This window comes from Erwinia sp. PsM31 (assembly GCF_030433775.1).
Classification (GTDB): domain Bacteria; phylum Pseudomonadota; class Gammaproteobacteria; order Enterobacterales; family Enterobacteriaceae; genus Erwinia; species Erwinia aeris.
The window spans coordinates 1-56155 of the sequence record NZ_JARUWZ010000023.1 but is presented as its reverse complement, the minus strand read 5'-3'; the positions used below and the strand labels follow the sequence as shown (position 1 = coordinate 56155).

The following is a 56155-nucleotide window of genomic DNA, read 5'->3' as shown; positions in this document are numbered from 1 at the left end:
TGAGATCGAAGATGTGGCTATGCTGCATCCCAAAGTGCGCGAGGCGGCGGCGGTAGGCGTTCCTGATGCGGTAGCAGGCGAGACGGTGAAGATCTGCGTGGTAAAAAAAGACGCCTCGCTGACCAAAGAAGAGTTAATCGCCCACTGTAAGAAGCATCTGACCGGATATAAAATTCCTAAGATTGTCGAATTCCGCGACGAGCTGCCGAAAACCAACGTCGGCAAAATTTTGCGCCGCGAGCTGCGCGACGCGTCGGCAAAAACGACGCCGTAGCCGTAGTCAGGCGCACGCCAGTAACTTCTACGCCGGTTAAGCCGGCGTTTTTATTGAACCACACTGAGGCACAAGAAGCCGCAGCGAGAGGATCACCTTGAATTACACCATGATAACCACCAACGAGGCGCTGGCCGAAGTGTGCCAGGCCGCCCGTCAGGTTCCCGCCGTGGCGCTGGACACCGAGTTTGTTCGCACCCGCACCTATTATCCCGGCCTTGGACTGATTCAGCTGTTTGACGGCGAGCGGGTTTCACTGATCGATCCGCTTCCCATCAGCGAATGGACGCCGTTTCGTGAGCTGCTCCTCGATCAAAACGTCATTAAATATCTGCACGCGGGCAGCGAGGATTTGGAAGTTTTCCTGCATGAGTATGGCGTGCTGCCGGAACCGATGATTGATACGCAAATCCTGGCTGCTTTCACCGGCCGGCCGCTCTCCTGCGGTTTTGCCACCATTGTGGAATCTTTTACCGGCATCGCGCTGGATAAGAGCGAATCGCGCACCGACTGGCTGGCACGTCCGCTGACGGAAAAGCAGTGCCACTATGCCGCCGCGGACGTCTGGTATCTGCTGCCGATTGCGCAGAAACTGATGGCGGAAGCCGAAGCGGCCGGTCGGCTCAACGCCGCGCTGAACGAGTGTGGCCTGCTGTGTCAGCGTCGCCGTACCGTTGTGGTGCCGGAAGAGGCCTGGCGCGACATCGCCAATGCCTGGCAGCTGCGTCCTCGCCAGCTTGCCGCGCTGCGCCTGATGGCCGCATGGCGTCTGGAGCTGGCGCGTGAAAAAGACATGGCCGTGAATTTTGTGGTGCGGGAAGAGAACCTCTGGAAGGTGGCGCGGTATATGCCGGGTTCGCTGGGCGAACTGGATCACCTTGGCCTGGGCGGCCAGGAAATACGATTCCACGGCAAGGCGCTGGTGGCGATGGTGGCGCAGGCCAATGCGCTGCCGGAAAGCGAACTGCCAGAGCCGGTCGCTAACCTGATCGACAATCCCGCCTATAAAAAAGTCTTTAAAGCGCTGAAGGCACTAATGGCGGAAGCGGCGGAGAAAAACGGCGTCAGTCAGGAACTGCTGGCCTCGCGGCGGCAGATTAATCAGCTGCTGAACTGGCACTGGAAGCTGAAACCGATGGGGACGCCGGAGCTGCTCGACGGCTGGCGGGGCGATCTGCTGCGCGACGACATTCTGGCGTTGCTGGCAGATTATTAACGACGCGGGCTGCCCGCAGCCCTTTTCCCCTGCAAACAGGCAGGGGAAAGTCAGGCGTGGCAAAGGCTCATTTCGGGGTTTCTTCTGCCTCGGGCAGCGTCACGTTAAGCTCCAGAATGGAGATATCGTCATCTTTCTGATCCAGTTTAACGCTCAGCATTTCCGGATCGATCTTCACGTATTTGCAGATAACTTCCAGAATGTCTCTTTTCAGCTGCGGCAGATAGTGAGGCTCGGCGTCGCCCCTCCTGCGCTCCGCCACGATAATCTGCAGCCGTTCCTTGGCTATATTGGCTGTGCTTTTTTTACGGGATAAAAAGAAATCAAGTAAGGCCATGTTTTATCCCCCAAACAGGCGTTTCAGGAAACCCTTCTTCTCTTCTTCAATGAAGCGGAAGGGACGTTCTTCACCCAGAAGACGATCGACGGTATCGGCATAGGCTTTGCCCGCGTCGGAATCGATATCCAGAATGACCGGTTCGCCCTGGTTAGATGCGCGCAGCACGGACTGATCTTCAGGGATCACGCCCGCCAGCGGAATGCGCAGGATCTCCAGCACGTCTTCCATGCTCAGCATATCGCCGCGGCTAACGCGCCCCGGATTGTAACGGGTGAGCAGCAGATGTTCTTTAATCGGATCCTGACCGTTTTCCGCGCGGCGAGACTTGGAAGAGAGAATGCCGAGAATACGGTCGGAGTCGCGGACAGAGGAGACTTCCGGGTTGGTGGTGATAATCGCTTCGTCAGCGAAATAGAGCGCCATCAGCGCGCCGGTTTCAATACCCGCCGGTGAATCGCATACGATGAAATCAAACGCCATCGTGGCTAAATCGTTAAGCACTTTTTCCACGCCTTCGCGGGTCAGGGCATCTTTGTCACGCGTCTGTGAAGCAGGCAGGATAAACAGATTTTCAGTACGCTTATCTTTAATCAGCGCCTGATTAAGCGTGGCGTCACCCTGGATGACGTTAACGAAATCGTAGACTACCCGGCGCTCACAGCCCATGATCAGGTCGAGATTTCGCAGACCGATATCGAAATCGATCACGACGGTTTTTTTACCTTTCTGGGCTAAACCGGTAGCGATGGCCGCGCTGGACGTGGTTTTGCCCACGCCTCCTTTACCCGATGTAACAACAATAATGCGTGCCATATAATAATTTTCCTTAAGAAAAGAAAGGGCTCGTGAGCCTGGCTCAGTTCAGTGTCTGTATAGTCAGGGCGCCATCTTTTAAGCAAAGACGTGACGCTTTTCCAAAAAATTCAGCAGGGATTTGGTCCATAATCCAGTACTCACCGGCAATGGACACTAACTCTGCGGATAAATTCGTGCAAAAAATCTGGCAGTCGCGATCGCCGCCGGCCCCGGCTAAGGCCCGGCCGCGCATCATGCCATAGATATGGATATTGCCGTCGGCTATCAGTTCGGCACCCGCGCTGACGCTGCTGGTGACGATCAGGTCGCTGTTTTTCGCGTATATTTGCTGGCCAGAGCGAACGGGCGCGTTGATGACGCGCGTTCTGGCCGCCGGGATCTCAACGGGCTTAGCCGGCTCCGGCGCTTCAGGCGCGGGCTTTTGTTCTTTGCCTTCAGACAGCAGCGGCAGACCGGCGCGCACAATCATGCGCTTGAGCGCCTCGTCTTTGCAGCCGCTGACGCCGACAATATGCAGGCCGGTCGACGCGATAGCCTGCTGCATCTGCCGCCAGTTAACCTCGCTGGTTAAGGTGGAAACATTCAGCACAACCGGCGCGTTTTTCAGGAAAGCGGGAGCCTGGCTGACTTTATCCTGAAGCGCCTGGCGCACCACATCCGCATCGTGGTGGTGTAAGTGAACTACAGACAGAGTAAAACTGCTGCCCTTTAACTCGATTGGCGTTTGTGACATCTGTCCCGCTCAGTCCTGTTATTTCAAATCCCGGCGAAATCTCCGTCAGAGTGACGGTTAATCGCGCCCGGACGATATTCCGAAGTTCAGCAAGCATGTTATAGTTACTGCTATATTCAGGCAAGCCACCGACCAGGTTAATTCGAGTAAAAAATATGTTTTGTGTGATCTACAGAAGTCCTAAACGTGACCAGACTTATCTTTATGTTGAAAAAAAAGACGATTTCTCGCGCGTGCCTGCTGAACTGCTTCAGGGATTTGGTAAACCCCAGCTGGCGATGGTCCTGCCGCTGGACGGCAGTAAACGCCTGGCCAATGCGGACCAGGCAAAAGTGAAAACGGCGCTGCTGGAGCAAGGTTATTATTTACAGGTGCCGCCGCCGATGGAAAGTCTGCTTAAGATGCATCTGGAAAAAGGTAAAAAAGATTAATTAGGAATCATCTGCAAGCTATTTTCCCACCGCTTTTCTTCCCGCCGGATATTATTGACGGCGGGAAGCACGTAAAAAGGGCCTTTTATGAAGCAACCTCTCTTCACCACGCTTATTTTTTCCCTGCTGCTGGCCGGCTGTGCCAGCAAGAACAGTAAAGCCCTTGAGAAAAAAAACGCCGCGCCGGCGCAGCAGAAAACCACGCTGGCCGCAACCGGGCGCGATCCGGCGGAGTTTCCCGCCTATGTCGAGGAGCTTAAGCGCCAGGCGCGGGAGCAGGGCATAGATGCCGCCACTATCGACACTGCCTTCAGCAATATTCATTTCGTCGACCGCGCTATTTCTGCCGACCGTAACCAGTTAGAAAAGAAAGTCACGCTGGACGACTATCTGACGCGCGTGCTGCCGGAATGGAAAAAGCAGCGTGCGCGCGAAAACTTCCAGCAGTATTTGCCGCAGCTGCAAACGGCCAGCCAGCGTTATGGCGTGCAGCCGGAATATATAGTGGCGCTTTGGGCGATGGAAAGCAGCTTCGGCAAAATCCAGGGAAAAGAAGAGATCGTCTCTGCGCTCTCTACGCTGGCTTTTGAAGGACGCCGCGAAGCCTTCTTCACTAAAGAGCTGATGGCGGCGCTGCGGATTATTCAGCAGCAGCATATCAGCGCGGCGCAGATGAAGGGCTCCTGGGCTGGCGCGATGGGGCAGAATCAGTTTATGCCTTCTTCTTTCCTGCGCTACGGCGCGGACGGCGACGGCGACGGGCAAATCGATATCTGGAATAACGTGGAGGATGTGTTTGCTTCTACGGCCAACTATCTGGCAACGGAAGGCTGGAAGCCCGGCGGGCGCTGGGGCCAGGAGGTGATCCTGCCGGTCGATTTTGCTAAAGCGCAGGCAGGGCTGAAAACCGACCAGGCGAAATCGGTTGGCGACTGGCAAAAACTGGGCGTACGCTTCAGCGATGATGCGCCGCTGCCGGATAATGCGCAGCGCAGCTGGATTATTTTGCCCGACGACGCGCCGGGCCGGGCCTTTATGGTTTACGACAACTTCCGCGTCATTATGCACTGGAACCGATCATATTATTTCGCCATCAGTATCGGCATGATGGCCGACGCCATTTCTCAACAGGATGTGGTCCACTGACCACTCACGCAAACAGGCAGGGGAACAGTATGTATCAGCATCATAACTGGCAGGGCGCTTTATTAGATTACCCGGTGAGCAAAGTGGTCTGCGTAGGCAGCAACTATGCAAAACATATTAAAGAGATGGGCAGCGCGACGCCTGCTGAGCCTGTCCTGTTTATCAAGCCGGAAACCGCGCTGTGCGATCTTCGTCAGCCGCTGTCGATCCCGAAAGATCTGGGCGCGGTGCATCATGAAGTTGAGCTGGCAGTGTTGATTGGCGCCACGCTGAAACAGGCAACGGAAGAGCACGTGGCGAAAGCTATTGCAGGCTACGGCGTGGCGCTGGATTTAACGCTGCGTGACGTGCAGGCCGGCTGTAAAAAAGCGGGACAGCCGTGGGAAAAAGCGAAAGGCTTCGACAATTCCTGCCCGGTTTCCGGTTTTATTGCCGCCAGCGAGCTGGGCGCCGATCCGCAGGATATCGAGCTAAAGCTGATCGTCAATGGCGAAGTGCGTCAGCAGGGTTCCACTGCGGATATGATCCATAAAATCCTGCCGCTGATTGCCTATATGAGTAAGTTCTTCACGCTGCGCGCGGGCGATATTATCCTGACCGGCACGCCTGAAGGCGTTGGCCCGATGTCCTCTGGCGATACGCTGGAAGTGTCGCTGGGCGGACGCGGCGTGGCGACGCGCGTGCTGTAAGACTTGCAACTCAGGCCCGAACTGTTTATAAGGTGCGGGCTTTTAACTAAACAGGACAGCAAAATGAGTGATACCCCTTTCTGGCAGCAAAAGACGCTGGAGCAAATGAGCGATGAGGAATGGGAATCCCTGTGCGACGGCTGTGGCCAGTGCTGTCTGAACAAGCTGCAGGATGCCGATACGGATGAAATCTACTTCACTAACGTCGCCTGCAATCAGCTGAATATTAAAACCTGCCAGTGCCGTAACTACGAACGCCGCTTTGAGCTGGAAGAAGACTGTATCAAGCTGACGCGCGATAACCTGCCGACGTTTTCCTGGCTGCCGCCGAGCTGTGCTTACCGGGTGCTGGCCGAAGGCAAGAATCTGCCCGTCTGGCATCCGTTGCGCAGCGGCAGCAAGGCGGCGATGCACGCGGCACGTATTTCTGTTCGCCATATTGCCGTACGCGAAAGCGAAGTGCAGGACTGGGAAGATCACATCATCAATAAGCCGCGCTGGTACGGTAAATAGACTGATTTGAAAGGATTAGCTTAGCTTGCGCTGCTCTGGAGCATGGGTGGGGCATCGCAGGTGGATTTGGCGTTTAAAAGGCCAGTCTGATCCACGCTGTTTTTGCTTATCTGTTTGATTGGCCGCACATGGCGAACATCATCTGTAACGGAGCGTGGTCCGCCTGCTGAGCGATGAAGTTGTGGGCTTCCGCGATTAGTTACCTCCCTCCTTTTATTCTTTTCCGTAGATTTTCCACTATCGTTTGCAGGAGCTCATTTTGATTAAAACTCCTTGTCTTATCAGCGCTATCCCCTGCGTTGTAAAGAAAAGCACCATGGCAAAACCATTTTCAACATTGAGGCGGTCTGCTGCATAGTGGATCGGTCGCAAGTTTATGAGACGAATAATTGCCTGAAGAGCAGTGGAATGGTTTGTTTACATCTCCATAATTATTGATTTACTTCATGAAATCTTAACATTCAATGGCGTTTACAGAGAAGGGCATGTTATATTTTCATCACACTTGATTATAACATGAGGTTTTGAAATGGACGCGCTTTACCTGTTGCTGATTATTTTTGGTGTTGGGGCTTTATGTGCCTGGTTTATTACTTATAAAATTCTAAAAAAAAGATATGATGAAAAAAACGCTAAGCTTGAGGCCGTATTTTATAACCGAATTAATGAGGAGGTCACTGAAAAAGAAGAAGCAATAGATGCGGCCATAAAAGAAAAAAACGAAACCATTGGAAAATATAAAAATCGTGACATTTATCGTGAGGCTGAGCATGGAAAGCTTCTGGATGAGCTCCATAAATCAATTGCATTCCATCAAAATAGAAGTAAGGCCATTTTCAATAAGGCTGTAGATTTTGCCTTTGATTTTGAAAAGATATTTAAAGATCAACATCAAAATGCACAGGAAGAAATCCAGCGGGTTTTGGACGACACCTATCGATTTAAAAGGAAAACCTTGCTTAACTCAATAACATTGAGGAACTTTGAGAAAAAGCTAGAAGATATAAGAAAAGAAACCTCTATTTATCAGTCGTTAATTGCTAAATACGACTACTTCGAGCTTAAAGACAATGCTGACTGGGATGTCGTAGAAAAAGAATTTCGGGATAAAGTATTAGCGCTTCAGCAGTTGCAGGATGAGCGAGAAGCCCAAAATGAGGTAAAACGTCAGATGCGGGAAGAAAGGCAGCGTGCTGAAGAGCTTGAAAAAGAACAATTAGAGACTGAACTAAAAGAACAGGAGCTGGAAGCTCGTCGAAAAGCTATTGACGAAGCATTATTAGCAGCTGATGAAGAGCATAGACTAGAGCTGGAAGAAACCCGGCGCAAGCTTGAGCAAGAAATTGAAGAAGTACACAAGCGATACGAGAGGGCTAAATCATTAGCTCAGATGACTAAGCAAGGGCATGTCTACATAATATCTAACATAGGATCATTTGGTGAGAATGTATTTAAAATCGGCATGACTCGACGTCTGGAACCTTTTGACCGTGTTTCTGAGTTAAGCGGAGCTAGTGTACCATTTGAATTTGATGTCCATGCAATGATTAGTTGTGATGATGCACCAGCATTGGAAGCTAAGTTACATAAAATGCTCAGCGGGGAACGCATAAATAAAGTAAATCTTCGCAAGGAGTTTTTTAAAGCCGATATAGGGAAAATCATTGAGTGCGTGGAGAAGAATCATGGAAAAGTTGATTATATAGTTAACCCCGCTGCGCTTCAATATTATCGCTCTTTAGAAATGAGTGAAGAATTAATTTCGATTAATGAACCTTCTATGGCATGATGATTTAAAGTAAAAGCCCGTTTCGGCGGGTTTTTCTTGAGTAATGTAAGCCAGAATACCTCAATTAACAAAAGGCTTCAGGAGTATCATTATTTCCCCAGAAAAGGAAGGGGTGATTATTTTTTTTGGCCCGACATGTCAATTTTTGACGGCGGAATAATGACGAAAAATCCCATACTCTTGTGCCTTCTAACCTTCTAACCTTCTAACCTTCTAACCTTCAAACGTGCCCCTTTTATCGGCTCATAATTCAAATCCGGTAGCGATGCGCTTAAGGTTTCCATTCTCGATAAACGCTAATTGTTAATGTGGTAGTGTCATAGATTATGAAAGGACGGGGTGGTGAGCTGCCACTTTTACTGGCAGGGTGATTTGTCAGGATTAGTTGAGAACAAGCAAATGTCTTCGATCTCTACTGCTGATTGTATTCGCCTTGATTTTGAAACCATATATTCAGCGCAGGCTAGGCGTAAGAGCATCCTCTGCGCCCGCTGATAGCGAGACCGGCCTCTGGTTTGGCAGAGAAGGCCACATCCTCCAGCTACCAGGGTTAAACTGCTGCTACCTGACTACGCAGTTTAGGTTTTGCCTATCTCAATGAGAATCAGCACCGCCTGGATAAGTTGCGTCACTCTGCAAATAATCAGGGTATGACTACATACCGTGTGAGAGTGGGTTTCCATAACCCTTCAGCCCTGACTTTCAGGCAGCTTGATGAAATATTGGAACAGCAGAGGTTCTGGAGAACAGCATCGCGCAGCGCTACGTTTCGTTATTTTATGGAATATGAATACGAATCAGAGGTACGCGATCTGTGTGAGGTTTGTGAACTTGCCTACTCCCAGGCCTGTAAGGTTAAAAAATGCCCTTTGGTCATGGTCGTCGAGGAGACGACCGAGGAAAAAACGCTTGCTGACATGCAGCAATAGCTGTCCTGCTGCGCACTCTAACGATAAGAGCGCAGACTGACTGCGGGACAGTTGTCCCGCTCTGTTTCTAAGCCCGGCTGTTATCCCCATTCCGTAAGATGAGCCGGCTTGCTTTTTAGCACGCTTAAAACAAGCCCACGACGCATTAGCGTTGCGCTTCGTCATTTGGCCTTTTCACTGCTTCAGGGTCTGTCTTCAGGCCATTTCTGACCTTTCCATGGACTGATTGGGGTTTATGGTAGACGGCAATACGTTGTTAGCTGCCAAAATCAGCTCGCCGTCTGGCCTGACTGCACATTTGTGCCCAATACAGCCAGACGACGGCAATACGTTGTTGCAGTGCAAATCAGCCGTTCGCATAGTTTCACCCAAGAAAGTTAAACGAAAACAGCTTGTTAGTGAGCAGTCTGTCCACAGATATTCGCAAAGAACGACAAGGTAACCAGCGAGGTAGGGTAATTCGTCTGTTTCATTGGTGTTTTCTTAAATATCAAAATGTAATTTTTTGTTTCTTGCACCTTTGGGGTTATTCTTATTCCATTAGATAAATTATTATCCCTGAACGGAAAAAATCACGCGCCTTATATTTAAATTTGTACACGTCGGTGTGCTTGTATAATTTTTTATTAAGCGAAGCGGTTAACACTTTTGCAAATACAAAGATTTTATCTACTCTTAATTACGCAACACGAAATTCCCGGCGTAAAAGCCGGTTGCCAATTAACTAATGAAGTTTGTATTCAGGAGGAGATTATGGCTGAACATCGTGGCGGTTCTGGAAACTTTGCAGAAGACCGTGAAAAAGCTTCTGAGGCAGGTAAAAAAGGCGGTCAAAATAGCGGAGGTAATTTTGCTAACGACCGTGAAAAAGCATCAGAAGCAGGCAAGAAAGGGGGTGAGCATAGCCACGGCGGCGGACGCAAGTCTGAATAAAAGCGAACGGAAATTTATCGCTTAATACGCCAGCCCCGGCATTTAATGCCGGGGTTAAATTTATTTATACAGGTAAATTCTCTATCTGAACTTTATAAAAAGTGAAGTTATTAGTCTTTTTTATAGCCCTTATTTTGAGCCTGCTTACCCCGCCAGTATTCTTCCAGATAGGGTATAAGTTCAAAAAACAGTATTCCGGCCAGAACACAGGCAATATATGCGTCAGGTAAAGGATCGGCTCGCTGATGAAGATCGAAGCGGGCAGGCTCTGCGCCCAGGCCAGACAGCGCCAGAAACTGCGACCAGTGACGCGAAATCACCAGCAACAGCGCCATTAACGGCACCATCTCCAGAAAACTGTGGATATGCTGCTCTACGGGCGATACGCGCCGGGTGGTTACGGCATAGCTGACGTCCCACAATGCTGTCGCTTCGTGGCAGAAGAACATCACGATCATAAAGCCAATCACCAGCGCATTGATATCCAGGAAAAGCGCAGCGAGAAGCGGGGCGCCCATCTCCAGAAACATCAGAAGATGAATAAAGGTTTCTTTCAGCCCGGCGGTAGTCTCTATGTTTGTGGCTCTGTGGCATAAATAGTCGGCGAAACCGGCAATAAGCCAGACGGGCAGCACAAAATAAAGCAGCATCATCATCTGCGGATCAAAATTTTGCATGGCGACGGCTCATCGGTGTAAGAATGCATAAAGCATAGCCATACAAAACAGAGATGCCAGAATAATGCGCTGTTTCCGGAGTAATGACAGGTTTGCATTATTTCTGAGGTAGGGCAGAAAAGTCGGCTAATTAAACTCAGGGTGCGCCGCGCTAAACGTTAAGTAAGCTATTATTCAGTAGATGTTGATGCCGCTCCAGGTATTGCCCGCAGTTTACTCAATAAGGAACACCAGATGCTCACTTCTACAATGGATAGTTATATTCGCAAGGTAAAAATGAAACCGATCCTTCTTTCCATGCTTGCCGTGGCACTTGCTTTGCCACAGCTTGCTTTGGCGGATATTAAATGCGGGCCTTTTCGTCTGGCCGGGCAGACGGCGAACGGCAGTTGGGCGACCGTGGACGGCGTAAAAACCCGCAGGCAGCAGGTCAGCTGGCTGCAGCAGAAAGGCGATGTCGACAATGTGAAAATGCACTGGACCGTGGCTGCTACCAAATTTCAGGGCGATTACGGGATGACATACCTGAATAAGGCGGGTAGCGCCACGCTTGACGTTGAGGTATTGCGCAGCAGCCGCAGCCAGATAAAAATTTCCGGTTCGTACGACTGTCGTAAGATCGATTAGCGTCTGGCATCCGTCAAGGGCAGTGCGCTACCGGCTTGATTTCCTTTGCTATGCTTAAAATCTTTACCCTTAACCGGGAGGTAAAGCGTTATGCATCGCAGAGAGTTTATCGGTTGCGGAGGCGCACTGGTCGCCCTTTCGCTTATGTCTTCCACACCTGCCGCCGCAGCGGCCTCCGAAGCTTCGACACCGCCTCAGCTTGATAAACCCGTTCTGAAACTGAAAGGGATCGCTATTGGCGAAGGTCAGCCCAAAGTAATTATCCCAACCACTGACAGCAGCGAAAAGGCGGTTTTAGCCTTCGTTGATAAGATTGCGGACAGAAGCGATTTTCATATGCTGGAGCTAAGGCTCGATCCGCTGGACAACGTTGACGATACCGACGCGATGGCGGCTTTAACGCGGCAGGTGTTCTCGCGTCTTGGCGACAAGCTATTGCTGCTGACGTTTCGCACCAAAGCCGAAGGCGGCAAGAAAGCCATCAGCGATCGGAAGTATGCCGCGCTGTATCACGCCTTACTGACGGCTGGCCAGTTCGATCTGCTGGATATTGAAATGTACCGCGACAGCACGCTGACCGATCCGCTGATCGGGCTGGCGCATCAACAGGGTAAACATATCATTCTCTCCAGCCATGAGCTGCACGCTACGCCTTCCGCTCAGGAAATTATCGCCCGCCTGAGCGAGCAGCAGCGGCGCGGCGCGGATGTGTTGAAGCTGGCGGCGATGCCGAAAGGCCCGGAAGACGTGCTGACCCTGCTTAACGCTACGCTGGATATGCATCAGCACTATGCGCAGCGCCCGCTGTTAACGATGTCGATGGGTGAAACGGGCGTGCTGTCACGCATGAGCGGAGAACTGTCCGGTTCGGCGCTGACTTTCGCTATGTTTGGCGACGCTTCGGCGTCGGGGCAGGTTGACGTGCAGGATCTGGGAAAGGTGTTGGAGGTAGTACATAAAGGAATGCGTTCATAAGGCAGCTACAGGCACATCCTGACGTTCTGAGCAGATCGTTTCCGATGCGGCCTGTAGCCTGGGGGCGGGACGCAAAGCGTCGCCACCCCGTACTGCATTAAGCGGTGACGGTGACCACTGAGACGTTCGTGGTTACCTGGTTGGTGGTCACGGTGGCGTCCACGGCACCGACCTGTCCCTTGATCACGCAGCGATACTGGCCGGCATCGGCGGTAGTCACGGCTGCTTTGCTCCAGGTGGCGCTTTTCGCATTGGCGATATTCGTCCAGGTAGTGCCGTTGGTCGACTTCTGCCACTGCCAGGTTGCGGCATCCTTAGCCGCAACGGTCAGATTTAACGTGCCGCCCGCCGCGACGGAAACCGTGGCTGCCGGCTGGGTGTCAATCTGCGGCGTAAAGGCGTAATAAGGCATCGCGTATTCAATTCCGTTGATGTTAATGCGCATCCACTGCCGCGGTTTAGATTGCTCAACCGGCACGGTAGTCGAGGCCTGGGAGCGAGTACTGATCCCGGCAACATCATCCTGTGCGCCAAAACCGGCCAGGCCGTTGTTCATCGACATCCGCGCCTGCGCCGCCACGCCGCCTTCCGGCGCTGCGCTCTGCGTCACGCCGCTTGGCGTAAACCTTGCCCAGCTGCCGTTATCTTCGCGCATTTCACCAGTGCCGCGAACGTGCACGCCATATTCGGCAATGGTATCAGGCAGCTTGACCCACAGGCCCGGCAGGATATCGTTAAAATCCTGAGGGATATACTGCACTTCGCTAATACCCGGCGTGCCTTCCATCCAGTAGCTTACTGCCGGAACCGAGCCCGCGCCACGCGCTACGTGGATATGCAGCGTACCGGCTGCACGGTCGTTCTGGATCGGCATGGCGGTGTCGCCACCGATGCCGCCGTAGGTACTGCGGCAGTCCACCTCAATTTTCCAGTGGCTGCCGGTTTTCGGCATCCGAAACGTACCGATATTCAACCAGCGCTGGCTGCTGTCAATGGTGCCGCGCAGCACGCCGCTCAGCCACTGCGCGCGCAGCGGATGGTCCAGATAGGTGCCGCTGTTTTGAAACAGCGACATGCCCATTTCATACCCGGAGAGTCTGGCGACAATGTCGCTGCCGTCCGGGTTTTTCGGATAGCTGAACCAGGTTGCGCTGCCTGGCGCAGAAGTGCGGTCGTACTCCACGCCGGTCGGATTTGACCATTGCGACATAATAACGCGTGAATTAAAGAACACGGCATCGTAGGTAGAGGACTCAATGCTCAGCGCTTCAATCAGCCACTGGCCGTTGTTGATATCCATCGGAACGGCGCTGTGTTCGATCCAGCCGTTACGGATCAGGCCCTGACCATGACGAGGGATCCAGATAGCTGGCGCGTAGCAGTACTGGAAGTTAAATTCCGTAAGCTCAATCGCCGTGGAGTGATCCCAGGCGCCGGACGGACGGTTGCTCCAGCCTACCTTAATCACCGGGCCCGCCACGCGGCTGCAGTAAATCTGGGTGAATTTACTGTCAAGACTGTCGAGGTAGTAAATTGCCGCTTCACCGGTATTGCTGGCTTTAAAGTAGGAGACGTTGGCAAAGGTGCCGCCCACGCATTCGTTAGTGATAAACGGCTGTTTATTGGAGGCGGTATCGTTAAACACGCCCACCGTTGCGCCAATCAGCATATTGGTTTTTTCGTCCTGCTTCACCGTTTGCTGGCCTTCCCACTCAATGCCGTAGATGGAAAAGTAGCGGTGGTTCAGCGCCAGCACGGCCGAAGCGGATTTGTCAGAGATAATACGCGTGCCGATCTGCTTGCCGAAGCTGGTGGTCACGCCGCGCATCACGAAATCGCCGGCGGCGAAGTAGCCGCTTGGGTTATAAGGCAGTTCCGAATGGTTGGCCGGGATTTTGTCGCCATAGGTGCGCAGGTCGAGCGGCTTAACCAGGTAGGTGCCCGTGCCGAAACGGATACCGACTTTGCTGGAAAGGCCGTCGGTAAAGCCGCGGGCGAAGCTGCCGGTCATAAATTCATACATCGCCTTAACGGCAGGCGCGCAGTCAACCTTGCCGCCCGGTACGGCGCCGAAGTCATGAACGGTTAACGCTTCAATATCGCTGTCGCGACGCCAGTGGTACGCGCCGCCGTTGCTGGCGATAAAGCCGCCGTCGTCCGCCGCCGCGACCAGATAACCGGTAAACCAACCTTCGCCGAAGGTGACAGAGCGGTCGCCGGCAGCGCGGGCATTCCAGGAGCTCAGGAAAACGCGTTCGCCTTCAGCGGCAGGTTTGCGAGCACGCAGCGCGGCGAATGAAGCAACTTCATTAAAAATCAGTGTATCAGCCATAATGTTTCCATCCTTTGTTAGTGAGTTTTTAACTGTATGTTTATACAGTAACTGCACTGTATTCCTTTGGTGAAGAATTGGCAATAGTGTTTTTTATTATTTATTTCATATATTTACGCGATTAACTCGTTACGATTTAATAAGCGGCGTGATATTAACTTAACAATATTTCTTATGTTTTAAGCAGATTAAAAAAGGGGAGGTAAACGGTGAAATGACGTTCTGAACCCGGCCTGGCTTTAAGGTGCCGGAGGGAGAAAGACAAAAAAAATCCCCTGAGCGCGTGACTTCAGGGGAGGCGGGTTCAGGACTGAGGCTGACCGACAGGGCCGCTGCCGCCCGGTGCGCCCGGAGGCTGCTGTCCACTCGGCGGCGCCGGCGGCGGGCTGTGCGTATCATTGGCGCCCCAGTGGGCGCAGCCGGAGAGTAGCGTAACGGAAAAAGCAAAGGAGAGGGCTAACGCAATGTTTTTCATAGTTTCCCTTTTCGCATCGAAGTATGCCTAAAGCGTAGCCGCCTTGTTAAGGGCTGACAACGCGGCCTGCGGGAAAAGGCAAAGCCCGGCAGCCCGCAGACAACGGGCACGACCGGGAGGAGGAGTGCGTTTAGCGGGAAAAAAGATCGCGTTTTTTCGGCGTGAAAAACTGCGCAAGCAGCACCAGCAGGGCGACAACGAGGTAGGCGGCAAAGATAATCGTCATCCACTGCGGCATACCCAGCGAAAACAGCGACCACTGATTTTCCGCACAGTCGCCCGTCGCAACGAATACCGACGGCAGCCACTTATCAAGAGGCAGCCACTGCGGGAAGCGGGCGGCGAAATCACAGGTGGTAAAAGGATTCGGATGCAGCTGGATCATCGTATGCTCCCATGCCAGACGCACGCCTTCCACGGCGCTATAGATCCAAATCAGGATCGCCACCCAGCGCAACGGCGTTTTGGGGGCAATAGCGCCCACCAGCGCAGCGCCAAGAATACCGAACAGGGCGCAGCGTTCGTAAATACACATCACGCAGGGCTTTAGCAGCATCACGTGCTGGAAATAGAGCGCAACCATCTCCAGAGCAAAAGCCGTCAGCGCCATCAGCAACCAGGCGCCGCGACCACGAGAACGGCTATTAAAATAGTGCAACATAATCAATCCCTGTAATAAGCGTTGAACCGGCAGTGTAAACCAAAAGGGCTGCCGTGCCAGCCACTATGCGGTAAATTTACGCTGCTGAATACGGCGCGGCTTAGCCGCTGTGTAAAAAAATGTATCGCTTCGACGGCGCGCTGAAAGCGGCCACGGCTTAATAACGTAAATCAAGGGCTTAATTTCAGGAGAAATGCGATTTCGGCAGCGTTTTACGCTTTCGTCAGTCTAGGTGACGGCTAAGCCATCTGGTATGATGAGCCGAATTTTTGCAGCCCTGAACGCAACGGAAACAATACGCTATGGTTATTAAGGCCCAGAGCCCTGCGGGCTTCGCTGAAGAATATATTATCGAAAGTATCTGGAACAGCCGCTTCCCGCCGGGGTCAATTCTGCCTGCTGAGCGCGAGCTGTCAGAGCTGATCGGCGTGACCCGCACCACGCTGCGTGAGGTGCTGCAGCGCCTGGCGCGCGACGGCTGGCTGACCATTCAACACGGCAAGCCGACCCGGGTAAATAATTTCTGGGAAACCTCGGGCTTAAGCATCCTTGAAACGCTGGCGCGTCTCGATCATGACAGCGTGCCGCAGCTTATCGACAGCCTGCTTTCGGTTCGCACCGATATTTCCTCCGTATTTATTCGCCGCGCTATCCGTATTCATCCGGATAAAGCTGAGGCGGTTCTGGTCACCGCGCAGCAGGTAGAAGACAAGGCGGAAGCCTATACCGAGCTGGATTACAATATCTTTCGCGGGCTGGCTTTTGCCTCCGGTAATCCTATCTACGGCCTGATCCTTAACGGGCTGAAAGGGCTGTACACCCGCGTAGGCCGTCACTATTTTTCAAATCCGGAAGCGCGTCGCGTGGCGCGTGAATTCTATCAGCAGCTGCTGACGATTTGTCAGGCCCAGCAGCTGGACAAGATTGTGGAAACGGTGCGCGATTACGGCCATCGCAGCGGTGAAATCTGGCACGGCATGCAAAACACCATGCCCGCTGAATCCGGCATACGTCGTTAGTATTCCTGTAAAATCTCTGGATAAGCCGTAAAAAAGCCGGTCTTCAGCACCGGCTTTTCAGGTTATTACAGGGAAGTGGGGCGGGGCGGACAGCGGTCGAGGATTTCCGTGCTGCCGTCGTCATTTTGCTGCTCCAGATGGACATCAAAGCCCCACAGGCGATGCACGTGCTTCAACACTTCGCGGCGGCTCTTATCCAGCGGCGCGCGGCTATGCGGCACGTAGCGCAGCGTTAATGAGCGATCGCCGCGCAGATCGACATCATAAACCTGAATATTAGGCTCCAGGTTGCTTAAATTATACTGCGCGGAAAGCTGCTGACGGATCGCCCGATAGCCCGCCTCGTCATGGATAGCGGCAATTTCCAGGAAGTTATTGCGATCGTCATCCATCACCGTAAACAGGCGGAAATCCCGCATGATTTTGGGCGACAGGAACTGGCTGATAAAGCTCTCGTCCTTGAACTCGCGCATGGCGAAGTGCAGCGTTTCCAGCCAGTCTGAACCGGCAATATCCGGGAACCAGTAGCGATCTTCTTCCGTCGGCTCCTGACAGATGCGCTTGATATCCTGAAACATGGCGAAGCCCAGCGCGTAAGGGTTAATACCGTTATACCACTGGCTGTTATAGGGCGGCTGATAAACCACGTTGGTATGGCTGTGCAGAAACTCCAGCATAAAGCGTTCGCTGACTTTGCCCTCGTCATACAGATGATTAAGGATGGTGTAGTGCCAGAAGGTCGCCCAGCCCTCGTTCATCACCTGCGTCTGCTTCTGCGGATAAAAATACTGGCTGACTTTACGCACGATACGCAGGATTTCTCGCTGCCACGACTCCAGCAGAGGCGCGTTTTTTTCCATAAAATAGAGCAGGTTTTCCTGCGGCTCGTTGGGATAGCGTGCCGCTTCGGTATGGGTCGCCTCCGCTTCGCGACGCGGCAGCGTGCGCCACAGCATGTTCACCTGGCTTTGCAGATACTCTTCGCGGCTGCGCTGACGGGCCTTCTCCTCCTGCAAGGAGATCTTTTGCGGGCGCTTGTAGCGATCGACGCCATAGTTCATCAGCGCATGGCAGGAATCCAGTAGCCGTTCGACTTCCTCCACGCCGTAGCGCTCTTCACACTCGCTGATATAGTTACGGGCGAAAATCAGGTAGTCAACGATAGAGCTGGCATCCGTCCAGCTGCGGAACAGGTAGTTATTTTTAAAAAAGGAGTTGTGGCCATAGCAGGCGTGCGCCATCACCAGCGCCTGCATAGTGATGGTATTTTCCTCCATCAGATAGGCGATACACGGATTGGAGTTAATGACGATTTCATAAGCCAGGCCCTGCTGACCGTGCTTATAGCGCTGTTCGGTTTCGATAAATTTTTTACCGAATGACCAGTGCGCGTAGTTGATGGGCATCCCGACGCTGGAATAAGCGTCCATCATCTGTTCAGAAGTGATGACTTCGATTTGATGCGGATAGGTATCAAGGCGATAGAGTTTGGCGACGCGGTCAATTTCTGCAAGGTAGACGTCCAGTAGATCGAACGTCCAGTCGGGACCGTCGCTGAGTCGTTGGCTGTTCGTAATGGACTCATCAAAGATAGTCGTCATAGCGCACCCCTTTTTTAAAACCGGTTTTCGACGTTACATCAGTAGCGACAAACATCCGTTTTCATTACGACCTGCCATGACGCTGCCGCCATCGGAACAGGCCTGGAATTGAAGCCAGTAACTCAATGATAGTTCACTCTCTCCGATCGCTCAGGGGAATACAATGGAAATCTTCGGCAGAAAATAGAGCGGAAGCCGGAAAATCATTTTAACGTCAGGCAAAGCGCAAAAAATAATAATCCGGACAGGATAATATCCTGTATATAAGCGGAAAATATGGCGTAATCATATTCTGCTGCGGAAAGGAATAAATAGCGCCTTCATGATTATTTGCTGCTGCCGTCGCAACTATTGCAATATTAAACTCCGATTTATCATCGGCATCTTGTTTTTATTCCCGCCCAGGGTAAAAAAGAAGGGCAATATTTTTACAGGGCGTCCGCTGTCATCCCGCAGCTTTTTTCACCGCAGCGGCCGCCTGTATCCAGTGTATTCATCTTTAAGAAACCGGCGGTGGAGTAGCGATGCGAGTTGTCATTCTGGGAAGTGGCGTGGTGGGCGTGGCCAGCGCCTGGTATCTGGCCCAAAGCGGGCATGAGGTGACGGTTATCGACCGTCAGCCCGACGTGGCGCTGGAAACCAGCGCGGGCAACGCGGGACAAATTTCGCCCGGCTATGCGGCACCGTGGGCGGCGCCCGGCGTGCCGCTGAAGGCGATAAAATGGATGTTTCAGCGTCATGCGCCGCTGGCTATCCGCCCGGACGGCAGCCGTTTCCAGCTGGCCTGGATGTGGCAAATGCTGCGTAACTGCGATATGCGCCACTATCAGGAAAATAAAAGCCGCATGGTGCGCATCGCCGAATACAGCCGCGACTGCATGAAGGCGCTGCGCCATGAGACGGGTATTGCCTATGAGGGACGCCAGGGTGGAACGCTGCAGCTTTTCCGCACCGCGCAGCAGTTTGAAAGCGCCACCAAGGATATTGCGGTATTAAAAGAGGCGGGCGTGCCCTATGAACTGCTGGAAGCCAGCCAGCTGGCCGAAGCGGAACCCGCGCTGGCGACGACCAGGCATCTGCTGACCGGCGGTCTGCGCCTGCCTAACGACGAAACCGGCGACTGTCAGCTGTTTACTCGTCGGCTGGCAGAGATGGCGAAGGCGGCAGGCGTGACTTTCCGCTTTAATACGCCCGTCGACGCGCTGCTGCAGGAGCATAACCAGATTGTTGGTGTGAAATGCGGCGCTGAGATCGTGACGGCGGACGCGTACGTAGTGGCGTTCGGCTCTTATTCCACTTCGCTGCTCCGCGACATTATCGCTATCCCTGTTTATCCGCTGAAAGGCTATTCGCTGACTATCCCGATTACCAATCCGGAGGCGGCGCCCGTTTCCACGGTGCTGGACGAAACCTATAAAGTGGCGATTACGCGTTTTGATAACCGGATCCGCGTGGGCGGCATGGCGGAGATCGTCGGCTTCAATACCAAACTGCTGCCCGCCAGACGCGAAACGCTGGAGATGGTGGTGCGGGATCTCTATCCGCAGGGCGGCGATCTCGCCCAGGCGACGTTCTGGACCGGGCTGCGTCCGATGACCCCGGACGGCACGCCGATTGTCGGCCGCACGCCGTTTAAAAATCTTTATCTGAATACCGGTCACGGAACGCTCGGTTGGACCATGGCCTGCGGCTCCGGACAGCTGCTTTCTGATATTATCTCAGGACGCGCTCCGGCGATTGCCGCTGACGATTTATCGGTTATGCGTTATCTGCCGGGATTTCTGCCCACTACAGGCCCAATACTGCACGGCGCGCGCTAGTTTCCGCTTATAACAGGAGAAGTTATGTCTCGTCCTATTGTCGCAACTATCGACACCAGCGCGTTGCGGCATAACCTGGCCGTCGCCCGCCAGGCTGCTCCTCGCTCTCACGTCTGGTCGGTGGTAAAAGCCAACGCCTACGGACACGGTATCGCTCGCGTCTGGCAAAGCCTGTCAGAGACCGACGGTTTTGCGCTGCTGAATCTTGAAGAGGCTATTCTGCTGCGCGAAAGCGGCTGGAATAAGCCCATCCTGCTGCTGGAAGGTTTTTTCCATGCGGACGAGCTGCCGATTCTGGATCGCTACCGGCTGACCACCAGCGTGCACAGCAACTGGCAGATCCAGGCGCTGGCGAAGGCGAAGCTTTCCGCGCCGCTGGATATTTACCTGAAAATGAACAGCGGCATGAACCGTCTTGGCTTTCAGCCCGCGCTGGTACAGCAGGTGTGGCACAAGCTTAAAACGCTGCCGAACGTTGGCGAGATCACGCTGATGGCGCATTTTGCCGAAGCGGAAAGCAATGAAGGCGTGACGGCGCCGATGGCGCGCATCAATCAGGCGGCGGAAGGGCTGAACTGCCCGCGCTCGCTGGCGAATTCGGCGGCGACGTTGTGGCACAGCCACACCCATTACGACTGGGTGCGTCCGGGCATTATTCTCTATGGCGCTTCGCCAAGCGGCGACTGGCAGGATGTCGCCAGCAGCGGGCTACGGCCAGCCATGACGCTGAACGGTGAAATCATCGGCGTCCAGTCGCTCAGGCGCGGCGATGGCGTAGGGTATGGCGCACGCTACCGCGCCAGCGACGAGCAGCGTATCGGCATCGTTGCCTGCGGCTATGCCGACGGCTATCCGCGCCATGCGCCAACCGGCACGCCGGTTTGGGTTGATGGCGTCAGAACGCAGATTGTCGGCGCGGTTTCCATGGATATGATCACGGTGGATTTGACGCCCTGCCAGCAGGCGGGCATCGGTACTCAGGTGGAGCTGTGGGGTAACAACATCAAAATCGACGAGGTGGCAAAAGCGGCCGGTACGGTAGGCTATGAGCTGATGTGCGCGCTCGCGCCTCGCGTACCGGTAAACGTCGTTTAAGGTTAAAGCGCGGTCAGCGTGCCGCGCACTTTTTTACTGTAGTACCAGGCCGTTCCCGTCAGTATCGCGCCCACCACCATCATCAGCGCCAGCGCGGATTTTTCCGCCAGCGGCAGCGCCATCGCCAACAGCCCACCCGACGCGCCGCCGGCCATCTGGATAAAGCCCGCCAGCGCGGAAGCGACGCCCGCCTGTTTCTGATAGGGCTCCAGCGCGTAGCTGGTGGCCGGGCCGACGGTAAAAGCCAGCCCGGCGACGGATACCGCCACCGGCAGCATATAGAGCGCCCAGTGATGCTGCCATGCCAGCGGTAACAGCAGCACGCCGCCCAACAGCATCACCGCGCCCAGCGTCATCGCCACGCTGCCCGTCGCCAGACAAATCGGGCGACCCACCTTGCGGATCATCTTATTCACCAGCACGCTGACCAGCATGATCCAGAAGCCGTTGGCGCCAAAGGCGATGGAGAACTGCAGCGCAGAGAGCTGGCCCTCGGTCATCAGCACCTGCGGCGCCAGCGAGACGTAAGTTAATACCATCCCCAGCGCGCCCGCGTTGGCAAAGGCGAAAGCCAGGAAGCGAGGCTGACGCAGGATCTGCCAGTACTGACGCAGCGGAATGCCTTTTACGGCCAGCGTGCCTGCCGGGCGGGTCTCCGGTAAAAAGAAAATCACCAGCAGACCGATGACGACCGCATAGGCGGTTAAAAACCAGAAGGGCGCGCGCCAGCCAAAGGCCTCGGCAAGAAAGCCGCCCAGCATTGGCGCCAGCGCGGGCACGATATTCAGCGCACCGTTCAGAAAGCCATAGGCGCGGGCGGCATCGTCGCCGTCAAGCCTGTCGCGCACGCCGCTGAAGGCGACCACGGCAGTACAGCAAACGGCGCAGCCCTGCACCACGCGCGCGCAGAGGAACTGCGGCCAGCCGGAAGCGGTGGCGGCCAGCACGCTGCCAACGATATACAGCAGCAGCCCGGCCAGCGCCACGGGCTTTCTGCCCAGGTTATCCACCAGCGGGCCGGCGACAATCTGCCCCAGGCCCATCACCAGCAGAAACAGAGGAATAGTCGTTTGCACGGTGCTGACCGGCGTATTCAGCCCAAGCGCGATATCGGGCAGCGTAGGCAAATAAAGATCGATGCCAAGCGGTGCTAACAGAACCAGGCTGAGAAGAAGTAAAGTGAATTTTTGCATCGAGGCGGCGGCGTCCAGTAAAAAAAGCAAGCCGCACAGAGTAGTGATAACGGGGAGAAAAGAAAAGGAAAACTTATGGGGCGGTGCCGCAGCAGCCGCCCCGGAACTCAGTAAGCGCCGTCGCGACGCAGTACCACGCCAGCCGTTTTAAACAGGATGGCGATATCCGTCCACAGCGCCCAGTTTTTCACATACCAGGAGTCGAAATAGACGCGGGTATCGTAGTCGATATCGTTACGGCCGCTAACCTGCCACAGGCCGGTCATCCCCGGTTTCGCCATCAGATAATAGTCAACGTCGCCCGCGTAGCGCTCCAGCTCCGCTTCAATCACCGGACGCGGCCCCACCAGGCTCATCTCGCCACGGATCACGTTCCACAGCTGCGGCAGCTCGTCCAGGCTGGTTTTACGCAGGAAAGCACCGATTTTGGTTACGCGCGGATCGTTTTTCAGCTTGAAGTCTTTATCCCATTCGGCGCGCGCTTCGGCGCTGGTTGCCAGCAGCTCTTCCAGCACCTCTTTCGAGTTGGTGACCATTGAGCGGAACTTCAGGCATTTAAACTTCTTGCCGTCCTGACCGACGCGTTCGTGACCGTAAATTTTGTTACCGCCGTCCCGGCCCACCAGCCAGCAGATCAGGCCGAAAGCCGGGGCCAGGAACAGCAGCAGCAGCGAGGCGACCACCACGTCGAACACGCGCTTCAGGAAGCGTGAAGAGCGTTTGGCCAGGTTATTGCTGACACGCAGGATCATCACTTCATGACTGAAGATAAAAGACATATCGGTGCCGTAGAGCGGCACACCGCGCAGCGTCGGGACGACCGAAACGCTGCGGCATTTCTTTTTCGACAGCAGCTTGAGCCACTTATCGCGCATCGCCTGCTGCTCGTACTCCATGGCAACGATAAACTGGGTGTTTTCCAGATCGACCGTGTCCCAGACGATGTCCTTCGCGGTAATAACCGGCACGCCGTTCAGGCTTTCCGCGCCGGTATGGCCGTTAGAGGCGACAAAAGCTTTTACCTCATAGCCCAGGATCTCTTCGCTTTGCAGCGCCGCATAGGCTTCGCGGGCGTTTTTACCGGAGCCGATGATGATAGTTTGCTTCTGCCACTGTCCCGCTTTCAGAATGGCGTGCTTGACGCTGGAGCGCAGCAGCGGCACCAGGACCAGCGCATAGATCCAGGTGAAGCTCCACAGCAGACGGGAGAAATCCCATTTTGAAAACGCAATCAGCGCCAGGTCGAGCAGGGAGAAAATCACCAGGGTTTTAATGATCTCTTTCAGCTCAAACCAGAAAGGCTTGCGGTAGGTATAGTGACGAAGCCGCATCCAGAACCAGGCCGTACAGACTACGGACATCACAAACTGGGCGGTAAAGCGTATTTGCACTTCCTGCGGGGGAAGAAATATATCCAGGTTCCCCCAAATACCTCGTACGGTTGCCGTGGATAAAAACAGCGCCAGGTTAATGGAGATTAAGTCGCTAAGACTTAATGCCAGCTTGGCGATAATGTTTTTCCGGGTGCCGCTAAATGCGCGGCGACGGTCATTCAGTACCAGAGTACTTGCCATAATGCCTGCTCTCTTTTCATAAGGGATTGCTGACCTGACGAGGATCAAGCACGCGTTCAGGGGTTATCATACTGAAATTAAGTGTTTTAATTTCAGCGTATTAAATAGTTAACGGCCGTATGTTTCAGGAGATTAAATAAATGAAACACGTCGGCGTTGTTTCATCATGAAGCAGTGACAGAGTATGCAGGAGAGCAGAGAGTTAGTTAATACGGGTAATTCCTAAAATGGGAAAAATGCTTTTTGAAAGGAAATGGAAAGTAAACGAAGCGGGAAATTAAATTGCAAAAGATAATTTATGACAGGCGTATAACAAATATAAGACATTATTATAGCTCACCGCCGCGAAATAACGCGGCGGCAAGATAAGCGGCTTTGGTTCAGATTCAGGCTGGCTTTTTCAGTACCCACTGATCCTGCTCGGTATCGTAGTGACCGATAGCCAGATCGACAGGTTCGCCATCAATCCAGGCGGGCACGCTGGTCTCATTATCCCACCCGTCGAGCTGATAGCTCAGCGCCGGGTTGGTCTTGCAGGGAATAATGACCGTATCGACATTTTGCGCATCCAGCTCTGCGTCGATAATTTCATAGCGACCAATCTTTACGACATGACCCATGATTTTCTCCCTTCCGGATTAGACACGAACTTTAAGCGTAGTCGTTATTTGCCAGTCGGCCCCAGGATTATTCTCGCTCTTCCGCCATCCGCACGCCGATTTTCACTATTTCGTTATCCTGCTTTTCCGCCACGGTCCAAATCATGTTTTTCCATTCCACCTGATCGCCGACCACCGGCGCGCCGCCGATCATGCTGGCGACCAGATGCCCGAGCGTCTGCTGCATATTCATCTCTTCATCCAGCTCGATACCGTAAATTTCTGAAACGTCGTGCAGGCGAGCATCGGCCTGAAGAATAAAGTCGCCAAAGAAGCGCTGATCGAGCGAAACGGGCGGCGACTGGCTGAACAGTTTACCCAGTTCCGGCAGATCCTTTTCGCGGCCAATCACGCACAGCACGTCGCCTTCGCGCAGGCGGGTATTGCCGGTTGGATGCAGCAGCAGATTATCGCGGAAAAGCGCGGCGATACGCGTCTCGCGCGGCATTTTCAGCTCGCGTAGCGCGGCGCCGATACACCATTTATCAGCGCCCAGCTGGTAGACAAACTGCTCCCAGGGATTCTCAGGGTGGATATCCAGGCCCACGCGGGAAACAGGCGAGGCGGTAGGCGGCACGATCACCCTGGCTTTACGGGCAGCATAGCCGAGAGAGGTTCCCTGTACCATCAGCGAAACCAGCACCACAAAGAATGCGATGTTAAAGAACAGCGAGGCATGCGGCAGTCCGGCCATCATCGGGAAAACCGCCAGGATAATAGGCACCGCGCCGCGCAGACCAACCCAGCTGATAAAGAAGCGCTCACGCGTGGTAAATCCACGAAACGGCAGCAGGCCGACAAAAACGGAGAGCGGACGGGCAAACAGGATCAGCCACAGCGACAGCAGCATGGCCGGTAAGGCGATATTCCAGAGATCGGTAGGATTCACCAGCAGCCCCAACACCAGGAACATACCGATCTGGCTCAGCCAGGCCATGCCGTCAAAGGTTTGCAGAATGCCGTGCCGGTTGCGGATTGGGTTATTGCCCAGCCAGAAGCCGCAAAGATAGACCGCCAGAATGCCGCTGCCTTCCAGCACGGTGGTCAGCGCAAACACCAGAATGCCGCCGCTGACGGCCAGCAGCGGATAAAGCCCGCTGGGCAGCGAGACGCGATTAATCAGCTGCAACAGCCCCCAGCCGCCGCCCAGGCCCAGCACGATACCCAAACCAAACTGCTGAATAAGATGCACGATAAACATCCAGCTCAGGCCAGTCTGACCCTGTTCCAGCATTTCGATCAGCGTAATGGTCAGGAATACCGCCATAGGATCGTTGCTGCCGGATTCCATTTCCAGCGTGGCGCTGACGCGTTCATTCAGCCCTTTACCGCCGAGCAGCGAAAATACGGCCGCCGCGTCGGTCGAACCGATAATCGCCCCGACCAGGAAGCCCTCAATCATGCTCAGGTTAAACAGCCAGGCGGCCGCCATGCCGGTCAGCCCGGCCGTAATCAGCACGCCGATGGTCGACAGCGAGAGCGCCGGGCCCAGCGCGACTTTGAACGAGCTGGCCTGGGTGCGCATTCCGCCATCCAGCAGGATCACCGCCAGCGCCAGGTTACTGATAAGGTAAGCGGCAGGATAATTATCAAAAGCGATGCCGCCAATGCCGTCCACGCCGGCCAACATGCCCAGCGCGAGGAAAATAACCAGAATAGGGATGCCGAGCTTTGAAGAGAAGGAACTGAGCAAGATGCTTGCCGCCACCAGCACTGAACCGATGATAAACAGACTATAGATAGCACTGGCTTCCAATGGGGCAATCTCCTGTATCTGATAAAAAAACTGCGTCGATGGCGAGGCGTAAGCATACCCTGAATATGGGAATAGGGGCAATTTTGTTTCGCCACGGCTGTTTTGGCGTGTTTTCTGCTGCTGCAGCTAACAAGTGTATGATAATTTAGAAATTCTGGAACGATCGCGGGAATAATAGTAACAAATAGCCTGTGCTTTTGACATCAGAATACGATTAATGTCGTTAGCTTGAGAGGGACTGGCGGGAAGGATGGGAGCGAAACGGGAGAAAGAAGAGGTATTTACTGCATAATCAGCAGCGGTAAGCGTTGCATCGGACGTCGTTTTTAGCGTAAGCCTGGCCTGACGGCGGCGAAGGCTAAGGGAAGGGTATAAACGCTTAAGCATCGAAAGCGAAACGCAATGCACTCTTCAGGAGCAAGGTTTTTTCAGAAGGCTGCTGCCTGACCCAGGCATAAGTACGTTGCCCGGCCCGGCACGTCATTTTGCCAAAGCTGTAAATAGCCCGGGGTTGAAAGGCGGCTTCAGGCAGCGCTGAATGTTGCTAAGCGGGTAAGAAAATCAGCCAGCCCGAAATGCTGACTGATTTATCACTACTTTCAGGCGTTTTCCGCCTGCTTGTGGAAAAGCTCACGGAATACCGGATAAATATCTTCCGGCTCACGAATATGTTGGATAGCAAAGTTGTCGAACATCGCCTGTAAATGCTCGTACTCGCGCCACAGCGTCTGATGGGCGCGGCGGGTAATTTCGATGTAGCTGTAATAACGCACTACCGGCAAAATATGCTTAGCCAGGATTTCATGACAGAGCGGTGAATCGTCCGCCCAGTTATCGCCATCGGAAGCCTGAGCAGCATAAATATTCCACTGCGCCGGATCGTAACGCTCTTTCACCACTTCATCCATCAGCTTCAGGGCGCTGGAAACAATAGTGCCCCCCGTTTCCTGCGAGTAGAAGAACTCCTGCTCGTCCACTTCTTTCGCCTGCGTATGGTGGCGAATATAGACCACCTCAACGTTTTTATAGGTTCTGCTCAGGAACAGATAGAGCAGAATATAAAAGCGTTTAGCCATATCTTTGGTGGCCTGATCCATGGAGCCGGAAACGTCCATCAGGCAGAACATCACGGCCTGGCTGGACGGTTCGGGACGCTTCTCAAAGTTTTTATAGCGCAGGTCAAAGGTATCGATAAAGGGCACGCGTTTAATACGGGCGCGCAGGTCGGCAATCTCCTGGCGCAGGCGTTCTTCTTCCAGCAGCTGGGCCGGTTCGGCTTTCTGCACGGCTTCCAGCGCGGCCTCCAGCTCGCCCAGCATTCGCCGCTTCCCGGCGGTCATGGCCGTACGCCGCGCCAGCGAGTTCTGAAGCGAACGCACCACGCTGATATTTGCCGGCACGCCGTTAGAGGTGAAGCCGGCGCGATGCACCTTGTACTCGTTCAGCTGACGATGCTGATTCTTTTTCAGGTTCGGCAGGGCCAGATCTTCAAATAACAGATCCAGATACTCATCTTTAGAGATATTAAAGACGAATTCATCTTTGCCCTCGCCATCCTGACTGGCATTGCCCTGTCCGCTACCGCCGCCGCCGCCGCCTCCCTGAGGGCGTTCAACACGATCGTTTTGCACAAAATGGTCATTGCCGGGATGCACGCGATGGCGCTGGCCGCCACGGCCCTGATGAAATACCGGTTCGTTGATATCATCAACGGGGATAGAAACTGACTCGCCGCTCTCAATGTCGGTTACCGAACGCTTATTAATGGCCTCGGAGATCGACTGTTTGATTTGCGACTTATAGCGGCGTAAAAAGCGCTGACGGTTCACCGCGCTTTTGTTTTTACCGTTAAGACGCCGATCGATAAAATAGGCCATAATTCCCCCAAACAACGTTGCCGTTGGGCCAGGTTTGCTGACCCACGGGAATGCATTTATGAAGTCGGGTTTAGGATGATTTTCTCACGCGCAGATACCATTCGCACAGCAGACGAACCTGCTTGCGGGTATAGCCTTTTTCCATCATACGGTCGACGAAATCATCATGTTTTTTCTGTTCATCCGTGGACGTTTTGGCATTGAACGAAATAACCGGCAGCAGTTCCTCGGTATTCGAGAACATTTTCTTCTCGATTACCGTGCGCAGTTTTTCATAGCTGGTCCAGTTTGGATTACGCCCGCTGTTGTGGGCACGGGCACGCAGCACAAAGTTGACGATTTCGTTACGGAAGTCTTTCGGATTGCTGATCCCGGCAGGCTTCTCGATTTTTTCCAGCTCCGCATTCAGCGATTCACGGTCGAACAGCTGGCCGGTATCAGGGTCGCGGTATTCCTGATCCTGGATCCAGAAATCGGCATAGGTTACGTAGCGGTCAAAGATATTCTGACCGTACTCTGAATAAGATTCCAGGTAGGCAGTCTGGATCTCTTTGCCAATAAACTCGGCATATTTCGGGATCAGATAGCCTTTCAGGTGCTCAAGGTATTTTTCGGCTAAATCCTGCGGGAACTGTTCGCGTTCGATCTGCTGCTCCAGCACGTAGAACAGATGCACCGGGTTGGCGGCAACTTCGGTATGATCGAAGTTAAACACGCGGGACAGGATTTTAAAGGCGAAGCGGGTGGATAAACCGTTCATCCCTTCATCGACCCCGGCGTAATCACGGTATTCCTGGTAGGATTTAGCTTTTGGATCGGTATCTTTCAGGCTTTCGCCGTCATAGACGCGCATTTTCGAGTAGGTGCTGGAGTTTTCCGGCTCTTTCAGGCGAGAAAGAATGGAGAAGCGCGCCAGCGTTTCCAGCGTGCCTGGCGCGCATGGCGCGTGCGTCAGCTCACTGTGGTCAAGCAGCTTGTCGTAGATCTTGATCTCTTCCGACACGCGCAGGCAGTAAGGCACCTTGACGATATAAACACGGTCAAGAAACGCCTCGTTGTTTTTGTTATTACGGAAGGTCACCCATTCTGATTCGTTGGAGTGCGCCAGAATAATGCCGTTGAAAGGCAGGGCGGAAATCCCTTCGGTACCGTTATAGTTACCTTCCTGGGTCGCGGTCAGTAAAGGATGCAGCACCTTGATTGGCGCTTTAAACATCTCTACGAATTCCATAATCCCTTGGTTAGCCCGGCACAGCGCGCCAGAATAGCCATAGGCGTCCGGATCGTTCTGTGCGTGGTTCTCCAGTTTACGGATATCTACTTTACCTACCAGCGCGGAAATATCCTGGTTGTTTTCATCGCCCGGTTCGGTTTTGGCAATGGCGAGCTGTTCCAGAATCGACGGCCAGACTTTTACAACTTTAAAGCGGGAGATATCGCCGCCAAACTCATGCAGCCGTTTGGCCGCCCAGGGCGACATAATGGTGCCGAGGTAACGCCGCGGCACGCCGTACTCTTTTTCAAGGATATTGGCGTCTTCCTGCGGGTTAAACAGGCACAGCGGATGATCGTTGACCGGGCTACGTTCGCCGTCGGCGCTGAGCACGTAAATGGGTACGCGCTGCATCAAAGATTTCAGACGCTCGGCAAGCGAAGATTTACCGCCGCCCACCGGGCCCAGCAGATAGAGGATCTGTTTCTTCTCTTCCAGCCCCTGCGCGGCATGCTTCAGATAAGAAACGATTTGCTCAATCGCTTCCTCCATGCCGTAAAACTCCTCAAAGGCGGGATAGCGTGCAATGACGCGATTGGAAAACAGTCGGGAAAGGCGTGGCTCCTGAGCAGTATCGACCATTATTGGCTCACCAATAGCCATTAATAGCCTTTCTGCCGCGTTGGCGTATGCACTACGATCTTGCCGGCAAACGGTAAGAAATTCCTGCAGTGTGAACTCTTCGTCCTTGGCAGCTTCATAACGCTGACGATAGTGATCGAATATATTCATAGCGATGCCCGTCCTGTTAGAATCGTTGGGAACAAAAAAGGATACGTTGGCTACATCTTGAAGCACGCCTCTTGAGCGAGGAATTTTATGAAATACATACCTTATTGTTATCGACGCCTTTCTACAATGAGTCAAGTGGTCGGCGGTCAAGGATTAGACGATCAGAGGTCGATAATTGAGCGTTTTTTAGAGGAAAATGCTGCAAAATTCACAGGTGAGCCGATATTCATCGAGGATATTGGGACATCAGCCTACACCGAAGCCAACATTGCAGAATCTTCTGCTCTCGGACTTTTCCTTAAAGACGTGAAGGAGCACCGAATTGGTTTCGGTAGTGCTCTTATAGTTACCAGCCTTGATAGGCTGTCGCGTCGTAACGCGTGGTCAGAAAATACTATTCAGTTCATTGTAAATTCCGATGTCGTAGTGTTCGATATCAGTACTGGCCTTGTGTTAAAGAAAGATGATCCTTTCACAAAAATTCATATGGAAATTATTCTTTCGAGAAGTCATAACGAGTCACTAATGAAGTCAGTACGGGCCAAAACTGCTTGGGAAAACAAGGTACTTAAGGCGGTAGAAAAGGGTGAAGTACTTTCAAACAAACTTCCCCGCTGGTTAGAAAATGTCGATAACAAATATGCTCTCAAGCCAGGAAAAGCTGAAGAGATAAAGCAGATTTTTGAATGGTATATCCACGGATATAGCACAGGTCAAATTGTCAAAATGCTTAACGATGGCTCTCGCTTAGTGACCATTTCCAAGCTACTTCGAGGCAGACGATTGATCGGTGAACATAAGCGTCTAAATGGTCAAATTTTACCCAGTGTGTACCCAATTGTAGTTGAGCCTGAAAAATTTACCATAGTTCAAAATTTGATCGATGCTAATAAAGCTCATGTAGGTAAAGCTCCTGATAATCTTCTTGAAAACACTGAAGAAGTTAAAGAAATCTTCAAACTTACTGAAGAGGGTTTGAGTACCGGACTGGATTTGACCCTATATATCCAGACGTCTTTTCTCTCTTACGGTTGCGATAACTTCCTGCGTATATATTCCCGTGGTGAGCGATATCCCAGCGCACTGTGCGGGTGATGTTCATTGTAATGGGTAAACGCCACGGCCAGATTCATCACTGCGGTCTGGCTGTCCGGTTTCGGCATGCAGCTGATGTAGTCCCGCTTTATCGTTTTCACGAAGCTTTCTGCTATGCCGTTGCTTTCCGGGCTACGGACTGCTGTTGTGCACGGCTCAAGTCCCAGCATCCGGGCGAACGCCCGTGTTTCATGCGCTCTGTAGGCTGAACCGTTATCCGTCAGCCATTCCAGCGACTCTGTGGGCAACTGCCTTCCGAAGCGTTTTTCCACCGCGCCCAACATGACATCCTGCACGGTCTCTTTGTCATAGCCACCTGTGCCCGCCGCCCAGTCTATGATCTCCCTGTCGCAGCAGTCCTGCGCGAAGGTCACCCGCAGCTTTTCGCCATTGTCACAGCGGAACTCGAAGCCATCTGAGCACCAGCGCCGGTTACTTTCAGCTACCGCCACGCGCCCCTTGTGGGCGCACTTCCGGCGAGGATCCGCAGGTTTACGCTCAAGAAGCAGATGGTGTGCTTTCATAATGCGATACACCCGCTTCGCATTAACCACAGGCAGGCCACCCCGCTCTGACTCCCGTCGCAGCAGCGCCCACACGCGGCGATAGCCATACGTCGGCAGATCAGACACCGCCGTGTTTATCCGGGATAACACGGCGCTATCGTCAGAGCGGGGCTGCCGTCTGCGATCCTGCCAGTCAGGTGGCCGGTGAACTCTGATGCTCAGTTGCGCACGCGACACACCAATACTCCGGGAGACATCGGTCAGTCGTCGTCCCCGGGCGACAAGGGCGCATGCGCAATCCATTTTTTTGCCCGACCGAACTCCACGGCCTCTTTGAGTATCTCAGCTTCCATCGTCTTTTTGCCCAGAAGACGCTGAAGTTCGCGGATTTGCTTATTGGCCGCAGCAAGTTCAGACGCGGGTACGACTTCTTCACCTGATGCCACGGCGGTCAGAGAACCGTCTTCATACTGCCTGCGCCATTTGAAGATCTGGTTAGCATTGATGCCATGCAGGCGAGCGACATGAGACACGGTCATGCCGGGTTCCATAGTCTGCTGAATAATAGCAATTTTTTCCTGCGGTGTACGACGGCGACGCCGCTCAGGTCCTGATAACACTTCAACCATCTTATTATTCTGACTGGTGTTAAACATAGGTCTAAGACTACCTCTTATTTTAAGAGAGGCGAAGTGTCTGGTGATCTATGGGGCCAGTCTAGCTACTGATACTGGCGATGCGATCAAGGATGCGATTAAGGACGTGAACGTAAGTCCGACTACGCTTCAAAACGCAGGTGTTGCTTTAGGTAATGATTTCCATAAAGAGGCTTCAAAACTCTATACGGCAAGAGCAAACGAAGCACAGCAATTACTGGATCAAGCTCAGGTTGGACAACTCAAAATGCCACGTACTAAGCAAGTAGCTCAGTATCATTTGGATGAAAATGAAAGAATGGGTGATGTGAATCTAAGTCCTGAAGTACGCAGAACTCTTGAGAATTTCAACAAAGCAGATCTACGCAACATTCAGGATTTAGATAAATGGAAACGTACCCTCACTAATAAATCAGACATTGCCTTTCGTCAGGGTGATTACACAAGCAGGGATGCTATCCGTGAAGTACTTTCAGGATTAAAACAGGAAGCTGATGCAACAATCAGTAGTATTAATCCTGCTGCCGGTAGTTTATATCGTGAAGCCGATGAATTTTATGGTGATGGGGTAAACTCAATTGGTAAAAAATCTGTACTTAGTAAAATTGCCAATGATCCTAATGAACAGGCTGCTGAAAATAAATTTTTCAATCCAACTTCAGGTGAATTCAATACTAATAACGTAAAAGATTCTGTACTTGGACGCATTGCAACTAATGGCACACCAGATGTGAGTAAAAATGCAGTTAAATTAGGGCAGGGCTTGAGTACTGCTGTACGAAACCGTGCAGTTGAGAAAGCTGAAACTTCTGGTCAAATGAACTTTGGTACACTTGCTAAAGTACTGCGTAATTCTGATGTACAAAGCGGTGCTTCAGATGAACTCATTGCCGCTGGTAGTCAATTACCCAATGCACCAGTACAGCAATCAATTAACAGTGCACTTTCTGACGCTGCTGATATTACTAAGTTACGAGCAAAACCTAAAGATCCCGGCAATACCTTCTGGTACGGCAACTTGGGCGGCGGTATCGGATGGGGTTCAGGTGTACTTGGTGGCCTTGTCGGTGGTCCTGGCGGTTATCTCGTCGGGCATCTTGCAGGAGCAGGAGCCAGAAAAGCAATCACTGAAGGCGTGGTAGATGGCTTACGCGGTACGAACCGTAAAGCGAGCCAGTACATCGACTAGTTAACACAACCTGATAACGCTACTAAAGTTCAAGAGTCGTTAGCACTCAAAACCTATCTGAAAAGTAGTAAGGGCAAGAACATGACTGATGTTCTTGCTGAAAAAGAGATGCAGAGGTTACAGGAACAACGTGTTGCACAAACAACTGCACCAGGTAGTAATGCAAGCCAGGCCGATATTAATACCTACAACCAAGCGGTACAGTACTGGAACTCTTTATCTCAGAAGGATATGGAAGCTCTTGCACGTAAGAACGTACCGATGATCCAGAGACTAATTGACGACAGTATGACAGCAGCAGAGGCATTAGGCCGTACTGCAAGTACTACCGATACTCAGCCAAAGAACACTGTAAGCCAACAACAGACTATCTCTGAGCCTGTACATGTAACTCAGTCTGTAGAAGTGCCTCAAGCTAAAGCACAGAAAAGTACTGCACCTGAAATCAGTCTACGCAATGAAGCGTTGTATAACGGTATTGTTCATGCAGAAACTGGCGGGCTTAAAGATCCGTGGATACGTACAGGCCAACCGGATAGTACTGTAGGCGGTACAAGTACTGCATATGGCCCGGCACAGATTACCGGTAGTTTGATGGAAGATATTGTGTCTCGCTATCCTCAAGCATTCAGTAATGAAGAACTTGAATATGCGAACAACTTTATCGATCAAGCTAAGGTCATGGCCGCACGCCCTGATGATCCTACCTTTGGGTATGGTAAGAAAGGCGTTATGGGTAGTACGCCACAATTCAGAAAAACATATAACTCGATTGCCAAAAAGATTATTGAAATTTTAGATTCAGAAAATGGCGGCGATTATAACAAACTTGTCCAGCGATGGAGGGGATTAGACGATCCGGTATATAGTTCAAAACTAAGTGACGGAGTTAACGCATACCTTGATTCAGTGGACAACAACAATATACTACAGGGGTAATGATTACCCCTTTAAGCAGGGGGCGGGGAATGCTACCAGATAAAGAAGTAATTACGGCAATAACAGTATACGGTTCATGTATTACTGATCAATTAACACATCAAGGCATTACAGCAGCAGTAACGAGCACCCAAATTTCTAACTTAGTGTTCTTAGGCGTAACGTTAGGTGGATGGGTAACAATCATACTTGCAATAGGAGCAGTGCTTTTATTTGTGATGAATTTAGTTAAGTTCATACAGTTCTCATATGGATGGTATAAAAAAATCAGGCAGTACTTCAATAAGAAGTAAGGCTGTTTCATTTAAACCTCTTTTTAATGTTAATTCATTAAATAATATCAGGAAGGGAAGATGATTTCTTTTCCTGATTTTTTATTCAATGAGAGGTTTTTATGAAAAAGATTGTTATCGCACTTGTTATCGTTATTGGTTCTATCCTGTTCTTTGCACACAGTAGTACACAAACAGAGCCAAAAGGAATTAGTTATATTCAATGCGTAGTAGTGGACGGAAGGGTTCATGATTGTACTGATATAACTGACTTCAAGATATTAAAAACGGAGTCTATGGATGGATTTAAAAAGCACAATTAAGGGAATAAGTGCAGGGGTACTACTTCTGTTTGGAACAAGCGTAGTAACCTTTGAAGGATTACCATCAATGAATCCTAACGGCAGCTACTCGCCTTATAAAGATCCTGTTGGTATTACGACTCTTTGTTATGGCTATGTACCACAAATGACAGAGGCTATTCAAAAAGAGTATACAAAGAAAGAGTGTGATGTACTGCTTGATAAGACACTTTATAAGTACACAGTAGTACTGAACAACCTGCCAGTAATGCCGGTTTCAACAACTGTAGGGTTTCTGGATTTCGCCTATAACGCAGGCATTAATGCAGCAAATAACAGTACAGTAAAAAAGAGGCTTGCTGAGGGTAACTATGTACAGGCAAGCAAAGCAGTACTGCAATGGCGTTATGTCTCGCAGAGGAAGCCAGATTACTCTAAAGGACGCTGGGAACACAGGAATGGTAAGTACTACTATGATTGCTCTCAGTACCATCAGGGCAAGCCTAATAAGCTGTGCTACGGCCTCTATACAAGGCGTTTGATGGAGAGTGAGCTACTTGCCGGTACTATGACCAACAAAGAAGAAATACAAAGCTACATACACAAATTCGGTATGTAGAAGAGGGGATACCATATGGTATCCCCTTTTTTTGATCCTACTGCTTGTTCGTTAATAGTTTTATCTCCATTTCAACATTAGCTACATCAATACTGTCTCTACTATATTCGTATTCTTGATTTTTAATTTTATTGATTAAATTCATTATGCTTAATATCTTTTTCATTTTGTCAGCGATAACAATTGCTCTTTCTGTTTTATGAGTGGAAGCTTTATGCCAGATCAAAGTCCATTGTCTGGTGTATTGGTTATTCCCAAAATTTTGTACGTCCTGTATAGGGTTTGAATATATTTTTTGCTTAATTTTTTCAATTGAGGTATTTGCATTGGTTAGGTTTATAATCAATTCAGGGTCGATTCCAATGTTCTCCATGTAACTCTGCTCAATAATATTAGCATGGGCAAGAGTCAAGTCAGGATGAACTCCTGCCTCATATCTTAGTAAATCTTGCAGGTTTTCAAAAATGGAAATTAAGTGTTGAGGAATGGTGATGCTTTTTTTTAGTACCCTTGTATCGAAGATAATTGCAGCATGGATATGGCATAAAATTGATTCAATAAAGATGTCTGTATCGCCTATAATTGAATCACACAGCTCTTTTTTTTCCTCTTCTGATTTTGAAAAATACTTGTGTCTTAATGACGTTGTGCTGGCTATAACCGCATTGATTGTCCATTCAGTATCATTCATGATTTTCATTGATTGATCAGAAATGATGGTTTCTTTATCAGCAGGAATGTCTTTAAGCCTTAACCAATTGTTATAAGTGGTCGCATGGTGGAGTTTTATTTCTTCACTTCTATGCTTTCTAAAAGCTGTTTCAATGGTTTGATGAAAGTGTTCAATAACCGGTGAGAAATCAATTATAGTAAGATGGTTTTTATTTTCTTTTTGTCTTTCTTTAGACAATAACTCAATGTAACTATCCAGGCTGCGTTCATCTAAGGACTTGATAAATTGCTTGTTTTCTGAGTTTACCAATAAAGTTCTTACGAAGGTTTTGTTGTTCATTTTTATCTCTTAAGTTCAGATTATCCTAAGCACATAGGCAATTTTTGATACTAGCTCTAATATCGTGACAAATCCACATGTATTGAGTAGAATCTTTTATGTGTTGCCTATGGCCCTTAAGCGAGAGTGTGTTCTGCAAACCACACATATAGGCAACACATTATCCTTTTAGTATAGAGTCGATGATTGATTGATTGAATTTATAACTATTGTCCTTAACGAAAGAAATGAAATCATCATTCTTAAAGTCAATCGTTACCTCTATTTCTTCATCCCCTTCAATAGACAGTATATTTGCCTTAGTGATATATTTTTTACCACTTACATCGTTTATATACTGAAGTTGTTCATGAAGCGTCATGAATCTAACATCATAAGCTAAGTCGAAGTGGAATTCCTTAACGGTTGCAGGTTCAATAGTAGTTGGGAAAACGTTATTTGAAGGAATGAAACTTGAAGAAGTTTTTCTAAAACCGAATTGTTTAGTTATAGCCGCAGTGTCGAAACGCATGACTTGTATAGGATATTCGTTAAAGTTACTAACCTGGAATGTAAGAACAATTCCTAATGTGTGAATTTTGTCATTTGTGGCATAGGATACTATCCTATTTTTCGCTCTTGTTGTTTTAATTTCTGTTTTCTTGGAATTCCTTTCCATGTTAACTTTATGTTCTTTTATCCATGCTCGGTAGCCAGAGATAAAAAGCACTATGAATGCTGCTGCAATAATAATTTGAGGATAGTACGGTTTTATAGGTTGAAGGTACACGGTAAAATTGGCTGTGTAAAATACAGCCGTCAACGCTAATAAAAAAGCAATTAATGATTGTACTTTTCCAAATAATTCAAATATCTCGTTAAAGCCAGAAAGTAATGCTTTGAGGTATGTTTTTAAGTACATAAATCAAATCCATTTAAAAAAGGTTAAAAGGGAGAGTTGTCTAAGTCTCCAAACATAATACTACGCGTTTCACGTACTGAATACGTACTTGTACCGTGTTCCTGCACAATTCTAAAAGCGTCATCAATGTACATTGGCTGACCTGCCCCCAGTATTAGATACAAGGCTCAGTTAGTAATGTCAGATCCTTCACTCTCAGAATTACCCTTTCTCCAGCCCGCTGCAAATTCAGACGGCGTCTGATAATCCAGCGTGGAGTGCGGGCGACATTCGTTATAATCCTGACGCCATTCACTGATGGTTTTCCTGGCATGGCTGATGTCGCTAAACCAGTGTTCATTCAGGCATTCATCGCGAAAGCGTCCGTTAAAACTCTCAATAAATCCGTTCTGTGTCGGTTTACCGGGCTGAATAAGCCGCAGCTCCACGCAATGCTCAAAGGCCCACTGGTCAAGTGCTCTACAGGTAAACTCCGGCCCCTGGTCAGTTCTTATCGTAGCCGGATAGCCGCGAAACAGCGCAATACTGTCCAGAATACGCGTGACCTGCACGCCTGAAATCCCAAAGGCAACAGTGACAGTCAGGCATTCCTTTGTGAAGTCATCGACGCAGGTAAGGCACTTGATCCTGCGACCGGTGGCCAGTGCATCCATGACGAAATCCATTGACCAGGTCAGATTGGGCGCATCCGGGCGAAGCAACGGAAGCCGCTCAGTCGCCAGACCCTTACGATGTCGTCTGCACTTCACACTCAGGCCGTTAAGGTGATAAATGCGGTATACCCGCTTGTGGTTGACGTGAAGGCCCTCACGACGCAATAACTGCCAGATCCGCCGGTAACCAAAGCGACGGCGTTCAAGCGCCAGCTCTGTGATGCGTAGAGATAGCTGTGCGTCAGCAGCCGGACGCTGAGCTGAATAACGGCAGGTTGAAAGAGACAAACCTGCTAGCCTGCAGGCACGACGTTGCGACAGACCGGCGACCTCACACATGACTTCCACGGCTTCCCGCTTCTGGTCTGTCGTCAGAACTTTCGACCCAGAGCCACCTGAAGCGCCTCCTTATCCAGCATGGCTTCGGCGAGCAGCTTCTTAAGGCGGGCGTTCTCCTCTTCAAGTGACTTAAGCCGCTTTACCTCAGAGACTTCCATGCCGCCAAACTTCTTACGCCAGGTGTAGAAAGTAGCGTCTGAAATAGCATGCTTACGGCAGAGTTCCCGGGCAGAAACCCCGGCTTCAGCCTCGCGGAGAATACTGATGATCTGTTCGTCGGAAAAACGCTTCTTCATGGGGATGTCCTCATGTGGCTTATGAAGACATTACTAACATCGGGGTGTATTAATCAACGGGGAGCAGGTCACTACATACTGGCAATGCCGCTAGAGCAGAAGCGGCAACTATTGATACAGCAACTAACAGAGATTCAGATCGCCGCGTCCTGGTTTAGGGACTACGGATTGTTCTGTTCTTTGAACGTTGATCGGCACCAGGCAAGGTTATGTGCTTATGACCGTGAGTTAGTTGAATGGCTACAAGGGTTATGCGATGTGGTACGTATTGAGATCTCAGAAGATTTTGAAGGGTTAGAGTACGGTATCAATGAACCTCTACTGAAAAAGCTTATCGCCAACGGTAATGATCTATTTCTTGATGATTTAGGTGCAGGGCGGGCTAACTTAGCAGCACTTACTACAGGCTGTTATCACACGATCAAACTTGATAAGGCTTTCTATAGGCATGAAGTGCAGAAGCCAACCTTCAGTACTCTGATCAACAACATCAAACGTTACTGTAACCGTATCGTCATTGAAGGCGTAGAAGAGAAGGCCGAACTTGAGATCTTGAAAGAAGCTGAAGTATGGGGCGTTCAAGGTTATCTGTACCGTTCAGTTGTCTTCTCAAAAGTACAAACACTTTTATAATCTCTGAAAAAAAAGTTGAACTTTCTTCATGTAAGTGTTTTAAAGAATGGGTATCTTAACGAAGTTTTCAGGAAGAACATGAACAATGAAAGATATTAGTTTAAATACTTGGATTGATGAAAGCTTGCCTAAATTCGAGCTTTTAGGAAAACATGTGGCATTTATTGTGGAAAATCTTTTACAGCAAAATGGAATAGATTATCTTTCAGTGAGCTATAGAACGAAAACAAAGGAAGGTGTTATAGAAAAAATAGGCAGGAAAAATTATAAGAATCCAATTGAGGAGTTGACTGATATATCAGGTGTTAGGGTTATATTATACTTGGAGTCCGATATTGGCAAAGTAAGTGATGTCATTAAGTCTACTTTCAATATAGATTTTAAAAATAGCGTAGATAATGAGGGTAGGCTCTCATCTGATAAAGTGGGCTACAGATCAGTCCATTATGTTTGTGATATTGGAGAAAAAAGAAATGCTTTGAAAGAGTACGAGTATATATCTGGATTAACCTGTGAAATTCAGGTTAGAACCATGTTGCAACATGCATGGGCAGAGTTAACTCATGATCGAAATTATAAGCTTGGTACAAATTTACCTTTACAGATTCAGCGTAAAATAAACTTGTTTTCTGGTATGCTTGAAATAGCTGACGAAGGTTTCTCTGAAATTGTTAACTCCATTGAGGAATATAAAGAATCCATTAGGAATAATGATTTAGAACAGTTATTCTCTCAAGAAATCAACTCAATAAATCTTTTTAAGTTTGTTCAGGAAATAACCAAGGATATAGGTTTGAACTTAGAGCCTGTTAAAGATTGGGGAGGGTCAACGACAAAAGATGTTATTGATGAATTAAAGTACTCTGAGCTTGATGATTTCAAGCTGATAGCTGATGCTATTCCTGATAATTATGTTGAAGTATGTAATGAATATTTTCCAGAGAATAACATCTATGGTTTCCTTCGCGACATCATGCTTATAAAAAACTTTGATGGCTTGAGCCGTAAAGAGCCTCTTAACTGGGCGTTGGTTGGCGATGAGGACGGAGAAGAAGCTGATAAAGCTAGAGAATATTATTCCCACTTCATGCCAGAAGATGAAGCAATGAGGTTAGTTCGAACATTTGCGGTCAATGATTAATAAAAATTATCTTTTGAGATTAGATTTAAGAAAAAGGCCACCGTGAAGGTGGCCTTTCCTCTTAAAGTACTAACTGTTCTGGACGGCATTCATAGAGCTTCGCAAGCCGTTCACGAGTCTTCTTCTGTGGCTTACTCTCCGCACGTTCTAATTGAGAGATAGCACTCTGAGTAGTACCTAACTTCTCAGCAACATCATATTGGCTCAAGCCACGATGGATACGCCAGGCAGCTTGTAAACTCACATCCTGTTCAACCATGATGTTTACTACGGCACCAGGTACTGTTTCGTCATCATCTGGGCCAGCTTCAATAGGTATACTCTCCCATTCGCCTTCAGCGTCTGAGAGAAGCTTTTCGTACTCTGCTACAGGAAGCACCACAAATTGCGGTTTACCTGCTTCATCATAAATGTACTGTTTTGACATAGTTTATCCGGGTATCTATGCGGTTAATGTCATGGAGCATAATCGGCGGGTTGCCCCGCCTTGTATCAGTAAGTCTTCGATGTTCTGCGTGTCACTTCTTCGATCCTTAGTACTACCGGCTCACCATCTATCAATTCAAAGATTACCCTGTAGTCACCAACACGTAACCGGTACTGGTTAGCGGTATCTTGTAACTTTTTTATGTCTAAGGTCACAAGAGGGAAGGTTACTAACTGCTTAGTCTTCTCGTTAATGGCTTTCCGGTAGCGGCTATCGATCTTAGCCAGGTGCTTAAGTGCACGCTTAGACCAAACCACTTCAACCATTATGCCCCCAAATTTTAAAGAACATATCCCGCTTGGGATGATTAGATTATTGATCAACTATCTAATCATATCAAGATCGTTTTTCTAATTACCTAATCAATGGCTAATTATTGAACATGAGGGGTATAGAGACTTGCAGAAATGTGTTTATGTGATGCGTACATATTGTGATTTTGATCTGATAAAATACCACATGTAGTGTTTTTCGAAATCGTATGAGGTTAAAATACAGCCTTACATTACTGGAGGGCAGTAAATGGGTAAAAACCAGCACGTGATTCCTCATAACGGTGAGTGGGCGGTAAAAGGGGCAGGTAATACAAGAGCTACCTCAGTACATGGTACACAGCAACAAGCGATTGATGCAGCTCGTGCCATTGCACAAAACCAAGGTAGTGAATTGCTGATTCATGGACGCGATGGTCAAATCCGTGCAAAAGACTCGCACGGCAAAGATCCGTTTCCCCCTAAAGGGTAGATAAAGCAATAAATCAAAAAGAGCCGTAGGCTCTTTTTTAATATTAATCAAATGGTTAATCTAAAAGAAAAATGTTCCCATTGATTCTTTTATGCGTCCTTTCGTTTTTAGCACAGGTACCAGGAGCCTAATGAGGGAAAGCCCCTGAAGGAACTTATAATGAGTACAGCAACCCTTATGCCAACCTGACTTCTAATCGGGATACACAACAAAGATGGTTACTCTGCTCTTCAAACTTAGCGTCTTTGATTAAAGCTTAGTTGGCATTCAGGAAATTTCCTGAACCTCCTCGCATTTCTGATGCAATTTCAATAACAAAGTCAGAATTGATCTTAGCGCTGCCCCTTGCCTGATGCGGGCTGGCGGGATTTTGTAAATAAGCACGCCTGGTATCTTCAGGCGCTGGCAGCGTTAAAGTTGATTCTGCGTGCGGCAGAATCTTTAAAATTTTAAACAAATGATGTAACACTGATAAACTCACTCTGCTGATTGTTATATTTATGGAATGAATTAATTGTGAACTATTTCAAAGTTAGCGCGCTTGCCGCGCTTTTACCCGTTTGTTTTACCGCTGGCGTAGCTCATGCTAATCCGTTAACGCTTGGCGCCTCGGTGATTTACAGCCAAAGCCCTTACAAAGGTGGTGACGATCGTTATTACCCGGTACCGGTCATTAACTATGAAGGCGACAGCTTTTATGTGCGCAGCCTGACGGCGGGCTACTACCTCTGGAAAGATTCACAGGATCAGCTGTCGCTGACGGTGTTGGGCTCGCCGCAGAACTTCGATCCCGATGATACCGACAATAAACAGCTGAAAGCGCTGGATAAGCGTCATATGACGCTGATGGGCGGCCTGGCTTATCGCCATACGGCTGACTGGGGTACGATCAGGACGGTGCTGGCTGGCGATATGCTGGATAACAGCGACGGCTATATCTGGGATCTGACTTATCTCTACAGCTTCCACTTCGGCGATTTCAGCCTGACGCCGGGCATCGGCGCGCTCTACAGCAGCGAAAACCAGAACGATTACTATTATGGCGTTTCTAAGAATGAATCGCGCCGTAGCGGATTGCGCAGCTACGAGGCCGACGACAGCTGGAACCCTTACCTGGAGCTGACGGCTGCCTGGTCGATTAATCAGAGCTGGAACGCCACGGTTGCCGGTCGCTATACGCGCCTGAGCGACGAGGTCAAAGACAGCCCGATGGTGGACAAAGATTCTCAGGTCAGCGTCTGGACCGGCATCAGCTACACCTTTTAATTAAGGCTGCATCATAAAAGGGCGCTCAGCGCCCTTTTGCATCATGATGGCGATCTGAAACAGTGCAGGAGGGCATGATGACCAAAACCGTAACTTTCTCCGACCAGAGCGTACCGGCTATCGGCCAGGGAACCTGGTATATGGGCGAGGAAAGCAGCAAGCGAGGCCAGGAAGTCGCGGCATTGCAGGCCGGCCTTGAGCACGGGCTGAAGCTGATTGATACCGCTGAAATGTATGCGGACGGCGGCGCGGAAGAGGTGGTAGGCGAAGCGCTGCGCGGCCGTCGCGACAGCGCCTGGCTGGTTTCAAAAGTTTATCCGTGGAACGCGGGCGTAGTGGATGCCGTAGAAGCCTGCGAACGCAGCTTACGTCGTCTGCAAACTGACTATCTCGATCTTTATCTTCTCCACTGGCGCGGCACTGTTCCGCTGGAAGAAACCATCACGGCGATGGAAAAGCTACAGCAGGCAGGCAAAATTCGACGCTGGGGCGTGTCAAATTTTGACAGTAGCGACTTAAAAGAACTGTTGGCCGAAGAGGGGGGCAACGCCTGCGCGGCTAATCAGGTGCTTTACCATCTGGCTTCGCGCGGCATTGAATATGATTTATTGCCGGACTGCCAGCAGCATGCGATCCCGGTAATGGCCTATTGCCCTTTGGCGCAGGCTGGCCGACTGCGGCACGATTTGCTGACCCATCCTGTTCTGAACAATATTGCACAACAAAAGGGCATTACGACGGCGCAGCTGCTGCTGGCCTGGGTTATTCGCAAAGAAGGCGTGATGGCGATCCCTAAAGCCAGTTCGCTGCAGCACGTGGCTGAAAACGCCGCCGCGCTGGAAGTTGTGTTAAGCAATGAGGAGCTGGCGTTAATCAACGAAGCTTTCCCGCCGCCCAATCGCAAAATGCCGCTGGACGTGGTGTAGAACCGCAGGCGGGCATTGGGCCCGCCGTCTTCACTAAGCGCGTTTACGCACTTTAATCGTGGTTGCCAGCCGGGCCGGAGACTCGCCCGCGCTGACCATGGGCTGCGTCACGTGAGCCGTTTCCACGCATACCATGCTTTTATAGCCTTCGTTTGCCATATCGCTCATGCTGCACGAAAGCGCCGGGCCGGGATTCCAGGTGACAACGTCACTATGATAGTGATGATAAACCTCTATGAGCCTGTTACCCGCCGTATCGTGGATAGTGCTGCAATCTTCCGGCTGGGTAAATATGCGATCGACGCGGTCAGGATAGGTTTGCCTGCCGTTTTCGGCACGGCCTTCAGCATTCTCTTTTACCTTATCGATATAAGGCTGACCCAGGCCGCTCACCTCTACGCCCGCGATATCCTCAACGGCAAAGTAAGTGTGCAGGGCACCGGTGGCCTCAAAGTCGCCGTGCGCTTCCAGCTCAATTTCACAGCGATCGCTGAAGCGGAAACGGGCAAACAGCGTAAAATCGTGCGGCCAGAATTTTTTCGTCTGCTCGCTGCTTTCCAGCGTCAGCGTCAGCATCACGCTTTCTTCGTTCTCGTCGTGCGCCGACAGCGTCCAGGGCAGCGAGCGGGCAAAGCCGTGCGCCGGTTCGCCGGCCGGGCCAAACCATGGCCAGCAGACGGGCACGCCGCCGCGAATGGCTTTGCCGGACGTCCACGCCGTTTTCTCACTCAGCCAGATAACCGGTTTCTCGCCGCTGGGCTGCCAGGCAACCAGCTGCGCGCCCTGCAGCGTCACCGCCGCGCGCACCTTCGGATGCGCGATAACTACTACGGGCAGCTCGCCCATTAAGCGCAGTGAAATATAGGGCGTGATTTGGTCGGCTACGGGCAGCGAAAAAAGTTTTTCGTTCATCGGAGCTCCTGTTATTCAGCGAAAAAAAAGGGCGACCGCAGTCGCCCTCAGAATCAGCTAATCGCGATTATTTTGCGATATGTGCGATCAGATCCAGAACCTTGTTAGAGTAACCGGTTTCGTTATCGTACCAGGAAACCAGCTTAACAAAGGTGTCGCTCAGTGCGATACCGGCTTTAGCATCGAATACGGAAGTCAGGGTTTCGCCGTTGAAATCGGTAGAAACCACTTCGTCTTCGGTATAGCCCAGGATGCCTTTCAGCTCGCCTTCAGCCGCTGCCTTGATAGCTTCACAAATTTCTTTGTAAGAAGCAGGCTTAGCCAGACGCGCGGTCAGGTCAACCACGGAAACGTTAGGAGTAGGTACGCGGAAAGCCATACCGGTCAGTTTGCCGTTCAGCTCAGGGATCACTTTACCTACCGCTTTAGCTGCGCCGGTAGAAGATGGGATGATGTTCTGAGATGCGCCACGGCCGCCGCGCCAGTCTTTGTGAGACGGGCCGTCAACGGTTTTCTGGGTAGCGGTGGTAGCGTGAACGGTGGTCATCAGCGCTTCAACGATGCCGAACTTGTCGTTGATAACTTTTGCCAGCGGTGCCAGGCAGTTGGTGGTGCAGGATGCGTTAGACACGATTTCCTGGCCAGCATACGCCTTGTGGTTAACACCCATAACGAACATTGGGGTGTCATCTTTGGAAGGACCGGTCAGAACAACTTTCTTCGCGCCAGCCTGGATGTGTTTACGAGCGGTTTCGTCGGTCAGGAAGATACCTGTTGCTTCGGCAACCACGTCAACACCGACTTCGTCCCACTTCAGGTTAGCTGGATCTCTTTCAGCGGTAACACGGATGGTTTTGCCGTTAACAACCAGATGGCCATCTTTAACTTCTACGGTGCCGTCGAAACGACCGTGAGTAGAGTCATACTTCAGCATGTAAGCCATGTACTCGGCGTCCAGCAGATCGTTGATTGCAACGATTTCTACGTCAGAACGCTGCTGAGCAGCACGGAAAACGATGCGACCGATGCGGCCAAAACCGTTGATACCTACTTTGATAGTCATATATTCCACCAGCTGTTGTTAGTGAATAAAAGGTTGGCTGTAAAATTACAAAAACCTTATCAGGCGTCAAGCGGAATCGCTTCAATAGTTGCGACAAATCAAACCCTGGAGCAGGAATAATCGCCTGAAAACGCCTTCCGCGACGAGCGTCTTACCTTTAGTTTGGGGCATTCGGCCCGAATATAAAGGGGTCGGGATTTTAAAGGGTGATCCAGGTCACAATTTCATTGCCTGCTTACTTTCAGACTCCGCCTGAGCATGAAAAATCCCCTGACGTTGTTATGCATTTGTTAGAATGTAGAAATCTTCAGACCACTTTGCCAGAGATACCTGATATGGCCGAACGCCCACTGAAACCTGAAACCGATCTAAACGAAATGCAGCGCTACGTCACTCAGCAGCGCGGGACAGAGCCGCCGTACTCCGGCAAGCTGCTGCATAACAAGCACGAAGGGATTTATCACTGCCTCGTTTGCAACTCGCCGCTGTTTCTGTCCGGCACCAAGTATGATTCCGGCTGCGGCTGGCCGAGTTTTTATCAGCCCTACAGCGATGACGCCATCCGCTATCTGGAAGATGACTCGCACGGGATGCAGCGAATCGAGATCCGTTGCGGTACCTGCGATGCCCATCTGGGGCACGTTTTTCCCGACGGCCCTCAGCCGACAGGTGAGCGCTACTGCGTCAATTCCGCTTCATTAAGTTTCACCGATGAAGATGGCACTCAGATTAAAGGATAGACGTTATGGAGCTGGATGAGATCATTGCTGCCATGACGCCCGAGGTTTATCAGCGTCTGGCTACGGCGGTAGAAACCGGTAAATGGGCCGACGGCGTGGCCCTGACACCGGAGCAGAAAGAGAATAGCCTGCAGCTGGTGATGCTATGGCAGGCGCGTCACAACGACGAGCCGCAGCATATGAGCGTGGGCAAGGGCGGCGAGATGGTGACCAAAAGCAAGAAACAGCTGAAAGAGGAATTTGGCATCGATGACGACATCACGCCTATCAGGCTGCACTAACATCGTTGATATCGTGATAAAGCCCGGCTACGTATTGAGAACCGGGCGAGCAGGCCCTCTTAGCATGGTGACTAAAAGCTGCATGGATGCGACGCCGAACGAGGCAGCGTCTGCGGCGCGGTTTAAATAATGACTGCGCCTTTAGCCGCCATTTCTGCCAGCGCGATTTCACTGTCCTGCGGTGACAGGTTTACGCCCCGACAGCCTGCGGCGACGACCTGAACCTGATAACCGAGCGCCAGCGCGTCCAGCACGCTGTATTTTACACAGTAGTCCGTCGCCAGGCCCATCATCGTCAGGCTGGTGACGCCCCGACTTTTCAGCCAGCTATCCAGCCTTGTTTTGTTGCGGTGGCCGTTATCGAAAAATGCGCTATAGCTGTCGATAAGCGGCTGCTCGCCTTTATAAATCTGTGTGGTCAGATAGCGCCGATCCAGCTCAGGGTGCAGCTCTGCGCCTGCGCTATGCTGCACGCAATGATCCGGCCACCCTATTTGCGGCAGGCCGTCCAGTTCGCCCAGCGTGCCCACCGACTGCCCCGACACTGACGCAAAGCTGCCGTGGTTAGCCGGATGCCAGTCCAGCGTTGCCACCACCGGCCGCTGAAGCCGATGAAATTCTGCCGCATATTGGTTAGCGACGGCAAGGGTGCTGTCGCCGTCCTTCACGGCCAGCGCGCCGCCGGGGCAAAAATCATTTTGCAGATCGATCAGGATCAGGGCCTGGTTCATGCTTATCTCACTTTTCGTCAGGAGTCAGCTCACCGCGCAAATTCACCTGCATTTGCTGGCGAACTTCATCGCTGGAAAGGTTCTGGCTGAGCAGGAAGTGCAGCTTGGTCAGCGTTGCCTCCACGGTCATATCGTAGCCGCTTACCACGCCCGCCAGCGCCAGCGCGTTCCCCGTCGCATAGCCGCCCATGTTTACCTTGCCGGACATACATTGCGTCAGGTTCACCACGACAATGCCGCGATCGGAAGCTTCTTGCAGCTCTTTCAGGAAAGCCGGATTCTGCGGCGCGTTGCCAACCCCGTAGGAGCGCAGGATCAGCGCTTTTACCGGCTGGCGCAGGAAGTTGCTCACCACGTCGGCAGAAATTCCCGGATAGATCGTGACGACGCCGACAGGCTGAGGCGTAATTGAGCGCACAATGAGCGGTCCCTGGCCGCCAGGAGCCGGAGGCGTGTTCAGACGACGAATATGGATACCCGCTTCCAGTAGCGGCGCCAGGTTAGGCGAGGCGAAAGCGTTAAAGCCGTCGGCATGGGCTTTAGTGGTGCGGTTACCGCGATAAAGCTGATTATTGAAGAAAAGGGCGACTTCATTAATGGGATAGTTAGCCGCGACAAACAGCGAATTAAGCAGGTTTTGCTGACCGTCGGAACGCAGCTCCGCCAGTGGGATCTGTGACCCTGTCACAATTACCGGCTTGGCCAGGTTTTCCAGCATAAAAGAGAGCGCGGAGGCGGTAAATGCCATGGTATCGGTGCCGTGCAGGATCACGAAACCGTCGTAGTTGTCATAATTAGCCTGAATATCATCCGCAATCGTTTGCCAGTCCTGCGGCGTCATATCGGAAGAGTCGATCAGCGGCTGGTACTCGTGAATAGTAAAATCCGGCATTTCGGCACGATGGAATTCCGGCATCTTCGCCAGCTGATTTTGCAGATGACCAGAAACGGGCACATAGCCATGCTCGGAACGCTGCATCCCGATGGTGCCGCCGGTATAGGCTACATAGATGGATTTTTTTTGCATGTGATTACTCAGGCTTGAAAAAGAGGGCAGTATAAGGGGAAAAACCGGGAAAAGCAGCCCGACCAGCGGGCTGCTTTCGGCTTATTTGACCTGGCTACAGGTCAGGCAGAACGCATAGCGGTTCTGCGGGTCGTTCAGGTTGTCGAGCAGGCCCGGCTGATTTTTCATCGCGGCCATTACGTCATACATTGGCGCAGGCAGATACGCTTGCAGCGCCTCGGGCAGCGCCGCACGTGCGGATGCGTCCATCTGGCTGAACAGCAGATCCATAAAGCCAGGCTCATCCTGATACCAGTTCAGCTGGTATTGCTTGAGATGCGCCAGCTCCGCCGCCTTCGCCACCGCGTCGTCGAAGTCGCCCAGCGCGTCGACCAGGCCATTGCTTTTGGCGTCGCTGCCTGTCCAGACGTGGCCCTGAGCGATTTGATCGATCTGCTCCGGCGTTTTGCCCCGCGAGCTGGCTACCAGACCCAGGAAGTTTTTATAGCCGTTTTCAATGCTCAGCTGCATCAGCTGCTGCACTTCCGACGGCAGTGCTTTGGTCGTCGTCACGTCCGCCAGCGGCGAAGTCGCCACGCCGTCGGTATGGACGCCAATCGCATCCAGCGAGTTTTCAACCGTATTGATCACCCCGAAGATACCGATAGAGCCGGTCAGCGTGCTCGGGCTGGCAATAATGTAATTCGCCGGCGTAGAGATCCAGTAGCCGCCGGAAGCCGCCATACCGCCCATCGACACCACCACCGGCTTGCCTGCCGCTTTGGCCGCCGCCAGCTCCTCACGAATGGTTTCAGACGCGCTGACGCTGCCGCCAGGGCTGTTGACGCGCAGAATAATCGCCTTGACCTTGTCATCCAGGCGCGCCTTGCGAATAGCCAGCGCGGTGGTATCGCCGCCGACGTTGCCCGGCGTTTCCTCGCCGTCCATGATCGCGCCGTTAGCCATGATGACGGCAATATTGCCGTTGGCCACCGGTTTGTCCTTCAGCGGGTAATCGTAGATGCTGGTGCCGTTAAAGTCCTGCGCCTGCTTGTCCCAGCCGAAAACTTTGCCCAGCTGCGCATCCACGACTGAACGAGAAGCCAGTTCATCCACCAGTTTGTTATCTTTTGCATAGCGCGCGGTATCGCCGCCTACTTTCTGCAGGCCATCAAGCACGCCCTGTGCGCCCGGGAACAGCTGCTGCGGCGTTACCTGGCGATTGGCAGCGACAGTATTAAGATAGTTTTGCCACAGCTCGCCAATCCAGCGGCTGTCCGCATCACGCGCGGCAGGCGACATATCATCGCGCAGGAAAGGCTCTACCGCCGACTTATAGGTGCCGACGCGGAAAACATGCGAGCTGACCTTCAGCTTGTCCAGCAGCGTTTTGTAGTAAAGCCCGTTGGTGGCGAAACCGTGTAAATCGACCGTGCCCTGCGGCGACAGATAGATCTTATTGGCGAAGCTGGCGAGGTAGTATTGCGCCTGGCTGTAGCTGTCGCCCGTGGCGTAAATCTGTTTGCCGCTGTCGCGGAATTCGCGCAGCGCTTTGCCCATATAGCTCAGCGAGGGCTGATCGGCCCCGGCGAAATCGCGCAGATCGAGCACCATGCCGGTAATATTGGCATCGCTTTTCGCCTGGCGAATCGCGTCCACGACGTCAAACAGCGAATTCTCTTTCAGCCGATCGCTGCTGGTGCCAAGCAGCTGGCGGCCAATCTTGCTGAGCTTATTGCTGACCGAAGGCTTGTCGACAATCACACCGGCAAGGTCGACCACCAGCGCGCCTTTCTGCGTTTCCACAGGCGCGGAAGATTTGGTGAACTGAAAATAGACCACGGCGCAGATCAAAATCAGCAGCACCAGGAAAAGATTAAGAATAAATTCCCGAATAAAATTCAGCAGGCGCCAGGCCCATTTAAAAACGCCAGCGATCGCTCGCCACAAAGTGCGCATAGTCTCTCCATAATCGCGATAATAAACCCGGAAAATCGACGGAAACCAGCCCGTGCCGGGTCGGGATGGTGACATCCTAAAGAGCAGGGGCAAACTTGTCAGCAGGAAAAAGCGGAATGCTGTAACAAATCATCATCCTGTGCTAGCTTCAGCTGCTCAGCATTCTTATCAGGAGTAAGTTATGGACGCACTGGATCTGGTAGTCAACCGTCGTTCCGCCTCACGTTTAAGCGAACCTGCGCCCGCCGGAGAAGCGCTGGAAAATATCATCCGCGCCGGGATGCGCGCGCCCGATCACGGCACGCTGCAACCGTGGCGTTTTATTGTTGTAGAGAACGAAGGACGCGACCGCTTCAGCCAGCTGCTGGAAAAAGCCGCGCGTGACGACAATATGGAGCCGAAAGCGATTGAGAAGGCTAAACAGTCGCCATTTCGCGCGCCGATGATTATCACCGTGGTGGCCCATTGTGAAGAGCACCATAAGGTGCCGCGTTGGGAACAGGTGGTGTCCGCCGGCTGCGCGGTGATGGCGATGCAGATGGCAGCCGTGGCGCAAGGTTTTAACGGCATCTGGCGCAGCGGCGCCTGGACCGAGCATCAGGCCGTGCGCGAGGCGTTTAACTGCCGCGAGCAGGACGCAATCGTCGGCTTTCTTTATTTAGGCACGCCGCAGTTGAAATCCTCCACCACGCTTGTTCCGCCCGATACAACGCCTTTTGTCAGCTATTTCTGACAGATTGTCACCTTCAAAAAAGGCAGAATAGTCGCCTGACCGTCATTTTGCCGGGATAATAAGCGAACGGACGGTGAAACGCTTATCACCGTCTGTTGAAAACGCTACCATCTACCCACTGTTATCCCCTGAAGGAAGCCATCGCCGGATGCGTTTGTTTATTGCCGAAAAACCCAGCCTCGCTCGCGCGATTGCGGACGTTCTACCCAAGCCGCATCGTCGGGGCGACGGCTATATCGCCTGCGGCAGCGATGATGTAGTGACCTGGTGCGTCGGTCACCTGCTGGAGCAGGCGCAGCCCGACAGCTACGATAGCCGCTATGCGCGCTGGTCGCTGGCCGACCTGCCTATCGTGCCGGAAAAATGGCGCCTCCAGCCGCGTCCTTCCGTAGCAAAGCAGCTTAACGTCATTAAAACGCTGTTGGAGAAAGCCAGCGACGTGGTACACGCGGGCGACCCGGACAGAGAAGGGCAGCTGCTGGTGGACGAAGTACTGGACTATCTGGCGCTGCCGCCGCAGAAGCGCGAGCGGGTACAGCGCTGCCTGATCAACGATCTGAACCCACAGGCTGTTTCAAGGGCGATAGATCGTCTGCGGGAGAACCGCGAATTTATCCCTCTGTGCGTATCGGCGCTGGCGCGGGCGCGGGCGGACTGGCTTTACGGCATCAATATGACCCGCGCCTATACGCTGCTGGGCCGTAATGCCGGTTACGATGGCGTGCTGTCGGTCGGGCGCGTGCAGACGCCGGTGCTTGGGCTGGTGGTACGGCGCGATGAAGAGATCGAGAATTTCGTGCCGAAAGATTTCTTTGAGGTAAAGGCGCATATCGTCACGCTGAAGGATGAGCGCTTTGTCGCTACCTGGCAGCCGAGCGAAGCCTGCGAGCCGCATCAGGATGAAGAGGGACGGCTGCTTAATCGCCAGCTCGCCGAGCACGTAGTCGCGCGTATCGGCGGCCAGCCAGCGCACGTGACCAGCTATAACGACAAGCGCGAGAACGACACCGCGCCGCTGCCTTTCTCGCTTTCTTCTTTACAGATAGAAGCGGCCAGGCGCTTTGGCCTGAGCGCGCAAACGGTGCTGGATACCTGTCAGAAGCTTTATGAAACGCATAAGCTCATCACCTATCCGCGTTCGGACAGCCGCTATCTGCCCGATGAGCATTTTGCCGGCAGGCATGCTGTGCTCAACGCCATCAATGCGCATCAGCCAGAACTCACGCCGCCAGCCGATTTTGACAGCGATCGCCGCAACCGCTGCTGGGATGATAAGAAGGTGGATGCGCACCACGCTATTATTCCTACGGCGCGCAGCGGGCAGGTCAGGCTGACGGAAAACGAAGCGAATATTTATCGCCTGATCGCCACGCAGTATCTGATGCAGTTCTGTCCCGATGCCATTTACCGTAAATGCGTGATCGAGCTGGACATCGCGGGCGGGAAATTTATCGCTAAAGCGCGCTTTCTTGCCGAAGCGGGCTGGCGCGCGCTGCTGGGCAGCAAAGAGCGGGACGAGGAAAACGACGGCACGCCGCTGCCCGTAGTGGCGAAAGGCGATGAGCTATTGTGCGAAAGCGGAGAGGTGGTCAGCAAGCAGACTCAGCCGCCTCGTGCCTTTACCGATGCCACGCTGTTATCGGCCATGACCGGCATCGCGCGATTTGTTCAGGATAAAGATCTAAAGAAAGTGCTGCGTGCGACCGATGGTTTAGGAACAGAGGCGACGCGCGCCGGGATTATCGAACTGCTGTTTAAACGCGCTTTCCTGATTAAGAAAGGGCGTTACATCAATGCGACTCCCGCCGGGCGCGCGCTGATCCACTCGCTGCCGGAAATGGCGGCGCGTCCGGATATGACCGCCCAGTGGGAATCCACGCTGACCAAAATCAGTGAGAAGCAGTGTCGCTACCAGGACTTTATGCAGCCGCTGGTGGGGACGCTCTATACTCTGATCGATCAGGCGCGACAGCAGCCCGCTGCGCACGCGTTCCGTGGCCTTCCATCACCGGCGGGTAACCGTAAAAAGCCGCAGCGTAAGGCGGCGAAAGCGAAGGGGAATTAAGCGATGAAAAGCATTTTAGTCACGGTCGCGCTGCTGTTTTGTGCTCCGCTGTATGCGGCAGGCGGCATGCATCTCAGCACCGGCCACGGCGATTATGAGCAGGAACCGCCGCAGGGCGGCGGCGTCAATGCCGATGTGATGGTGGATATGCCGCCGGAAGCGTGGACGCAGGGGCAGAACAATCAGCCGCCGTGCCTGCGCTGCTGTACCTATCAAAATCGCAGCTATACGGAAGGCTCGGTAGTGAAGATGGAAGGCGTGCTGTTGCAGTGCAGCCGCGATGAAAAATCTTACGGCACCAATAATCTGATTTGGCAGACCATTAAGTAATCTGTGCGAGCCAGGCGGCCAGCAAGGGAATATCCGCTGGCGCCAGCTCGTAACGCATTGCTTCCTGCGGCAAACACCAGGCGAGCGCCTGATGACAGTTAAGCCCGGGTTCACCGGTAAAGGCTTCTACCAGCCAGGCGTGCAGATGGATCTGCCGCCCGCTGACTTCCCGGCTTTCGCTGGCGATATAGCCACCGATAGCGGCCTCAATGCCCAGCTCCTCTTTCAGTTCCCTTTGCAGCGCCTGAGGCTGGCTTTCGCCTGCCTCCACTTTGCCGCCCGGAAACTCCCACAGGCCGGCCTGATCGCCATGCGGGCCGCGCTGCGCCAGCAAAATTTTCCCCTGACGTACAATCAGCGCGGCCACTACGTCAAGCCGTTCAGCCGCCATCAGAAGCGGAATTCGGCCCAGACGGGCGCGTGGTCGGAAGGCTTTTCCATGCTGCGGATATCGTAATCAATGCCGGTTGCTACGCAGCGCTCGGCCAGCGGCTGGCTTGCCAGCAGCAGATCGATACGCAGGCCCCGGTTGTCATCGAAGCCCTTAGAACGGTAATCGAACCACGAGAAGCGATCGTTGATGTCAGAATTCTGCGCGCGCCAGGTGTCGACCAGGCCCCAGTTCAGCAGGCGATCCATCCATTCCCGCTCTTCCGGCAGGAAGGAACATTTGCCGGTGCGCAGCCAGCGCTTGCGGCTCTCTTCGCCGATACCGATATCCAGATCGGTCGTGCTGATATTCATATCGCCCATAATCAGTACAGGATTACCGGGCTGGTGCTCCTGCTCCAGATAGCTTTGCAGATCGCGGTAAAACTTCTCTTTTGCCGGGAATTTTGTCGCATGATCGCGGCTCTCGCCCTGAGGGAAGTAGCCGTTGATCACGGTAATATTGCCGATTGGGCTGGCGATATCCGCCATAATCAGGCGGCGCTGCGCATCCTCATCGTCACCGGGAAAACCGCGACGTACCGCTACCGGCTCGCTTTTAGTCAGCAGCGCGACGCCGTAGTGGCCTTTCTGTCCGTGGTAAAACACGTTGTAGCCCAGGCTGGCGACTTCTTCGAGCGGAAACATGTCATCGTGGACTTTGGTTTCCTGTAGCCCGATGACGTCCGGCTGGTGCTGCTCGACGAGCGCGGCAAGCTGATGAGGGCGGGCGCGCAGCCCGTTGATATTAAAAGAGACGAATTTCATAACTGCACCCGGTGGCGGGAAAAAAGATGTGCGGATGGTAGCAGAATCGGGCGCGGGCTGTCATTAACGCGCTTTTACTCTATCGACAGACAGGCTTATCTTCAGAGCAGAGGCGAGTTTGTCAAAAAAAAGAGTGGCGTCGTGTTTTCGGTTATTCTATCTTCACTCGAATCGTTCGATCCGCACCATTTATCCCATGAGGAACGTCTATGTTAAGTTTTACCGCCAATCAGGCTAAAACGCAGTTTGGTGATTTGATGACCAAAGCACAGCGCGAGCCAGTCAGCATAACCCGTAACGGTCGTCCTGCCGTTGTTGTTGTTTCTGCCGCAGATTATGAGGTCATCGAACAGCTGAAACTGGAAGCCTTACGCACAAGGTTGGCCCATTCGATTGCGCAGATGGAAGCCGGCCAGGTTCAGGATGGCGAAGCCGTATTTGATGAGCTCATGAAGGATTTGTAATGGGAAAGTATACGCTTACGGATGATGCAAAGCAGGACGTGGAAGAGATTAAAGCTTATTCAATGGAGACCTGGAACCGTGAAACTGCAAAGGCGTATTTGACAGGGATGCGTCTTGCTATACAAAGGCTTGCGGATAATCCCGGCATTGGCGAAGACGCCAGTGATAATACCTGGCCGGGAGTGCGTAGCTGGCCTTATGAGAGACACTATATCTTTTTCGTGCCGAACCCTGAAGGGGTGACCGTGGTCGGCATTCTTCATCAATCCCGCTTGCCAAAGGCATTTAAAAAACGCGCGCCGTGACTTTATTGATACATCTTTACAGGATTAGGCCGAAGCTTCTCATCCTTCCCCGTGGGGGATCTGGAAGATTGTGCTTAAACATTGGGATTCAAAGAGGTCTGAAATGGTGGTGCTGAGGTTGGCATCGTGCGGGAAGGATTCACGTCACTGCGTTCCGTGCCCTGCGGGTCAAACCTTCGAGGTCGAAGCTTCTCATCCTTCCCCGTGGGGGATCTGGAAGATTGTGCTTAAACATTGG

General features: G+C 51.9%; 60 protein-coding genes (1 of these 60 cut by a window edge). 32 read left to right on the top strand and 28 right to left on the bottom strand.

The annotated features are described in order from the left end of the window. On the top strand, positions 1-274 hold the end of the coding sequence (gene fadD, locus QCD69_RS16500; protein WP_253453677.1) for a long-chain-fatty-acid--CoA ligase FadD. It extends 1403 nt beyond the left edge of the window; only the last 274 of its 1677 coding nucleotides appear in the window; its start codon lies beyond the left edge, outside the window; its stop codon occupies positions 272-274. A 109-nt stretch (positions 275-383) separates the two neighbouring features. Then, a complete protein-coding gene (gene rnd / locus QCD69_RS16495) occupies positions 384-1490 on the top strand; it encodes a ribonuclease D (RefSeq protein ID WP_253460948.1) in 1107 nt (368 codons plus the stop codon). A gap of 67 nt (positions 1491-1557) precedes the next feature. On the opposite strand, the gene minE is transcribed toward rnd, so the two are convergent. Genes minE through minC form a run of 3 tightly spaced genes read right to left on the bottom strand, consistent with a single transcriptional unit; the run spans position 1558 to position 3379 of the window. After that, entirely contained in the window at positions 1558-1827 is a 270-nt protein-coding gene (gene minE, locus QCD69_RS16490; protein ID WP_253453681.1) for a cell division topological specificity factor MinE, read from the bottom strand. A gap of 3 nt (positions 1828-1830) precedes the next feature. Continuing rightward, on the bottom strand, positions 1831-2643 hold the full coding sequence (gene minD, locus QCD69_RS16485) for a septum site-determining protein MinD (protein WP_125287791.1): 813 nt from the start codon (positions 2641-2643) through the stop codon (positions 1831-1833). 43 nt (positions 2644-2686) lie between these two features. After that, complete coding sequence (gene minC, locus QCD69_RS16480) at positions 2687-3379, bottom strand: septum site-determining protein MinC (protein WP_253453685.1); 693 nt, start codon at positions 3377-3379, stop codon at positions 2687-2689. A gap of 155 nt (positions 3380-3534) precedes the next feature. Here minC and QCD69_RS16475 point away from each other — a divergent pair, with 155 nt between their 5' ends. The 7 genes from QCD69_RS16475 to QCD69_RS16445 all read left to right on the top strand — a co-directional run bounded on the left by QCD69_RS16475 (position 3535) and on the right by QCD69_RS16445 (position 9809). Beyond that, positions 3535-3810 (top strand): YcgL domain-containing protein, encoded by a 276-nt coding sequence (locus QCD69_RS16475; protein WP_253453688.1) that lies wholly within the window; start codon positions 3535-3537, stop codon positions 3808-3810. Between the two features lie 87 nt (positions 3811-3897). After that, a complete protein-coding gene (locus QCD69_RS16470) occupies positions 3898-4956 on the top strand; it encodes a lytic murein transglycosylase (protein WP_253453691.1) in 1059 nt (352 codons plus the stop codon). A gap of 29 nt (positions 4957-4985) precedes the next feature. Then, positions 4986-5645 carry a fumarylacetoacetate hydrolase family protein gene (locus QCD69_RS16465; protein WP_301252788.1) on the top strand — a complete coding sequence of 220 codons (660 nt, stop codon included), beginning with the start codon at positions 4986-4988 and terminating at the stop codon, positions 5643-5645. 63 nt (positions 5646-5708) lie between these two features. Then, positions 5709-6158, top strand: a complete 450-nt coding sequence (locus QCD69_RS16460) for a YcgN family cysteine cluster protein (RefSeq protein WP_253453697.1) — start codon at positions 5709-5711, stop codon at positions 6156-6158. Between the two features lie 529 nt (positions 6159-6687). Further along, positions 6688-7947 (top strand): GIY-YIG nuclease family protein, encoded by a 1260-nt coding sequence (locus QCD69_RS16455; RefSeq protein WP_301252786.1) that lies wholly within the window; start codon positions 6688-6690, stop codon positions 7945-7947. A gap of 650 nt (positions 7948-8597) precedes the next feature. Beyond that, complete coding sequence (locus QCD69_RS16450) at positions 8598-8876, top strand: hypothetical protein (protein ID WP_301252783.1); 279 nt, start codon at positions 8598-8600, stop codon at positions 8874-8876. A 753-nt stretch (positions 8877-9629) separates the two neighbouring features. Next, on the top strand, positions 9630-9809 hold the full coding sequence (locus QCD69_RS16445) for a general stress protein (protein ID WP_301252782.1): 180 nt from the start codon (positions 9630-9632) through the stop codon (positions 9807-9809). A gap of 110 nt (positions 9810-9919) precedes the next feature. Here QCD69_RS16445 and QCD69_RS16440 read toward each other — a convergent pair whose 3' ends face one another. Further along, positions 9920-10486: a diguanylate cyclase gene (locus QCD69_RS16440; RefSeq protein ID WP_301252781.1), complete on the bottom strand. Its 567-nt coding sequence runs from the start codon at positions 10484-10486 to the stop codon at positions 9920-9922. Between the two features lie 234 nt (positions 10487-10720). Between QCD69_RS16440 and QCD69_RS16435 the strand changes: the two genes are divergently transcribed. Continuing rightward, positions 10721-11113 carry a hypothetical protein gene (locus tag QCD69_RS16435; RefSeq protein ID WP_253453704.1) on the top strand — a complete coding sequence of 131 codons (393 nt, stop codon included), beginning with the start codon at positions 10721-10723 and terminating at the stop codon, positions 11111-11113. Between the two features lie 90 nt (positions 11114-11203). Next, positions 11204-12088: a type I 3-dehydroquinate dehydratase gene (aroD, locus tag QCD69_RS16430; RefSeq protein WP_301252780.1), complete on the top strand. Its 885-nt coding sequence runs from the start codon at positions 11204-11206 to the stop codon at positions 12086-12088. 97 nt (positions 12089-12185) lie between these two features. Here the strand turns inward: aroD and QCD69_RS16425 are convergent, their stop codons facing one another. From QCD69_RS16425 to dsbB, 3 genes are all read right to left on the bottom strand, one after another. After that, positions 12186-14420 (bottom strand): hypothetical protein, encoded by a 2235-nt coding sequence (locus tag QCD69_RS16425; protein ID WP_301252779.1) that lies wholly within the window; start codon positions 14418-14420, stop codon positions 12186-12188. A gap of 304 nt (positions 14421-14724) precedes the next feature. Continuing rightward, the gene (locus QCD69_RS16420; protein WP_253453713.1) at positions 14725-14895 is read right to left on the bottom strand and encodes a hypothetical protein; all 171 of its coding nucleotides are present in this window, start codon (positions 14893-14895) and stop codon (positions 14725-14727) included. Between the two features lie 130 nt (positions 14896-15025). After that, positions 15026-15556 carry a disulfide bond formation protein DsbB gene (gene dsbB, locus QCD69_RS16415; protein WP_253453716.1) on the bottom strand — a complete coding sequence of 177 codons (531 nt, stop codon included), beginning with the start codon at positions 15554-15556 and terminating at the stop codon, positions 15026-15028. Positions 15557-15858: 302 nt separating this feature from the next. Here dsbB and fadR point away from each other — a divergent pair, with 302 nt between their 5' ends. Next, positions 15859-16575, top strand: coding sequence for a fatty acid metabolism transcriptional regulator FadR (gene fadR, locus QCD69_RS16410; RefSeq protein ID WP_253453719.1), 717 nt, complete (start codon positions 15859-15861; stop codon positions 16573-16575). A gap of 65 nt (positions 16576-16640) precedes the next feature. On the opposite strand, the gene QCD69_RS16405 is transcribed toward fadR, so the two are convergent. Beyond that, on the bottom strand, positions 16641-18176 hold the full coding sequence (locus tag QCD69_RS16405) for a SpoVR family protein (RefSeq protein ID WP_253453721.1): 1536 nt from the start codon (positions 18174-18176) through the stop codon (positions 16641-16643). Between the two features lie 524 nt (positions 18177-18700). On the opposite strand from QCD69_RS16405, the gene QCD69_RS16400 reads away from it, so the two are divergent. Next, positions 18701-19996 (top strand): D-amino acid dehydrogenase, encoded by a 1296-nt coding sequence (locus QCD69_RS16400; protein ID WP_253453724.1) that lies wholly within the window; start codon positions 18701-18703, stop codon positions 19994-19996. 24 nt (positions 19997-20020) lie between these two features. After that, on the top strand, positions 20021-21091 hold the full coding sequence (gene dadX / locus QCD69_RS16395) for a catabolic alanine racemase DadX (protein ID WP_301252776.1): 1071 nt from the start codon (positions 20021-20023) through the stop codon (positions 21089-21091). A gap of 2 nt (positions 21092-21093) precedes the next feature. On the opposite strand, the gene QCD69_RS16390 is transcribed toward dadX, so the two are convergent. The 6 genes from QCD69_RS16390 to yeaG form a co-directional block, all read right to left on the bottom strand. Next, entirely contained in the window at positions 21094-22284 is a 1191-nt protein-coding gene (locus QCD69_RS16390; protein WP_301252775.1) for a multidrug effflux MFS transporter, read from the bottom strand. A gap of 107 nt (positions 22285-22391) precedes the next feature. Then, entirely contained in the window at positions 22392-23858 is a 1467-nt protein-coding gene (gene wbaP / locus QCD69_RS16385; protein ID WP_253453732.1) for an undecaprenyl-phosphate galactose phosphotransferase WbaP, read from the bottom strand. A 386-nt stretch (positions 23859-24244) separates the two neighbouring features. Further along, positions 24245-24478, bottom strand: a complete 234-nt coding sequence (locus tag QCD69_RS16380) for a DUF1480 family protein (RefSeq protein ID WP_253453735.1) — start codon at positions 24476-24478, stop codon at positions 24245-24247. 67 nt (positions 24479-24545) lie between these two features. Beyond that, positions 24546-26273: a potassium/proton antiporter gene (locus tag QCD69_RS16375; protein ID WP_253453737.1), complete on the bottom strand. Its 1728-nt coding sequence runs from the start codon at positions 26271-26273 to the stop codon at positions 24546-24548. A gap of 599 nt (positions 26274-26872) precedes the next feature. Continuing rightward, positions 26873-28150: a YeaH/YhbH family protein gene (locus QCD69_RS16370; protein WP_253453738.1), complete on the bottom strand. Its 1278-nt coding sequence runs from the start codon at positions 28148-28150 to the stop codon at positions 26873-26875. Positions 28151-28220: 70 nt separating this feature from the next. Then, positions 28221-30155 (bottom strand): protein kinase YeaG, encoded by a 1935-nt coding sequence (gene yeaG / locus QCD69_RS16365; protein WP_125287770.1) that lies wholly within the window; start codon positions 30153-30155, stop codon positions 28221-28223. Positions 30156-30242: 87 nt separating this feature from the next. Here yeaG and QCD69_RS16360 point away from each other — a divergent pair, with 87 nt between their 5' ends. Further along, a complete protein-coding gene (locus QCD69_RS16360) occupies positions 30243-31250 on the top strand; it encodes a recombinase family protein (protein WP_301252772.1) in 1008 nt (335 codons plus the stop codon). Here QCD69_RS16360 and QCD69_RS16355 read toward each other — a convergent pair. Next, positions 31181-32385, bottom strand: a protein-coding gene (locus tag QCD69_RS16355) for an IS3 family transposase (protein ID WP_301252770.1) whose coding sequence is annotated in 2 segments (ribosomal slippage) — positions 31181-32067 and positions 32067-32385 — 1206 coding nt in all. Because the reading frame shifts where the segments join, the coding sequence is not laid out codon by codon here. The genes QCD69_RS16360 and QCD69_RS16355 overlap by 70 nt on opposite strands. A gap of 70 nt (positions 32386-32455) precedes the next feature. On the opposite strand from QCD69_RS16355, the gene QCD69_RS16350 reads away from it, so the two are divergent. The 5 genes from QCD69_RS16350 to QCD69_RS16330 all read left to right on the top strand — a co-directional run bounded on the left by QCD69_RS16350 (position 32456) and on the right by QCD69_RS16330 (position 35733). Then, complete coding sequence (locus tag QCD69_RS16350; protein ID WP_301252768.1) at positions 32456-33601, top strand: hypothetical protein; 1146 nt, start codon at positions 32456-32458, stop codon at positions 33599-33601. Between the two features lie 81 nt (positions 33602-33682). Next, complete coding sequence (locus tag QCD69_RS16345) at positions 33683-34540, top strand: hypothetical protein (RefSeq protein WP_301252767.1); 858 nt, start codon at positions 33683-33685, stop codon at positions 34538-34540. Further along, positions 34540-34833 (top strand): hypothetical protein, encoded by a 294-nt coding sequence (locus QCD69_RS16340; RefSeq protein ID WP_301252765.1) that lies wholly within the window; start codon positions 34540-34542, stop codon positions 34831-34833. The genes QCD69_RS16345 and QCD69_RS16340 overlap by 1 nt, the downstream gene beginning before the upstream one ends. A gap of 101 nt (positions 34834-34934) precedes the next feature. Beyond that, entirely contained in the window at positions 34935-35135 is a 201-nt protein-coding gene (locus QCD69_RS16335) for a hypothetical protein (RefSeq protein WP_301252763.1), read from the top strand. Continuing rightward, positions 35113-35733, top strand: coding sequence for a glycoside hydrolase family protein (locus tag QCD69_RS16330; RefSeq protein ID WP_301252762.1), 621 nt, complete (start codon positions 35113-35115; stop codon positions 35731-35733). The genes QCD69_RS16335 and QCD69_RS16330 overlap by 23 nt, the downstream gene beginning before the upstream one ends. A gap of 37 nt (positions 35734-35770) precedes the next feature. On the opposite strand, the gene QCD69_RS16325 is transcribed toward QCD69_RS16330, so the two are convergent. The 3 genes from QCD69_RS16325 to QCD69_RS16315 all read right to left on the bottom strand — a co-directional run bounded on the left by QCD69_RS16325 (position 35771) and on the right by QCD69_RS16315 (position 38934). Further along, positions 35771-36745 (bottom strand): hypothetical protein, encoded by a 975-nt coding sequence (locus tag QCD69_RS16325; protein WP_301252760.1) that lies wholly within the window; start codon positions 36743-36745, stop codon positions 35771-35773. A gap of 160 nt (positions 36746-36905) precedes the next feature. Next, complete coding sequence (locus tag QCD69_RS16320; RefSeq protein WP_301252759.1) at positions 36906-37646, bottom strand: hypothetical protein; 741 nt, start codon at positions 37644-37646, stop codon at positions 36906-36908. A 167-nt stretch (positions 37647-37813) separates the two neighbouring features. Continuing rightward, positions 37814-38934 (bottom strand): IS3 family transposase gene (locus QCD69_RS16315; RefSeq protein ID WP_301252758.1). Its coding sequence is split into 2 segments (ribosomal slippage): positions 37814-38676 and positions 38676-38934, totalling 1122 coding nucleotides; the frame shifts between segments, so codons are not numbered across the junction. 21 nt (positions 38935-38955) lie between these two features. Between QCD69_RS16315 and QCD69_RS16310 the strand changes: the two genes are divergently transcribed. Both QCD69_RS16310 and QCD69_RS16305 read left to right on the top strand, forming a co-directional pair. Continuing rightward, positions 38956-39567, top strand: coding sequence for an EAL domain-containing protein (locus QCD69_RS16310; protein WP_301252757.1), 612 nt, complete (start codon positions 38956-38958; stop codon positions 39565-39567). 85 nt (positions 39568-39652) lie between these two features. After that, positions 39653-40708, top strand: coding sequence for a GTP pyrophosphokinase (locus QCD69_RS16305; RefSeq protein WP_301252755.1), 1056 nt, complete (start codon positions 39653-39655; stop codon positions 40706-40708). A 61-nt stretch (positions 40709-40769) separates the two neighbouring features. Here the strand turns inward: QCD69_RS16305 and QCD69_RS16300 are convergent, their stop codons facing one another. Together QCD69_RS16300 and QCD69_RS16295 are read right to left on the bottom strand one after the other, a co-directional pair. Next, positions 40770-41135 (bottom strand): helix-turn-helix domain-containing protein, encoded by a 366-nt coding sequence (locus tag QCD69_RS16300; protein WP_301252754.1) that lies wholly within the window; start codon positions 41133-41135, stop codon positions 40770-40772. Positions 41136-41200: 65 nt separating this feature from the next. After that, positions 41201-41461, bottom strand: a complete 261-nt coding sequence (locus QCD69_RS16295; protein ID WP_301252753.1) for a type II toxin-antitoxin system RelE family toxin — start codon at positions 41459-41461, stop codon at positions 41201-41203. Positions 41462-41717: 256 nt separating this feature from the next. Here QCD69_RS16295 and QCD69_RS16290 point away from each other — a divergent pair, with 256 nt between their 5' ends. Then, the gene (locus tag QCD69_RS16290; protein ID WP_301252752.1) at positions 41718-41939 is read left to right on the top strand and encodes a DUF2188 domain-containing protein; all 222 of its coding nucleotides are present in this window, start codon (positions 41718-41720) and stop codon (positions 41937-41939) included. Between the two features lie 256 nt (positions 41940-42195). Here the strand turns inward: QCD69_RS16290 and QCD69_RS16285 are convergent, their stop codons facing one another. Further along, on the bottom strand, positions 42196-42408 hold the full coding sequence (locus QCD69_RS16285) for a hypothetical protein (RefSeq protein WP_253453740.1): 213 nt from the start codon (positions 42406-42408) through the stop codon (positions 42196-42198). A gap of 47 nt (positions 42409-42455) precedes the next feature. On the opposite strand from QCD69_RS16285, the gene QCD69_RS16280 reads away from it, so the two are divergent. Both QCD69_RS16280 and QCD69_RS16275 read left to right on the top strand, forming a co-directional pair. Next, positions 42456-43205, top strand: a complete 750-nt coding sequence (locus QCD69_RS16280; RefSeq protein ID WP_253453742.1) for a MipA/OmpV family protein — start codon at positions 42456-42458, stop codon at positions 43203-43205. A 77-nt stretch (positions 43206-43282) separates the two neighbouring features. After that, complete coding sequence (locus QCD69_RS16275; RefSeq protein WP_301252801.1) at positions 43283-44131, top strand: aldo/keto reductase; 849 nt, start codon at positions 43283-43285, stop codon at positions 44129-44131. A 33-nt stretch (positions 44132-44164) separates the two neighbouring features. Here the strand turns inward: QCD69_RS16275 and QCD69_RS16270 are convergent, their stop codons facing one another. Both QCD69_RS16270 and gapA read right to left on the bottom strand, forming a co-directional pair. After that, positions 44165-45043, bottom strand: coding sequence for a D-hexose-6-phosphate mutarotase (locus tag QCD69_RS16270; RefSeq protein ID WP_301252750.1), 879 nt, complete (start codon positions 45041-45043; stop codon positions 44165-44167). Between the two features lie 67 nt (positions 45044-45110). Continuing rightward, on the bottom strand, positions 45111-46106 hold the full coding sequence (gene gapA, locus QCD69_RS16265) for a glyceraldehyde-3-phosphate dehydrogenase (RefSeq protein WP_199746355.1): 996 nt from the start codon (positions 46104-46106) through the stop codon (positions 45111-45113). Positions 46107-46441: 335 nt separating this feature from the next. Here gapA and msrB point away from each other — a divergent pair, with 335 nt between their 5' ends. Further along, a complete protein-coding gene (gene msrB, locus QCD69_RS16260) occupies positions 46442-46846 on the top strand; it encodes a peptide-methionine (R)-S-oxide reductase MsrB (protein WP_125287764.1) in 405 nt (134 codons plus the stop codon). A gap of 5 nt (positions 46847-46851) precedes the next feature. Continuing rightward, positions 46852-47127, top strand: coding sequence for a YeaC family protein (locus tag QCD69_RS16255; RefSeq protein WP_253453748.1), 276 nt, complete (start codon positions 46852-46854; stop codon positions 47125-47127). A gap of 122 nt (positions 47128-47249) precedes the next feature. Here QCD69_RS16255 and pncA read toward each other — a convergent pair whose 3' ends face one another. The 3 genes from pncA to sppA form a co-directional block, all read right to left on the bottom strand. Further along, positions 47250-47858 carry a bifunctional nicotinamidase/pyrazinamidase gene (pncA, locus tag QCD69_RS16250; protein WP_253453750.1) on the bottom strand — a complete coding sequence of 203 codons (609 nt, stop codon included), beginning with the start codon at positions 47856-47858 and terminating at the stop codon, positions 47250-47252. Positions 47859-47865: 7 nt separating this feature from the next. Further along, positions 47866-48885, bottom strand: a complete 1020-nt coding sequence (ansA, locus tag QCD69_RS16245) for an asparaginase (protein ID WP_253453753.1) — start codon at positions 48883-48885, stop codon at positions 47866-47868. 81 nt (positions 48886-48966) lie between these two features. Further along, on the bottom strand, positions 48967-50823 hold the full coding sequence (gene sppA, locus QCD69_RS16240; RefSeq protein ID WP_301252748.1) for a signal peptide peptidase SppA: 1857 nt from the start codon (positions 50821-50823) through the stop codon (positions 48967-48969). Positions 50824-51004: 181 nt separating this feature from the next. On the opposite strand from sppA, the gene QCD69_RS16235 reads away from it, so the two are divergent. The 3 genes from QCD69_RS16235 to QCD69_RS16225 all read left to right on the top strand — a co-directional run bounded on the left by QCD69_RS16235 (position 51005) and on the right by QCD69_RS16225 (position 53951). After that, complete coding sequence (locus QCD69_RS16235) at positions 51005-51556, top strand: NAD(P)H nitroreductase (protein WP_301252746.1); 552 nt, start codon at positions 51005-51007, stop codon at positions 51554-51556. Positions 51557-51704: 148 nt separating this feature from the next. Further along, positions 51705-53621 (top strand): DNA topoisomerase III, encoded by a 1917-nt coding sequence (locus tag QCD69_RS16230; RefSeq protein ID WP_301252745.1) that lies wholly within the window; start codon positions 51705-51707, stop codon positions 53619-53621. A gap of 66 nt (positions 53622-53687) precedes the next feature. Beyond that, a complete protein-coding gene (locus QCD69_RS16225; protein ID WP_369894824.1) occupies positions 53688-53951 on the top strand; it encodes a YnjH family protein in 264 nt (87 codons plus the stop codon). Here the strand turns inward: QCD69_RS16225 and QCD69_RS16220 are convergent. Next, complete coding sequence (locus tag QCD69_RS16220) at positions 53944-54342, bottom strand: pyrimidine (deoxy)nucleoside triphosphate diphosphatase (RefSeq protein WP_253453763.1); 399 nt, start codon at positions 54340-54342, stop codon at positions 53944-53946. The two genes, QCD69_RS16225 and QCD69_RS16220, sit on opposite strands and share 8 nt — an antisense overlap. Further along, the gene (xthA, locus tag QCD69_RS16215) at positions 54342-55148 is read right to left on the bottom strand and encodes an exodeoxyribonuclease III (RefSeq protein WP_253453765.1); all 807 of its coding nucleotides are present in this window, start codon (positions 55146-55148) and stop codon (positions 54342-54344) included. Before xthA ends, QCD69_RS16220 begins: the two co-directional genes overlap by 1 nt. 209 nt (positions 55149-55357) lie before the next feature. On the opposite strand from xthA, the gene QCD69_RS16210 reads away from it, so the two are divergent. Further along, positions 55358-55612, top strand: coding sequence for a type II toxin-antitoxin system Phd/YefM family antitoxin (locus QCD69_RS16210; protein WP_253453767.1), 255 nt, complete (start codon positions 55358-55360; stop codon positions 55610-55612). Beyond that, positions 55612-55917, top strand: a complete 306-nt coding sequence (locus QCD69_RS16205) for a type II toxin-antitoxin system RelE/ParE family toxin (RefSeq protein WP_253453769.1) — start codon at positions 55612-55614, stop codon at positions 55915-55917. Before QCD69_RS16210 ends, QCD69_RS16205 begins: the two co-directional genes overlap by 1 nt. The last annotated feature ends 238 nt before the right edge of the window (positions 55918-56155 follow it).

Coding starts and splice junctions, on each gene's coding strand:
- rnd (WP_253460948.1), top strand. CDS start 384: ATGATAACCACCAACGAGGCGCTGGCCGAAGTGTGCCAGGCCGCCCGT.
- minE (WP_253453681.1), bottom strand. CDS start 1,827: ATGGCCTTACTTGATTTCTTTTTATCCCGTAAAAAAAGCACAGCCAAT.
- minD (WP_125287791.1), bottom strand. CDS start 2,643: ATGGCACGCATTATTGTTGTTACATCGGGTAAAGGAGGCGTGGGCAAA.
- minC (WP_253453685.1), bottom strand. CDS start 3,379: ATGTCACAAACGCCAATCGAGTTAAAGGGCAGCAGTTTTACTCTGTCT.
- QCD69_RS16475 (WP_253453688.1), top strand. CDS start 3,535: ATGTTTTGTGTGATCTACAGAAGTCCTAAACGTGACCAGACTTATCTT.
- QCD69_RS16470 (WP_253453691.1), top strand. CDS start 3,898: ATGAAGCAACCTCTCTTCACCACGCTTATTTTTTCCCTGCTGCTGGCC.
- QCD69_RS16465 (WP_301252788.1), top strand. CDS start 4,986: ATGTATCAGCATCATAACTGGCAGGGCGCTTTATTAGATTACCCGGTG.
- QCD69_RS16460 (WP_253453697.1), top strand. CDS start 5,709: ATGAGTGATACCCCTTTCTGGCAGCAAAAGACGCTGGAGCAAATGAGC.
- QCD69_RS16455 (WP_301252786.1), top strand. CDS start 6,688: ATGGACGCGCTTTACCTGTTGCTGATTATTTTTGGTGTTGGGGCTTTA.
- QCD69_RS16450 (WP_301252783.1), top strand. CDS start 8,598: ATGACTACATACCGTGTGAGAGTGGGTTTCCATAACCCTTCAGCCCTG.
- QCD69_RS16445 (WP_301252782.1), top strand. CDS start 9,630: ATGGCTGAACATCGTGGCGGTTCTGGAAACTTTGCAGAAGACCGTGAA.
- QCD69_RS16440 (WP_301252781.1), bottom strand. CDS start 10,486: ATGCAAAATTTTGATCCGCAGATGATGATGCTGCTTTATTTTGTGCTG.
- QCD69_RS16435 (WP_253453704.1), top strand. CDS start 10,721: ATGCTCACTTCTACAATGGATAGTTATATTCGCAAGGTAAAAATGAAA.
- aroD (WP_301252780.1), top strand. CDS start 11,204: ATGCATCGCAGAGAGTTTATCGGTTGCGGAGGCGCACTGGTCGCCCTT.
- QCD69_RS16425 (WP_301252779.1), bottom strand. CDS start 14,420: ATGGCTGATACACTGATTTTTAATGAAGTTGCTTCATTCGCCGCGCTG.
- QCD69_RS16420 (WP_253453713.1), bottom strand. CDS start 14,895: ATGAAAAACATTGCGTTAGCCCTCTCCTTTGCTTTTTCCGTTACGCTA.
- dsbB (WP_253453716.1), bottom strand. CDS start 15,556: ATGTTGCACTATTTTAATAGCCGTTCTCGTGGTCGCGGCGCCTGGTTG.
- fadR (WP_253453719.1), top strand. CDS start 15,859: ATGGTTATTAAGGCCCAGAGCCCTGCGGGCTTCGCTGAAGAATATATT.
- QCD69_RS16405 (WP_253453721.1), bottom strand. CDS start 18,176: ATGACGACTATCTTTGATGAGTCCATTACGAACAGCCAACGACTCAGC.
- QCD69_RS16400 (WP_253453724.1), top strand. CDS start 18,701: ATGCGAGTTGTCATTCTGGGAAGTGGCGTGGTGGGCGTGGCCAGCGCC.
- dadX (WP_301252776.1), top strand. CDS start 20,021: ATGTCTCGTCCTATTGTCGCAACTATCGACACCAGCGCGTTGCGGCAT.
- QCD69_RS16390 (WP_301252775.1), bottom strand. CDS start 22,284: ATGCAAAAATTCACTTTACTTCTTCTCAGCCTGGTTCTGTTAGCACCG.
- wbaP (WP_253453732.1), bottom strand. CDS start 23,858: ATGGCAAGTACTCTGGTACTGAATGACCGTCGCCGCGCATTTAGCGGC.
- QCD69_RS16380 (WP_253453735.1), bottom strand. CDS start 24,478: ATGGGTCATGTCGTAAAGATTGGTCGCTATGAAATTATCGACGCAGAG.
- QCD69_RS16370 (WP_253453738.1), bottom strand. CDS start 28,150: ATGGCCTATTTTATCGATCGGCGTCTTAACGGTAAAAACAAAAGCGCG.
- yeaG (WP_125287770.1), bottom strand. CDS start 30,155: ATGAATATATTCGATCACTATCGTCAGCGTTATGAAGCTGCCAAGGAC.
- QCD69_RS16360 (WP_301252772.1), top strand. CDS start 30,243: ATGAAATACATACCTTATTGTTATCGACGCCTTTCTACAATGAGTCAA.
- QCD69_RS16345 (WP_301252767.1), top strand. CDS start 33,683: ATGACTGATGTTCTTGCTGAAAAAGAGATGCAGAGGTTACAGGAACAA.
- QCD69_RS16340 (WP_301252765.1), top strand. CDS start 34,540: ATGATTACCCCTTTAAGCAGGGGGCGGGGAATGCTACCAGATAAAGAA.
- QCD69_RS16335 (WP_301252763.1), top strand. CDS start 34,935: ATGAAAAAGATTGTTATCGCACTTGTTATCGTTATTGGTTCTATCCTG.
- QCD69_RS16330 (WP_301252762.1), top strand. CDS start 35,113: ATGGATTTAAAAAGCACAATTAAGGGAATAAGTGCAGGGGTACTACTT.
- QCD69_RS16325 (WP_301252760.1), bottom strand. CDS start 36,745: ATGAACAACAAAACCTTCGTAAGAACTTTATTGGTAAACTCAGAAAAC.
- QCD69_RS16320 (WP_301252759.1), bottom strand. CDS start 37,646: ATGTACTTAAAAACATACCTCAAAGCATTACTTTCTGGCTTTAACGAG.
- QCD69_RS16310 (WP_301252757.1), top strand. CDS start 38,956: ATGAAGACATTACTAACATCGGGGTGTATTAATCAACGGGGAGCAGGT.
- QCD69_RS16305 (WP_301252755.1), top strand. CDS start 39,653: ATGAAAGATATTAGTTTAAATACTTGGATTGATGAAAGCTTGCCTAAA.
- QCD69_RS16300 (WP_301252754.1), bottom strand. CDS start 41,135: ATGTCAAAACAGTACATTTATGATGAAGCAGGTAAACCGCAATTTGTG.
- QCD69_RS16295 (WP_301252753.1), bottom strand. CDS start 41,461: ATGGTTGAAGTGGTTTGGTCTAAGCGTGCACTTAAGCACCTGGCTAAG.
- QCD69_RS16290 (WP_301252752.1), top strand. CDS start 41,718: ATGGGTAAAAACCAGCACGTGATTCCTCATAACGGTGAGTGGGCGGTA.
- QCD69_RS16275 (WP_301252801.1), top strand. CDS start 43,283: ATGACCAAAACCGTAACTTTCTCCGACCAGAGCGTACCGGCTATCGGC.
- QCD69_RS16270 (WP_301252750.1), bottom strand. CDS start 45,043: ATGAACGAAAAACTTTTTTCGCTGCCCGTAGCCGACCAAATCACGCCC.
- gapA (WP_199746355.1), bottom strand. CDS start 46,106: ATGACTATCAAAGTAGGTATCAACGGTTTTGGCCGCATCGGTCGCATC.
- msrB (WP_125287764.1), top strand. CDS start 46,442: ATGGCCGAACGCCCACTGAAACCTGAAACCGATCTAAACGAAATGCAG.
- QCD69_RS16255 (WP_253453748.1), top strand. CDS start 46,852: ATGGAGCTGGATGAGATCATTGCTGCCATGACGCCCGAGGTTTATCAG.
- pncA (WP_253453750.1), bottom strand. CDS start 47,858: ATGAACCAGGCCCTGATCCTGATCGATCTGCAAAATGATTTTTGCCCC.
- ansA (WP_253453753.1), bottom strand. CDS start 48,885: ATGCAAAAAAAATCCATCTATGTAGCCTATACCGGCGGCACCATCGGG.
- sppA (WP_301252748.1), bottom strand. CDS start 50,823: ATGCGCACTTTGTGGCGAGCGATCGCTGGCGTTTTTAAATGGGCCTGG.
- QCD69_RS16235 (WP_301252746.1), top strand. CDS start 51,005: ATGGACGCACTGGATCTGGTAGTCAACCGTCGTTCCGCCTCACGTTTA.
- QCD69_RS16230 (WP_301252745.1), top strand. CDS start 51,705: ATGCGTTTGTTTATTGCCGAAAAACCCAGCCTCGCTCGCGCGATTGCG.
- QCD69_RS16225 (WP_369894824.1), top strand. CDS start 53,688: ATGCATCTCAGCACCGGCCACGGCGATTATGAGCAGGAACCGCCGCAG.
- QCD69_RS16220 (WP_253453763.1), bottom strand. CDS start 54,342: ATGGCGGCTGAACGGCTTGACGTAGTGGCCGCGCTGATTGTACGTCAG.
- xthA (WP_253453765.1), bottom strand. CDS start 55,148: ATGAAATTCGTCTCTTTTAATATCAACGGGCTGCGCGCCCGCCCTCAT.
- QCD69_RS16210 (WP_253453767.1), top strand. CDS start 55,358: ATGTTAAGTTTTACCGCCAATCAGGCTAAAACGCAGTTTGGTGATTTG.
- QCD69_RS16205 (WP_253453769.1), top strand. CDS start 55,612: ATGGGAAAGTATACGCTTACGGATGATGCAAAGCAGGACGTGGAAGAG.